General features: G+C 74.9%; 54 protein-coding genes (1 of these 54 running past the window's edge). 25 read left to right on the top strand and 29 right to left on the bottom strand.

Annotated features, from left to right (window positions below):
* Together ACLBXP_RS22025 and ACLBXP_RS22020 are read right to left on the bottom strand one after the other, a co-directional pair.
* Window positions 1-1,644 carry the 5' portion of a pseudouridine synthase gene (locus tag ACLBXP_RS22025; protein WP_447669961.1) on the bottom strand. The gene continues 327 nt to the left of window position 1, outside the view, so 1,644 of the gene's 1,971 nt are visible here — the first part of the coding sequence; it begins with the start codon at window positions 1,642-1,644; its stop codon lies beyond the left edge, outside the window.
* Between the two features lie 149 nt (window positions 1,645-1,793).
* Window positions 1,794-1,970 carry a DUF1328 domain-containing protein gene (locus ACLBXP_RS22020; RefSeq protein WP_447669960.1) on the bottom strand — a complete coding sequence of 59 codons (177 nt, stop codon included), beginning with the start codon at window positions 1,968-1,970 and terminating at the stop codon, window positions 1,794-1,796.
* Between the two features lie 324 nt (window positions 1,971-2,294).
* Between ACLBXP_RS22020 and ACLBXP_RS22015 the strand changes: the two genes are divergently transcribed.
* The gene (locus tag ACLBXP_RS22015; RefSeq protein WP_447670003.1) at window positions 2,295-2,723 is read left to right on the top strand and encodes a nucleoside deaminase; all 429 of its coding nucleotides are present in this window, start codon (window positions 2,295-2,297) and stop codon (window positions 2,721-2,723) included.
* Between the two features lie 11 nt (window positions 2,724-2,734).
* On the opposite strand, the gene ACLBXP_RS22010 is transcribed toward ACLBXP_RS22015, so the two are convergent.
* Window positions 2,735-3,655, bottom strand: coding sequence for an alpha/beta fold hydrolase (locus ACLBXP_RS22010; RefSeq protein ID WP_447669959.1), 921 nt, complete (start codon window positions 3,653-3,655; stop codon window positions 2,735-2,737).
* Window positions 3,656-3,777: 122 nt separating this feature from the next.
* Between ACLBXP_RS22010 and ACLBXP_RS22005 the strand changes: the two genes are divergently transcribed.
* The gene (locus tag ACLBXP_RS22005; RefSeq protein WP_447669958.1) at window positions 3,778-5,886 is read left to right on the top strand and encodes a putative bifunctional diguanylate cyclase/phosphodiesterase; all 2,109 of its coding nucleotides are present in this window, start codon (window positions 3,778-3,780) and stop codon (window positions 5,884-5,886) included.
* A gap of 56 nt (window positions 5,887-5,942) precedes the next feature.
* Here ACLBXP_RS22005 and ACLBXP_RS22000 read toward each other — a convergent pair whose 3' ends face one another.
* Window positions 5,943-6,278 (bottom strand): hypothetical protein, encoded by a 336-nt coding sequence (locus ACLBXP_RS22000; protein WP_447669957.1) that lies wholly within the window; start codon window positions 6,276-6,278, stop codon window positions 5,943-5,945.
* Window positions 6,279-6,923: 645 nt separating this feature from the next.
* On the opposite strand from ACLBXP_RS22000, the gene ACLBXP_RS21995 reads away from it, so the two are divergent.
* Window positions 6,924-7,526, top strand: coding sequence for a PAS domain-containing protein (locus ACLBXP_RS21995; RefSeq protein WP_447669956.1), 603 nt, complete (start codon window positions 6,924-6,926; stop codon window positions 7,524-7,526).
* A gap of 49 nt (window positions 7,527-7,575) precedes the next feature.
* On the opposite strand, the gene ACLBXP_RS21990 is transcribed toward ACLBXP_RS21995, so the two are convergent.
* From ACLBXP_RS21990 to ACLBXP_RS21925, 14 genes are all read right to left on the bottom strand, one after another.
* The gene (locus tag ACLBXP_RS21990) at window positions 7,576-9,243 is read right to left on the bottom strand and encodes a TadG family pilus assembly protein (RefSeq protein WP_447669955.1); all 1,668 of its coding nucleotides are present in this window, start codon (window positions 9,241-9,243) and stop codon (window positions 7,576-7,578) included.
* Window positions 9,244-9,254: 11 nt separating this feature from the next.
* Entirely contained in the window at window positions 9,255-9,752 is a 498-nt protein-coding gene (locus ACLBXP_RS21985; RefSeq protein ID WP_447669954.1) for a TadE/TadG family type IV pilus assembly protein, read from the bottom strand.
* Window positions 9,753-9,854: 102 nt separating this feature from the next.
* Entirely contained in the window at window positions 9,855-10,481 is a 627-nt protein-coding gene (gene ureG, locus ACLBXP_RS21980; protein ID WP_447669953.1) for an urease accessory protein UreG, read from the bottom strand.
* 13 nt (window positions 10,482-10,494) lie between these two features.
* Complete coding sequence (locus ACLBXP_RS21975) at window positions 10,495-11,142, bottom strand: urease accessory protein UreF (protein ID WP_447670002.1); 648 nt, start codon at window positions 11,140-11,142, stop codon at window positions 10,495-10,497.
* Between the two features lie 26 nt (window positions 11,143-11,168).
* Window positions 11,169-11,705: an urease accessory protein UreE gene (locus ACLBXP_RS21970; RefSeq protein ID WP_447669952.1), complete on the bottom strand. Its 537-nt coding sequence runs from the start codon at window positions 11,703-11,705 to the stop codon at window positions 11,169-11,171.
* On the bottom strand, window positions 11,702-12,199 hold the full coding sequence (locus ACLBXP_RS21965) for a DUF29 domain-containing protein (protein WP_447669951.1): 498 nt from the start codon (window positions 12,197-12,199) through the stop codon (window positions 11,702-11,704). Before ACLBXP_RS21965 ends, ACLBXP_RS21970 begins: the two co-directional genes overlap by 4 nt.
* Window positions 12,199-12,657, bottom strand: a complete 459-nt coding sequence (locus tag ACLBXP_RS21960) for a DUF29 domain-containing protein (protein ID WP_447669950.1) — start codon at window positions 12,655-12,657, stop codon at window positions 12,199-12,201. The genes ACLBXP_RS21965 and ACLBXP_RS21960 overlap by 1 nt, the downstream gene beginning before the upstream one ends.
* A 33-nt stretch (window positions 12,658-12,690) precedes the next feature.
* Entirely contained in the window at window positions 12,691-14,415 is a 1,725-nt protein-coding gene (gene ureC / locus ACLBXP_RS21955) for an urease subunit alpha (RefSeq protein ID WP_447669949.1), read from the bottom strand.
* The gene (locus tag ACLBXP_RS21950) at window positions 14,415-15,035 is read right to left on the bottom strand and encodes an urease subunit gamma (RefSeq protein WP_447669948.1); all 621 of its coding nucleotides are present in this window, start codon (window positions 15,033-15,035) and stop codon (window positions 14,415-14,417) included. The genes ureC and ACLBXP_RS21950 overlap by 1 nt, the downstream gene beginning before the upstream one ends.
* Before the next feature lie 96 nt (window positions 15,036-15,131).
* Window positions 15,132-15,524, bottom strand: a complete 393-nt coding sequence (locus ACLBXP_RS21945) for a PIN-like domain-containing protein (RefSeq protein WP_447669947.1) — start codon at window positions 15,522-15,524, stop codon at window positions 15,132-15,134.
* Window positions 15,521-16,234 (bottom strand): hypothetical protein, encoded by a 714-nt coding sequence (locus tag ACLBXP_RS21940; RefSeq protein ID WP_447669946.1) that lies wholly within the window; start codon window positions 16,232-16,234, stop codon window positions 15,521-15,523. The genes ACLBXP_RS21945 and ACLBXP_RS21940 overlap by 4 nt, the downstream gene beginning before the upstream one ends.
* A 133-nt stretch (window positions 16,235-16,367) precedes the next feature.
* A complete protein-coding gene (locus ACLBXP_RS21935) occupies window positions 16,368-17,366 on the bottom strand; it encodes an urease accessory protein UreD (RefSeq protein WP_447669945.1) in 999 nt (332 codons plus the stop codon).
* Window positions 17,363-18,316: an arginase gene (gene rocF / locus ACLBXP_RS21930; protein WP_447669944.1), complete on the bottom strand. Its 954-nt coding sequence runs from the start codon at window positions 18,314-18,316 to the stop codon at window positions 17,363-17,365. The genes ACLBXP_RS21935 and rocF overlap by 4 nt, the downstream gene beginning before the upstream one ends.
* Window positions 18,317-18,417: 101 nt before the next feature.
* Window positions 18,418-19,347 carry an aminoglycoside phosphotransferase family protein gene (locus ACLBXP_RS21925; RefSeq protein WP_447669943.1) on the bottom strand — a complete coding sequence of 310 codons (930 nt, stop codon included), beginning with the start codon at window positions 19,345-19,347 and terminating at the stop codon, window positions 18,418-18,420.
* A gap of 217 nt (window positions 19,348-19,564) precedes the next feature.
* Between ACLBXP_RS21925 and urtA the strand changes: the two genes are divergently transcribed.
* The 6 genes from urtA to ACLBXP_RS21895 all read left to right on the top strand — a co-directional run bounded on the left by urtA (window position 19,565) and on the right by ACLBXP_RS21895 (window position 26,056).
* A complete protein-coding gene (gene urtA / locus ACLBXP_RS21920) occupies window positions 19,565-20,890 on the top strand; it encodes an urea ABC transporter substrate-binding protein (RefSeq protein ID WP_447669942.1) in 1,326 nt (441 codons plus the stop codon).
* A gap of 285 nt (window positions 20,891-21,175) precedes the next feature.
* Window positions 21,176-22,780 (top strand): urea ABC transporter permease subunit UrtB, encoded by a 1,605-nt coding sequence (gene urtB, locus ACLBXP_RS21915; RefSeq protein WP_447669941.1) that lies wholly within the window; start codon window positions 21,176-21,178, stop codon window positions 22,778-22,780.
* Window positions 22,777-23,931, top strand: coding sequence for an urea ABC transporter permease subunit UrtC (gene urtC, locus ACLBXP_RS21910; RefSeq protein ID WP_447669940.1), 1,155 nt, complete (start codon window positions 22,777-22,779; stop codon window positions 23,929-23,931). Before urtB ends, urtC begins: the two co-directional genes overlap by 4 nt.
* Window positions 23,928-24,743, top strand: coding sequence for an urea ABC transporter ATP-binding protein UrtD (urtD, locus tag ACLBXP_RS21905; RefSeq protein WP_447669939.1), 816 nt, complete (start codon window positions 23,928-23,930; stop codon window positions 24,741-24,743). Before urtC ends, urtD begins: the two co-directional genes overlap by 4 nt.
* A gap of 5 nt (window positions 24,744-24,748) precedes the next feature.
* Entirely contained in the window at window positions 24,749-25,444 is a 696-nt protein-coding gene (gene urtE, locus ACLBXP_RS21900; protein WP_447669938.1) for an urea ABC transporter ATP-binding subunit UrtE, read from the top strand.
* Between the two features lie 306 nt (window positions 25,445-25,750).
* On the top strand, window positions 25,751-26,056 hold the full coding sequence (locus ACLBXP_RS21895; RefSeq protein WP_447670001.1) for a GIY-YIG nuclease family protein: 306 nt from the start codon (window positions 25,751-25,753) through the stop codon (window positions 26,054-26,056).
* 259 nt (window positions 26,057-26,315) lie between these two features.
* Here ACLBXP_RS21895 and ACLBXP_RS21890 read toward each other — a convergent pair whose 3' ends face one another.
* Entirely contained in the window at window positions 26,316-26,528 is a 213-nt protein-coding gene (locus tag ACLBXP_RS21890) for a hypothetical protein (RefSeq protein ID WP_447669937.1), read from the bottom strand.
* On the opposite strand from ACLBXP_RS21890, the gene ACLBXP_RS21885 reads away from it, so the two are divergent.
* Entirely contained in the window at window positions 26,518-26,847 is a 330-nt protein-coding gene (locus ACLBXP_RS21885) for a DUF2171 domain-containing protein (RefSeq protein WP_447669936.1), read from the top strand. The two genes, ACLBXP_RS21890 and ACLBXP_RS21885, sit on opposite strands and share 11 nt — an antisense overlap.
* A gap of 44 nt (window positions 26,848-26,891) precedes the next feature.
* Window positions 26,892-27,197 carry a hypothetical protein gene (locus ACLBXP_RS21880; protein WP_447669935.1) on the top strand — a complete coding sequence of 102 codons (306 nt, stop codon included), beginning with the start codon at window positions 26,892-26,894 and terminating at the stop codon, window positions 27,195-27,197.
* A gap of 68 nt (window positions 27,198-27,265) precedes the next feature.
* Here ACLBXP_RS21880 and ACLBXP_RS21875 read toward each other — a convergent pair whose 3' ends face one another.
* The gene (locus ACLBXP_RS21875; protein WP_447669934.1) at window positions 27,266-28,099 is read right to left on the bottom strand and encodes an SGNH/GDSL hydrolase family protein; all 834 of its coding nucleotides are present in this window, start codon (window positions 28,097-28,099) and stop codon (window positions 27,266-27,268) included.
* Between the two features lie 408 nt (window positions 28,100-28,507).
* Here ACLBXP_RS21875 and ACLBXP_RS21870 point away from each other — a divergent pair, with 408 nt between their 5' ends.
* Window positions 28,508-28,756, top strand: coding sequence for a hypothetical protein (locus tag ACLBXP_RS21870; RefSeq protein ID WP_447669933.1), 249 nt, complete (start codon window positions 28,508-28,510; stop codon window positions 28,754-28,756).
* A gap of 14 nt (window positions 28,757-28,770) precedes the next feature.
* Here ACLBXP_RS21870 and ACLBXP_RS21865 read toward each other — a convergent pair whose 3' ends face one another.
* The gene (locus ACLBXP_RS21865) at window positions 28,771-29,646 is read right to left on the bottom strand and encodes an SDR family oxidoreductase (protein WP_447669932.1); all 876 of its coding nucleotides are present in this window, start codon (window positions 29,644-29,646) and stop codon (window positions 28,771-28,773) included.
* A gap of 50 nt (window positions 29,647-29,696) precedes the next feature.
* Entirely contained in the window at window positions 29,697-30,167 is a 471-nt protein-coding gene (locus ACLBXP_RS21860; RefSeq protein WP_447669931.1) for an anaerobic typically selenocysteine-containing protein, read from the bottom strand.
* A 204-nt stretch (window positions 30,168-30,371) separates the two neighbouring features.
* On the opposite strand from ACLBXP_RS21860, the gene ACLBXP_RS21855 reads away from it, so the two are divergent.
* On the top strand, window positions 30,372-32,267 hold the full coding sequence (locus ACLBXP_RS21855) for a cytochrome C oxidase Cbb3 (protein ID WP_447669930.1): 1,896 nt from the start codon (window positions 30,372-30,374) through the stop codon (window positions 32,265-32,267).
* Between the two features lie 18 nt (window positions 32,268-32,285).
* Here the strand turns inward: ACLBXP_RS21855 and selB are convergent, their stop codons facing one another.
* A complete protein-coding gene (gene selB, locus ACLBXP_RS21850) occupies window positions 32,286-34,169 on the bottom strand; it encodes a selenocysteine-specific translation elongation factor (protein ID WP_447669929.1) in 1,884 nt (627 codons plus the stop codon).
* A 322-nt stretch (window positions 34,170-34,491) separates the two neighbouring features.
* On the opposite strand from selB, the gene ACLBXP_RS21845 reads away from it, so the two are divergent.
* The 5 genes from ACLBXP_RS21845 (at window position 34,492) to ACLBXP_RS21825 (ending at window position 39,961) form a co-directional block, all read left to right on the top strand.
* On the top strand, window positions 34,492-36,072 hold the full coding sequence (locus ACLBXP_RS21845) for a CYTH and CHAD domain-containing protein (protein WP_447669928.1): 1,581 nt from the start codon (window positions 34,492-34,494) through the stop codon (window positions 36,070-36,072).
* Window positions 36,073-36,232: 160 nt separating this feature from the next.
* The gene (locus ACLBXP_RS21840; RefSeq protein ID WP_447669927.1) at window positions 36,233-36,697 is read left to right on the top strand and encodes a Tellurite resistance protein TerB; all 465 of its coding nucleotides are present in this window, start codon (window positions 36,233-36,235) and stop codon (window positions 36,695-36,697) included.
* A 124-nt stretch (window positions 36,698-36,821) separates the two neighbouring features.
* Window positions 36,822-37,943 (top strand): carboxylate-amine ligase, encoded by a 1,122-nt coding sequence (locus ACLBXP_RS21835; RefSeq protein WP_447669926.1) that lies wholly within the window; start codon window positions 36,822-36,824, stop codon window positions 37,941-37,943.
* 277 nt (window positions 37,944-38,220) lie between these two features.
* Complete coding sequence (locus tag ACLBXP_RS21830) at window positions 38,221-39,288, top strand: extracellular solute-binding protein (RefSeq protein WP_447669925.1); 1,068 nt, start codon at window positions 38,221-38,223, stop codon at window positions 39,286-39,288.
* A gap of 118 nt (window positions 39,289-39,406) precedes the next feature.
* A complete protein-coding gene (locus ACLBXP_RS21825) occupies window positions 39,407-39,961 on the top strand; it encodes a hypothetical protein (RefSeq protein ID WP_447669924.1) in 555 nt (184 codons plus the stop codon).
* Window positions 39,962-40,006: 45 nt separating this feature from the next.
* Here the strand turns inward: ACLBXP_RS21825 and ACLBXP_RS21820 are convergent, their stop codons facing one another.
* The 4 genes from ACLBXP_RS21820 to ACLBXP_RS21805 are packed head-to-tail and all read right to left on the bottom strand — an operon-like array spanning window position 40,007 to window position 47,009.
* Window positions 40,007-43,588, bottom strand: coding sequence for a tubulin-like doman-containing protein (locus ACLBXP_RS21820; RefSeq protein ID WP_447669923.1), 3,582 nt, complete (start codon window positions 43,586-43,588; stop codon window positions 40,007-40,009).
* 19 nt (window positions 43,589-43,607) lie between these two features.
* On the bottom strand, window positions 43,608-44,060 hold the full coding sequence (locus tag ACLBXP_RS21815; protein WP_447669922.1) for a hypothetical protein: 453 nt from the start codon (window positions 44,058-44,060) through the stop codon (window positions 43,608-43,610).
* Window positions 44,057-45,565: a hypothetical protein gene (locus tag ACLBXP_RS21810; protein ID WP_447669921.1), complete on the bottom strand. Its 1,509-nt coding sequence runs from the start codon at window positions 45,563-45,565 to the stop codon at window positions 44,057-44,059. Before ACLBXP_RS21810 ends, ACLBXP_RS21815 begins: the two co-directional genes overlap by 4 nt.
* 19 nt (window positions 45,566-45,584) lie before the next feature.
* Window positions 45,585-47,009, bottom strand: a complete 1,425-nt coding sequence (locus tag ACLBXP_RS21805; protein ID WP_447669920.1) for a hypothetical protein — start codon at window positions 47,007-47,009, stop codon at window positions 45,585-45,587.
* On the opposite strand from ACLBXP_RS21805, the gene ACLBXP_RS21800 reads away from it, so the two are divergent.
* The 7 genes from ACLBXP_RS21800 (at window position 46,996) to ACLBXP_RS21770 (ending at window position 53,120) form a co-directional block, all read left to right on the top strand.
* A complete protein-coding gene (locus ACLBXP_RS21800) occupies window positions 46,996-47,163 on the top strand; it encodes a hypothetical protein (protein WP_447669919.1) in 168 nt (55 codons plus the stop codon). The genes ACLBXP_RS21805 and ACLBXP_RS21800 overlap by 14 nt on opposite strands.
* Window positions 47,164-47,384: 221 nt before the next feature.
* Window positions 47,385-47,642 (top strand): hypothetical protein, encoded by a 258-nt coding sequence (locus ACLBXP_RS21795; protein WP_447669918.1) that lies wholly within the window; start codon window positions 47,385-47,387, stop codon window positions 47,640-47,642.
* 174 nt (window positions 47,643-47,816) lie between these two features.
* Window positions 47,817-48,920, top strand: coding sequence for a sensor histidine kinase (locus ACLBXP_RS21790; RefSeq protein WP_447669917.1), 1,104 nt, complete (start codon window positions 47,817-47,819; stop codon window positions 48,918-48,920).
* Window positions 48,917-49,573, top strand: coding sequence for a response regulator transcription factor (locus tag ACLBXP_RS21785; RefSeq protein ID WP_447669916.1), 657 nt, complete (start codon window positions 48,917-48,919; stop codon window positions 49,571-49,573). The genes ACLBXP_RS21790 and ACLBXP_RS21785 overlap by 4 nt, the downstream gene beginning before the upstream one ends.
* 176 nt (window positions 49,574-49,749) lie before the next feature.
* The gene (locus ACLBXP_RS21780) at window positions 49,750-50,925 is read left to right on the top strand and encodes a 2OG-Fe(II) oxygenase (protein ID WP_447669915.1); all 1,176 of its coding nucleotides are present in this window, start codon (window positions 49,750-49,752) and stop codon (window positions 50,923-50,925) included.
* A gap of 63 nt (window positions 50,926-50,988) precedes the next feature.
* Window positions 50,989-51,873, top strand: a complete 885-nt coding sequence (locus ACLBXP_RS21775; protein ID WP_447669914.1) for an EamA family transporter — start codon at window positions 50,989-50,991, stop codon at window positions 51,871-51,873.
* Window positions 51,874-51,974: 101 nt separating this feature from the next.
* Window positions 51,975-53,120: a hypothetical protein gene (locus tag ACLBXP_RS21770; RefSeq protein ID WP_447669913.1), complete on the top strand. Its 1,146-nt coding sequence runs from the start codon at window positions 51,975-51,977 to the stop codon at window positions 53,118-53,120.
* Window positions 53,121-53,314: 194 nt separating this feature from the next.
* Here the strand turns inward: ACLBXP_RS21770 and ACLBXP_RS21765 are convergent, their stop codons facing one another.
* Window positions 53,315-53,998, bottom strand: coding sequence for a hypothetical protein (locus ACLBXP_RS21765; RefSeq protein WP_447669912.1), 684 nt, complete (start codon window positions 53,996-53,998; stop codon window positions 53,315-53,317).
* A 182-nt stretch (window positions 53,999-54,180) separates the two neighbouring features.
* Window positions 54,181-54,347, bottom strand: a 167-nt coding sequence (locus tag ACLBXP_RS21760) for a LuxR C-terminal-related transcriptional regulator (protein ID WP_447670000.1), incomplete at its 5' end; no start/stop codon positions are given.

Genomic DNA, 54,347 nt, shown 5'->3' with positions numbered 1-54,347 from the left:
GTCGAAGCCGCGTCCCTCGCCGCGGGGCGCCCGCTCCTCGCCGCGCGGCCGGAACGGCCGATCGCCGCGCGGAGCCTGGCCGCGGGCCGGGCGTTCGGCCCCGCCCTCGGCACGCCGCGCGGGCCGCTCAGTGCCCGCATCGCGGCGGGCGGGCCGCTCGGCATCGAAATCGCGGCGGGCCGGACGCGCGTCGCCCTCCGCGAAGCGCCGCTCCGCGCCCCCGGTGCGCCTTGGCGGGCGAGCCTCATCCCGGCCGGCATCGGGACGCTTGGCGAAGCGCGTGCGGCGGTGCGGCTCCGGCGGCGGCTCGGCCGGGCTCGCCTGCAGGCGCTCGACCAGCACGCGGCGCTCGCCGGTCTGGATCGCGCCGACGCGCTCGCGTCCCCGCGCCGCCGAGGCCTCGCGGGCGGCCTTCGGGTCGGCCCCCCGGCGCGGGACCTTCGAGGGACGGGTGAAGCCTGTCTCCTCCACGGCATCCGACCGCCACACGGAGCGCCGCGGCCCCGCGCCGGAGCCGCCGGTGGGGATCCGGGCGGCCTTGGCGGGCCGGGCCGGGCCGCCCTCGCGGCGCGGGCGATCGGGCCGGCCGGCACCCGCCTCGGCGGCCTTCGGCGAGCCGAACGGGGCGATCGGCTCGCGCACCGGGCTCTCGAAATCGACCTCGGCCTGGGCCGCGAGGGCCTGCCCGAGCTGGTCCTTGAGCACGCGGGTGCGCACCTCCTCGACGAGGCCGGGCTCCAGGTCGCCGAGCTGGAAGGGCCCGAAGGAGAGGCGGATCAGCCGGTTCACGGAGAGGCCGAGATGCTCGAGGATGCGCTTGACCTCGCGGTTCTTGCCCTCGCGCAGGCCGAGCGTCAGCCAGAGGTTGTCGCCCTGAACGCGGTCCAGGGTGGCCTCGACGGGGCCGTACTCCATGTCGTCGATGGTGACGCCCTTGCGCAGCCGGTCGAGCTCGGCCTGGGTGGTGTCGCCGTGGGCGCGCACGCGGTAGCGGCGCAGCCAGCCGGTGTCCGGGTGGGCGATCACCTTGGCGAGCCCGCCGTCGTTCGTGAGGAGCAGCAGCCCCTCTGTGTTGATGTCGAGGCGCCCCACCGCCACGACCCGGGGCATCTCCTCGGGCAGCGCCTCGAACACCGTCTGGCGTCCCTCGGGGTCGCGGGCGGTGGTGACGAGGCCGCGGGGCTTGTGGAAGATCCAGAGCCGCGTGCGCTCGCGGGGCGGCAGCGGCTCGCCGTCGACGACGATGCGGTCGTCCTCCGTGACGTTGACGGCCGGCGAGGTCAGGACGGCGCCGTTCAGGGTCACGCGGCCCTGCTCGATCATCGCCTCGGCGTCCCGGCGCGAGGCGAGGCCGGCGCGGGCGATGGCCTTGGCGATGCGCTCGCCCTCGGGCGTCGCGTCGGAGGCCTCGTGGGCCCTGGAAGACTCGGGGGCCTGCGGTGGCGGGGCGGCCCGCCGGCGCAAGGGGGCGTCGCCGCCCCGGGCGGCGGCCTTGCGCGGGGTGCGGGCCGCGGCGGGCGCGGTCGCCGGATCCGGCCGGTTCGCGTCGGTTTCGGGCGTCCACGGGCCGGAGGATTCGGCGGGACGCGCCTCGGGACCACCGACCGCCGGGTCGGGATGATCGTTGTCGGGAATGTCGCTCATGGGCAGCCCATAACAGAGGGGATCGGGCGGCGCGAGGCCGATCCGCTCGCGGGTGGGCGGGCCCCGCGGAAAACCGGTCCGTTCGGGACCGGAACGAGAAAGGGCGGCCTCCGTGGGAGGCCGCCCTGTCGGGTCCCGTCGATCGTCCGTCAGAGACGGGGCGAGCGACCGCGCATCAGGCCGAACACGGCCGAGATCACGAACAGCGCGATGGCGATGAAGCAGACGATCTTGGCCGCTTCCATGGCCGTTCCGGCGACGCCGCCGAAGCCCAGGGCAGCCGCGATGAGCGCGATGACGAGGAATGTAATGGCCCAACCGATCATGGTGACCTCCGTGATGTCAATCTGAGCTAGGAACGGCCAAGTCTGGCTCCGAGTTCCGCGATACTGCGCTGTTGAACCTGTATTTCTTCCGCGTTCCCCGGATCCGTCCGGCCCGGCACCGCGGGAGAACGGCGCCGGGCGCGGGAGCGTTCCGGCCGCAGCGACGCCGGGCGGTCCCGCGCTCCCGCAGGTCCTCGCGCGAAACCGCTCCGCGCCGGCTCCCGGGCCGCCGGGCGGCGCGCTACAAGGGGCCCCGTGTCCGACGCTCCGCACCCCGCTTCCGACCCCGACGCCCTCGGTACCGACGCCCTCGGCACGGACCCGCTGAGCCTCGCCTTCGCGGCGGCCCGGCGGGCCGCGGCGGAGGGCGAGGTGCCGGTGGGCGCGGCCGTGGTGCGGAACGGGACCGTCCTGGCGGTCGCCCACAACCGGCCCCGCGCCCTGCGCGACCCGACGGCCCATGCCGAGATCCTGGCGATCCGCGCGGCCTGCGCGGCGCTCCAGGACGACCGGCTCACGGGCTGCGACCTCTACGTGACCCTCGAACCCTGCCCGATGTGCGCGGGCGCGATCGCCTTCGCGCGCATCCGCCGGCTCTACTTCGCGGCCTACGACCCGAAGGGCGGCGGCGTCGAGCACGGGCCGCGGGTGTTCAACCAACCGACCTGCCACCACGCGCCGGAGGTCTACGGCGGCTTCCGGGAAGCGGAGGGCGCCGGGCTCCTGCGCGCCTTCTTCGCCGAGCGCCGCTGAGACGATGACCCTCAGGCCCGCAGGAAGGCGCGGAGCGCCTCCAGCGTCGCCGCCGGGTTCTCCTCGGCCAGGAAGTGCCCCGCCTCGATCGCGACGCCCTCGGCGCGGGGCGCGAGGGTGCGGCGCCAGGCGGCGAGCGCCGTCTCGGGCTTGCCCTTGTCGAGGTAGGCGCGGCTCGCGAGCACCAGCGTCGGCATCGCGAGGGTCCGCCCCGCGGCGAGGTCCGCCCGGTCGGCGGCCCGGTCCGGGCCGTCGGGCCCGCCGGCGCGGTAATCCTCGCACATGGCGTGGATGCGCTCGGGCGGAGCCCAGCCCCGGCGGTAGAGTTCGAGCGCCCGGGGGTCGAAGGCCCCGAGGTCGTGCCCGGCCGTCCAGTCGCGCAGCAGGCCCTCGAAGTAGGCGTCCGGGTCTCGGCCGATCGCGGTCTCGGGCTCCGGCGACGGGCCTGCCAGGAAGGTCCAGTGCGGGTTCAGCCCCGGCTTCTCCGCGATCCGCGCCCACTGCACCTCGGTCGGCACGATGTCGAGGAGGGCGAGGCGCGCGACCCGGCCGGGCTCGTCGAGGGCCAGGCGGTAGGCCACGCGGCCGCCCCGGTCGTGGCCCGCGAGCGCGAAGCGGACGTGGCCGACCCGCTCCATCAGGGCGACGATCTCGCGCCCGAGCGTGCGCTTGGCGTAGGCCTCGTGGGCGGCATCCCCCGCCGGAGCCGCGGACCAGCCGTAGCCCTTCAGGTCGAGGCAGATCACCCGGTGGTCGCGGGCGAGGTCGGGCGCGATGCGGTGCCACATGGCGTGGGTCTGCGGGAAGCCGTGGAGCAGCAGCAGGGGCGGGGCCTCCCGGGGGCCCCCCGCCCGCGCGAAGGCCCGCCCGCCCGGCCCGTCGAGCCAGAGCGCCTCGAAGCCCGGAAAGAGATCCACGGCCACGTCGTCCATCGTCCGTCTCCCGCCCGCTGCCTTCCCGGACATAGGGCGGTGCGAATCCGGGACGCGGGTGCGGGCAGTGAGACTTCCTAAACGACTCGGCGCGACGCTGATCCGTGCGAAGCGGGGGCACGATGACCGGACAGCGCCTTGAGGACTTTGCGGATATCGCGACGGACTGGTTCTGGGAGACCGATCCGGAGCACCGCTTCAGCTACCTGAGCGCCAGCGTCGAGCGCTTCCTCGGGCTCGGCGTGGCGGCCCTGATCGGGCGCCCCCGGCACACCATCTCCCGCAACGCGGAGGATTCGGACTTCTGGCGGCCCTACGTCGAGGCCGTCGAGGGCGGGCGCGCGTTCCGCGACTTCCAGTACCCCTACGCCCATCCGGACGGCAGCACCCGCTGGTTCCGGGTGAGCGGCGAGCCGCGCTTCTCCGAGACGGGCGACTTCCTCGGTTACCGGGGCGTCGGCACCGACGTCAGCGGCGAGCGCGAGGCCCGGTCCGCCCTGGCCACGGCCCTCGGCGACCTGCGCGACGCGAACGCCGAGCTCCAGCAGCAGATCACGCGCTTCGACGCCGCCCTGAGCAACATGACCCAGGGCCTCAGCATGTTCGACGCCGAGGCGCGCCTCCTCGTCGTCAACCAGCGCTACCGCGAGATCTTCGACCTGCCGGGCGGGGCGATCCGGATCGGCATGTCCCAGCGCGAGCTCTGCGCGGCGCTCGTGGCCCGGGGCTGCTACCGCCGGGAGGTGACCGCCGACGCCCTCTGCCAGGGCACGCGGGCGGCGCTCGCCGGCAACGATCCGGGGCCCTTCCACCGGGAGCTCGCGGACGGGCGCATCCTCGCCGTCTGCTACCGGCCGCTGCCCGGCGGCGGCTGGGTCTCGACCTTCGAGGACATCACCGAGCGCCGCCGCAACGAGGCGCGCATCGCCCACATGGCCCGCCACGACGCGCTGACCGACCTGCCGAACCGCACGGCGCTGCGCGAGCACGGGATGGACCTGATCGGAGCGGCGCGGACGGAGGGGGGCGGGCGCCTCGCGATGCTCTGCCTCGACCTCGATCGCTTCAAGGCGGTCAACGACGGCCACGGCCACGGGGTCGGCGACGCGCTCCTGCGGGCGGTGGCCGCGCGGCTGAGCGACAACGTCCGCGCGGGCGATCTCGTGGCGCGGCTCGGCGGCGACGAGTTCGCGGTGCTGCACCGCGTCGCCGACACCGCGGGGGCGCTGGCGCTGGCCGAGCGCCTGATCGCCACAGTGAGCGCGCCCTACACGCTCGGGGACTTCACGGTCGAGATCGGCATGAGCGCCGGCATCTCCCTGGGCGACGGGGCGGTCGACGACATCGACCGGCTGCTCAAGGACGCCGACACCGCCCTCTACCATGCCAAGAACAGCGGCCGCGGCGTCGCCTGCCTGTTCGAGGCGGCGATGGACGAGACGGCGCGAAGCCGCCGCGAGATGGAGCGCGAGCTCGGCGAGGCCCTGGCGGCGGGCCGGTTCGAGCTGCACTACCAGCCCCTGGTCGACCTGCGCAGCGACCGCATCACGGGGGTCGAGGCCCTGCTGCGCTGGCGCCACCCGGAACGGGGCCTGATCAGCCCGGCCGAGTTCATCCCCGTCGCGGAGGAGACCGGCCTGATCGTTCCCCTCGGCGAGTGGGTGCTCGGGCAGGCCTGCCGCGACGCGGCCGGATGGCCCGTCCCCGTCAACGTCGCCGTCAACGTCTCTGCCGTCCAGCTCCGCCACCGCAACTTCGCGCAGGTGGTCCTGATGGCGCTCGCGGCGAGCGGCCTGCGCGCCGACCGGCTGGAGCTCGAGATCACCGAGAGCGTGCTCCTCGACGACACCGAGGCCAACCTGGAGACGCTCCACCTCCTGCGCCGCACCGGCATCCGCATCTCGATGGACGATTTCGGCACCGGCTACTCCTCGTTGAGCTACCTGCGCCGCTTCCCCTTCGACAAGATCAAGATCGACCGCTCCTTCGTGCGCGACGCCGGGCACGCCGCCTCGGAATCGGGGGCGATCATCCGGGCCCTCGTCGGGCTCGGGTCGAGCCTCGGCATCACCACGCTCGTGGAGGGCATCGAGACCGAGGCGCAGCTCGCCGCCGTGCGCGCCGAGGGCTGCCAGGAGATGCAGGGCTTCCTGTTCAGCCCCCCGCGCCCCGCCCGCGAGATCGGCGGCCTGCTCGCGAGCATGCCGCGCCTCGGGGCCGTGGCGGCCTGAAGGCTTGCCGCGGGCTCGGCGGTGCCCGCCCCACCCTGATCAGAGCCGAACGGCCCTCACTCCGCGCTGGCGGAGCGGGCCCGGCGCTGGACGCTCGTCGAGCGGTAGGTCGCAAGGCCGGACGGCGCCGCGCCCATCAGGGCATCGAGGCGGCCCATGCGCTCCGTGAAGCGCGCGGACGCTGCGGCGCGGGCGGCGACGGCCGCGGTGTTCACGGCGGCCCGGCCCCCGGCACTCGCGCTCCTGTCGCCCCGCTCAGGACCAGCCTGGGCAGCGGCCGCCGCGGCACCGGCGCGGTGCTCGCGGGCTTCTGCGGGCGCGGCGACGATCCCGATGGCGGCGGCGAGGCTCGCGGCGAGCGCGGCGCGCGCGAGGTGATGACGTGTCTGCATGACCGGATCCCAGCACAAGCCGGCAGGCCGCGCCGACGCGGCCGTCCGTTCTCCCCCGTCCGCAAGCTAAGCGGGGCCGCGCGGCGAGGACGTGCGTTTCGGCACGCGGCCGCCGGCGGAGGCCGACCGCGACGGCAGGCTCGGCCGTGCGCCCGGATGCGACGTTCGGCTTCGCCCGGCGCGCGGGTTCCTCGCCTCGACAGGCCTCGGGAACGATGCGAGTATCGACCGGGCTCCAGACGACATCGTGCGTGGCCCTTGCCCCTCGTGGCTCCCGTCCCTCGCGACCCGCGAGTCCTTCGCGACTCCTGTGTCCTTTGTGACGGCCGCCCCTTGATGCAACCGGAGCGCGAAGTATGTCACCGGAACTACGAGAATCGCGCGCGGCCCTGATCCTGCTCGCCGTCACGGTGCTCTCGGTCCTGATCTTCGGGGCCGTAACCCTGCTGAGCCAGATCGGCTGAGCAGGGCGCCGTCCGGAGACGAGGATCGACCTGCCGGGCCGAATTGCCCCGGAGCGGACCCGGTGCGGGTCCCGATCCACCACCGATTGCTGTTGGGTGAGTTAGCAGTCCGTTAATTCTATTTAGGGTTGTATAGGCCCTGATTTAGCCCGATGTCGCAATCGCTTCCTGGAGATCGGCCATGCTCGCCAACGCGATCGAGAGGGGATCGCCGTCAACCGTGGACCTGGGCGCCGCCCTGAGCGCGTCCGGCGTGGTCGGAACCTGGTCGTGGTCGGCGCGTCCGGACCGGTGCATCCTCGACGCGGGCGCGGCGGACATCCTGGCCGGCGACCACGCGCTCGCCGGACGGCCCCTCACCCTCGAGGTGGCGAAGGCCCGGGTCTGCCCCGAGGACCAGCCCGACCTGTTCCGGCACTTCCGGCAGCTGCGCCGGACCGGCGGCCTGTTCGTGGCCGAGTACCGGACCGTCTCCGCGACCGGCGAGCGGCGCAGGATCCTCGACCGCGGCCGCCTCTACCCCGCGCAGCCCGGGCAGCCCGCGCACGGCCACGGCATCATCATCGACCTGACGGAGAGCACGCAGGACACCGCGGCCTTCGTCGCCACGGAGGTGCCGGCCGCCGAATCCCCGCTCGATGCGGCCGCCGCGCACGCCATCGCCTGCCGCGAGGTGATCGCGCAGCTCGGCAATTCCGAGCTGCGCCTCCTCGCCGACATGCTGCTCCTGCGCCTCGGGCAGGAACTCGCGCGCACCCAGTCCGCCCGGGAGGGCCTGCACTGAGGCGGACCGGCCCCGCGCGTGCGGGGCCGAGGCCTGCACCCGCGGGGGCTCACTGCACCAGCACGGCCTGATCGCAGCGGGTGCCGTCGACGGTGACGTCGGCGTAGCCGAGGCGCAGGCCGAGCGCCCGCAGGGTCCCGTCGAGGACGAGGTCGAGGGCCGGCGCCGCGAGCGACAGCGTCGTGGCGAGCGCCGGGCGCAGGGCCGGCAGCAGGTTGAGCCCGTTGATGTCGAGGTTCAGCCCCTGGATCAGGCTTCCGGTCAGCGACTGGGTGAGGCCGGTGCTCGACACCGTGCGGACGACCCGCCGGCTGATGTCGTCGTCCGAGAAGGTCAGCGTCTGCGGGACCGCGCCGGTGAGGCTCGCGCGGGCCTGCCCCCGCACGGTGAGGAGCGGCAGGCTGAGGAGCGCCGCGCCGCGGCCGAGGTCCGGCGTCGCGGCGCCGACCGCGATGGCGGAGCGGGGCACGTCGGCGATGGCGAGGTTGAGCAGGCCCGGCTGCGCATCGAGGCTGACGCGCCGCTGCGCCGGGTTCGACCAGGGGCAGGTGACGGCGCGCAGGCTCGCCTGGGCGGGGGCGATTTCCGCGTAGAGGGGCAGGCTGAGCCCGCCGAGGCCGAGGGGCGCCGCGAGCGTCGCCTCGATGAGCAGGCGGGTCTGCGCGGTGTGGAGCGTCGCGTTGGCGCTGCCGGGCTGGACCCAGCCCGAGCTCTGCCGGCGCTCGCCGACCGCCAGGGTCAGCCGCGTCGCGAGGAGGCCGGGGATGCTGGCGCCGAGGTCCACCGAGACCTGGCGCTGCCCGTTGGCGACCGCGGCCGCGCCGGAGATCAGGTCCATCGCGCCGACCCGGGGCCCGGCGCTGCCGCGGCCCGGCGCCAGCGCCGCGGCATCGCCGAGATCGACCACGCGCGAGACCGGGACGCTCGCGCTCGCCGAGGGCAGGGCGGCGCCGAGGCTGGCGAGGGCGGAGACCGCGAAGGCGACGTTGGCCTCGCCCTGCAGCGCGGTCCTGAGCGACGAGACGATCTGCCCGACGCTGGCGTCCATCCGCACCACGTCGCTGTAGCTCGCGGCCTGGACGCCGAGGCTCGTGCCGAGGGCATCGAGGAACCGGAAGGCATCGACCTGGGCCGACAGGAGGGCGTTGTAGTCGAGGACGCTCAGCGACAGCCGGGTGCCGAGCATCGCGCCCAGCACGGCGTTGGCGACGCCGCCGTCGAGGGCGGCCGTGCCCGAGCCGAGGGTGAAGGCGGCGAACTGGGCCGTGGCGGCGGTGCCCGCCACCCGCACCTCGACGCTCGGGGCGAGGCCGACGACCCGCGCGAAGTGCGTCGGCACGCTGGTCCGGAGGTTGACCCGGACGGCGTTGGCCGGGGCGGCGCCGGGGCGGAAGCGGCTGCCCGGCGCCACCGCCGCATCCCCCGCATAGGCGCCCGGCGCGATGGTGATCGGGGTGGCGCCCGCGTAGCCGTTGTCGGCGAGCGAGCGCCGGGCCAGGGCCTCGGCCTGGGCGGGGTTCGCGGCGGCCACCAGGGCGGCGACGTCGACCGCGCCTTGCGCCCGGCGCCGGGCCTGCACGACTTGGCCGAGGTCGATCCCGACCGCGGCCGCCCCCATCAGCACCGTCGCGCCGAGCCCGACGAGCACCGCCACCGTGCCGCCCTGCTCGCGGCGCAGGCGGAGGACGGGGCGACCCGTTGCGGGCCAGCCCGTCACAGGCCGCCCCGTCACAGGCCCCCCCTGCGCACGCTGATCGAGGACCGCATCAGGTCGGGCGGCATCGGCACCAGCCGGGCGAATCCGCCGAGCCCCAGCGCCGAGGCGTCGAAGCTCAGGGTCACCGTGTAGAGCGTGGCGTCGACCGGGTCCGACCCGACCTGGACGCCGATGCTGCCGGGGCGGAACATCGAGCCGGCGGCGAGGCTGACGCGGATCTGGCCCTGGGCTAGGGCGGCCCGCTCCTGGTCGGTCACGCCCGCCACGGAGGCCCGCGCCGCCTCCGCGGCGAGCTGGCGGAGGTTGTGGGCCGCGCCGAGGTAGATGCCGAACACCAGGATGCCCGCGAACAGCAGGAGCAGCACCGGCGCGAGCAGCGCGAACTCCACGGCCGAGGCCCCGCGCGGGCAGGCCGCGAGGGCCCGGACGACCTGCGGCGATCGCCCGGCGCGGACTCGGGCCCGGACGGGAACGCGCCGGCCGGACAGGGACGCGGACAGCCACCACATCGCACGGACCTCCCTTCCCAAGTTGTACACTTGAGGTCAATGCAACTTATGATGATGGTGGCGCCTTAAACCTTCCTTACTACCTTCGCCTACAGGTTGTATTCATTCGACGCCTCGGCCGAGGCCTCCGGCCGTCTCGATGAAGCGGGCCACGGTGTCCGCCCCGTCGCCCGCCCGCAGGGAGGCGAACACGTAGGGGCGTGCGCCCCGCATCCGCCGCGTATCCGCCTCCATCACCGACAGGTCGGCGCCGACGAGGGGCGCGAGGTCTGTCTTGTTCACGATGAGGAGGTCCGAGCGGGTGATGCCGGGGCCGCCCTTGCGGGGGATCTTCTCGCCGCCCGCCACGTCGATGACGTAGAGCGTGATGTCGGCGAGCTCCGGCGAGAAGGTCGCCGCGAGGTTGTCGCCGCCGGACTCGATCAGGATCACGTCGAGCCCGGGGAAGCGCCGGCGCATCTCGGCCACCGCCGCGAGGTTGATCGAGGCGTCCTCGCGGATCGCGGTGTGGGGGCAGCCTCCGGTCTCGACGCCGAGGATGCGCTCCTCCGGCAGCGCGCCGGCCACCGTCAGGATGCGGGCGTCCTCCTTCGTGTAGATGTCGTTGGTGATGGCGCAGATCTCGTAGCGGTCGCGCAGGCGCCGGCAGAGCTGCTCCATCAGGGCGGTCTTGCCGGATCCGACGGGTCCGCCGATGCCGACGCGCAGGGGGCCGTTCTGGGAGGTCATCGGGCGGGGATCCTCAGGAGCGGAAGATGCGGGAATACTGGGTCTCGTGCCGGAACGAGCCGAGGTCGAGGCGCAGGGTCGCCGAGCCGAGGTCGTCGAGGGTCGCGCCGTCGAAGCGGCCCGCGAGGGCGTCGAGCCGGGGCGCGAGGTCCGCCACAATCCGGGTGCCGGCGCTCTGGCCGACGGGCGCCACCCGGAGCGCCGCCGAGACGAGGTTCTGGACGAAGGCGAGGGCGTAGGCCGCGAGCGTCGGGGCGCGCGCGAGGCCGTGGGCGCCGGCCGCGGCCCCGACCGCGACCGGGTAGGCCACCGCCCCGTCGAGGCCCTGCGCGGCCGCCGAGAGGGCGGGGTGCGGCCAGGCGTGGAGCGTGGCGTCGAGGAAGCTGCGGCCCTGCTGGCTCGTCTCGAGGTGCAGCTCCCGCGACGGCGCGAGCGCCAGCGCGAGGTCGTTGAGGGCCACGAGCCCCGCCCGGTCGCCGGCGCAGCGGTGGGCGTGGGCGGCGAGGATGAGGTCGTTGCGCAGGGAGCCGCGCTCGGCGACGTCCGCGAGCCACGCCGCGAGACTCTCCGCGCCGGTGACGTCGCCCGCCTCCACGGCCCATTCGAGCCCGTGCGAGTAGGCGTAGGCGCCCACCGGATAGCCCGGCGAGAGCCACGCCATCAGGCGCAAGGCATCGGACACCGGCCTCAGCCGTGCCGGTGGGGGCGGCGGTCGTGCCCGTGGTCGTGCGCGTGACCATGGGCGTGGTCATGGGAGTGGGCATGGGAGTGGCCAGGGGAGTGGGCGTGACCGTCCGCGTAGGCGCCTCCCTCGGGCGCGAACGGGCGGAGCACCGGCTCGGCGCTGCCGCCCAGGCCCCGCACCATCGCGGCGAGCACGTGATCGTCGGCGATGTAGACGGCATCCGGCGCGATCTCGGCCGGGATGTGCCGGTTGCCGATGTGCCAGATCAGGCGCTTCAGGGCGTGCTCGTCCGCGGCCCGGATGGCGAGGAGGCGCTCGGGGGCCGCCTCGACCCAGACGAGGCGCCCGTCCTCCAGCACCAGGGCGTCGCCGTCCTGCAGCACCGCGGCCTCGGGCAGGTCGAGCAGGAAGGCGAGGCCGCCCGCGGCCCGCATCGCCATGCGGCGGCGGTGGCGGTCGCCGTGGTCGAGGACGATGCGGTCGACGATCTCGGCGGAGCCGATCCGGTCGCGGCGGAGGATGCGGGTGGCGCGGATCATGGGGAGCCGTCCTTCCACCAGCCCACACCGCGGATAGCATCGTCGCCGTAGGGATCGGGCATGTAGCCCACGCGCAGGATCTCCGCGTCGGTAAAGGGGCAGGCGGCCGGGAAGCTGTCGTCGGGCAGGTCGCTTTCCAGAACGGCCCGTGCCCTGGCCTCGGGATAGGCTGCGGCGATCACGACCGGAAGCCTCGGGACAAGGCCTGGATTCTCGGCGAGGATGGCCGCGATCCGGTACCGCTGGATGTTGATGCTCGCCGCCCACGATCCGTTGCGCAGATCGACCTGCTCGGCCCAGCGCAGCAGGGCGGTGAGGACGATGCCGAGATGGGCCCGCAGCGCCTGCCGGCGCTCCGCCGCGAGCTCGCCGATGAGGCCCGACAGCCGTTCATGATCGAGGTCGCCGAAGCGTCCGTCTCGCAGGGCGAGCGCCTGCGCCTCGTACCAGGCCGTCAGGTCGGTCGCGAACAGGTCGTTGCGGATGTGTTCCATCAGGGGACGAAATCCGGATCGAGGATCTGCGCCAGGGTGAAGGGCGGATCGGCCGGCAACCGATCCTCGGCGAGGCCGGTCTCCTGCGCGGCGCGTCGAACCGCGTCCCGGTAGGTCTCGACGAGGATCGCCTCCGGGTAGCCGCGCAGGCTTGGACTCCGGTCGAGGAGCCGCCCGATCTCGCGGCGCTGATTGCGCAAGGTGATCCGCCAACTCCGCGTCGCCCGCTCGGGCTGGCAGAGGAACTTGAGCAGATGGATGATCAGCACGCGCAGGTGCGTTTCGACCGCCGCGCGCTGGCTCCGTCCCAAGGTCTCGATCTCCGCGATCAGGTTGGCGATGTCGAAGGCTGCCGTATCGCGGGCGGCCAGGGCCCGCGCCTGCCGCTGCGCCCAGGCATGGAAATCCCGCTCGTACAGGTCGTGCGCATCCGGCGGCTTCAGCGCGGCCTTCGTCATCGCGGGCCTCTCATCCTCGACCCCGATCCTACCTCAGAACAGGAAGTAGCGCTGCGCCATCGGCAGCACCTCGGCGGGCTCGCAGACGAGGAGCTCGCCGTCGGCGCGCACGTCGTAGGTCTCCGGGTCGACCTCGATCACCGGGGTGGCGTCGTTGAGGATCATGCTCTTCTTCGAGATGCCGCCGCGCACGTTCTCGACCGCGACCAGCGTCTTCCCGAGGCCGAGCCGCTCCGCGATCCCGTCCTCGAGCGCGGCCTTCGACACGAAGGTGAGCGCCGTGGCCTGGGGCGCGCGGCCGTGGGCGCCGAACATCGGGCGGTAGTGCACGGGCTGGGGCGTCGGGATCGAGGCGTTGGGGTCGCCCATCGGGGCCACCGCGATCATGCCGCCCTTCAGCACGAGGTCGGGCTTCACGCCGAAGAAGGCCGGCGACCACAGCACGAGGTCGGCGAGCTTGCCCGCCTCCACGGAGCCGATGTGGCGGGAGACGCCGTGCGCGATCGCCGGGTTGATCGTGTACTTGGCCACGTAGCGGCGGGCCCGCAGGTTGTCGGTGCCGGAGGCGTCGCCGGGCAGGGCGCCGCGCTGGCGCTTCATCTTGTCGGCGGTCTGCCAAGTGCGGATCACCACCTCGCCGACCCGGCCCATCGCCTGGCTGTCGGAGGACATCATCGAGAGGGCGCCGAGGTCGTGCAGGATGTCCTCGGCCGCGATGGTCTCCTTGCGGATGCGGCTCTCCGCGAAGGCGAGGTCCTCGGGGATCGCGGGGTCGAGGTGGTGGCACACCATGAGCATGTCGAGGTGCTCGTCGATGGTGTTGCGCGTGAACGGCCGCGTCGGGTTGGTGGAGGAGGGCAGCACGTTCGGCAGGCCCGCCACCTTGATGATGTCGGGCGCGTGGCCGCCGCCCGCGCCCTCGGTGTGGAAGGCGTGGATGGTGCGGCCCCGGAAGGCCGCGATGGTGTCCTCCACGAAGCCCGACTCGTTGAGCGTGTCGGTGTGGATCATGACCTGGATGTCGTGGGCGTCCGCCACGGTGAGGCAGGTGTCGATGGCGGCCGGCGTCGTGCCCCAGTCCTCGTGGAGCTTGAGCGCGCAGGCGCCGGCGCGGATCATCTCGACGAGGGCCTCGGGCCGCGAGGCGTTGCCCTTGCCCGCGAAGGCGAGGTTCATCGGCAAGCCATCGACCGCACGGAGCATCTGGCCGATGTGCCACGGGCCCGGCGTGCAGGTGGTCGCGAAGGTGCCGTGCGCAGGCCCCGTGCCGCCGCCCAGCATGGTGGTGATCCCCGAGGCCAGGGCCTCCTCGACCTGTTGCGGGCAGATGAAGTGGATGTGGCTGTCGAAGCCCCCCGCGGTGAGGATCTTGCCCTCGCCCGCGATCACCTCGGTGCCGGGCCCGACCACGATGTCGACGCCCGGCTGGATGTCCGGGTTGCCGGCCTTGCCGATGCGGTGGATGCGGCCCGCCACGAGGCCGACATCGCCCTTCACGACGCCCCAATGGTCGAGGATGACGGCGTTGGTGATGACCGTGTCGACGGCGCCCGCCGCGTTCGTGACCTGGGACTGGCCCATGCCGTCGCGGATCACCTTGCCGCCGCCGAACTTCACCTCCTCGCCGTAGGTCGTGAGATCGCGTTCGACGGTGATCCAGAGGTCGGTGTCGGCGAGCCGGACGCGGTCGCCCGTGGTCGGCCCGAACATGTCCGCGTAGGCGGCGCGCGGCAGGGAGGCGGGGGGCGGGAGCGCCATCAGAGCTTGCCCATCACGTCGCCGCGGAAGCCGTAGACCGCGCGCCCGCCCGACAGCGGCACCAGGACGACCTCCCGGGTCGAGCCGGGCTCGAAGCGCACCGCGGTGCCGGGCGCGATGTCGAGGCGCTGGCCGCGGGCCTGGGCGCGGTCGAAGCTGAGGCCCGGATTGACCTCGAAGAAGTGGTAGTGCGAGCCGACCTGGATCGGCCGGTCGCCGGTGTTGGCCACGCTGATCACGGTGCGGGGGCGGTCCGCATTGAACACGATCTCGCCGGGCAGCGCCTCGACGGCGCCCGGCACGGCCGGGGAGGGGGCGCCGCGGATCGGGTGGTGGACGGTGACGAGCTTCGTGCCGTCCGGGAAGGTCGCCTCGACCTGGATGTCGTGGATCATCTCGGCGACCCCCTCCATCACCTGGGAGGCGTCGAGCACCTGCGCGCCCGCCCGCATGAGCTCGGCGACGCTGCGCCCGTCCCGCGCGCCCTCCACCACGCAGTCGGTGATCAGCGCCACGGCCTCCGGATGGTTGAGCTTCACGCCCCGGGCGAGCCGGTTGCGGGCGACCATCGCGGCCATGGCGACGAGGAGCTTGTCCTTCTCGCGGGGGGTGAGGAGCATGGCAGGGGCCTTTCGGGGTTCGCGCCGCCGGGAGCAAGGATCATGCTGGGGGCCGGGGTCAAGGCCGGCCTCGCCGGGCGCACGGCGCGATGTCCGTCAGAGAGTGCCGATCCGGGTGCTCGTCATCGGCAGCTCGAACATCGCCCCGGGGGCGGCGCGCGACGCGAAGGTCTCGATCGCGGGCCAGAGGGCCAGGATACGCTCCGCCTTCTTCACCAGGGGCGCCTTGTTGAGCCCGGCAGAGAGGAAGAATCCGATCAGCCGCGATGCTTTGAAGGCCTGGAATTCCGCCCGCTTCCGGCGAATGCCCCGATCGCCGGAGAGCACGATCCAATTGCCCTCCTGGCCCAGCTCCGGAATCCAGGTCAGGTCCGTCACGCCCGGCCCGTAGCGGTCGCGCAGGTGGACGATCGTGTGCTCGCCCGCGAACAGGGCGTCGAGGGCACGGGCGAGGGCAGGCGGCAGGTTCTCGTCGACGACGATTTTCACGCCGCCCTCAGCCCCTCCTCGAAGCGCACGGCGTCTCGCACCGCCGGAACGGCCACCGCGTAGAGGCGCGCGACGCGCTCGACGGAGCCCTCGGCCCGGACGGCGTCGGCCAGCGCGACGGTCGGGACGCCGCTATCGGCGGCGATCGGCTGACCGAAGGCGCGCAACGGATCCAGAACGATCGTGCTCCTGCCCTGGTAGGGGCGCCATCGGCTGACCACCTCCGCGTCGAGGTCGAGGTCGCGAAAGGTCCGCTCGATCACCGTGCGGATGACGAACTGCCCGCGCTTCAGGTCGAGCAGCTCGGTCTCGCCGGCCTCGGTCAGGCTCTGCAGGAACAGGGTGCGCCCGTCCGTCCTGAAGCGGCGCGTCGAGAAGGGGCGAGGATCGTGGATCTCCGCGCGGGCGCGCTCCAGGCAGGCACGGACGATCCGCAGGTCGACGCCCTCCGCGACGAAGCCGTGCACGAAGCGCAGCTCGATCAGATCCCGGAAGCCGAGTTCGAGGCGATCCCCGTTCGCGGGCAGCTCGGGGGTCCAGAGCGGCGGCATCGTCGCGATCCGCTCGCCGGACGTGAGGCTGTAGCCGCCGAGCCAGCGCCGGATGGTGAGCGGGCGCATCCGCAGGAGGCGTGCCGCTTCCGGGACGGTGTAGTAGCCGATCCCGAGGGGCGGCGCCTCCTGGGCGCGCGATCTGACATGCTGAAGCATCGGCCAGAGCCTACGCCGGGGGGCCGGCGCACCGCCATCGAAATCGCAAGTCCCGGCAGGTTCGGACTGCTCATCGCCCTCGGTCGATTCCGCGAGGAGAGCGTGGATGGGACGCACAGGCCGAGAGGGCCCCTCACCCCTGCCAGACCCGCGGCAGCGGCACGCCCCGGTAGCCGACCAGGAACCGCGCCGCCGCGACTCGCAGCATCCCGATGGTCGGGGCCAGGAGGCGCACGGCGAGGTGGCCGTTCCAGGCGCTGGCGGCGGCCTCCACCGGGGTTCCGGCGATGATCGCGTCGAGCCGGGCGCGGGCCTCCTCCAGGCGGCCCTCGGCCTCCGGCGAGACGTCGAGGAGGAGCGCCGTGGCGCCCGCGCCGCCGCCCACCGCCGCGCCGGCCATGAGCGCCGTGACGGGCCCCTCGACGCGCAGGTCGTCCGCGTAGACGAGGCGGCCGGCGCGGCGGATGCGCCAGGTGTCGTGGAGGTGGGCGTCCGTCAGGCGCTCGCCGTGGGCGGCGCGGCCGAGGGCGATGGCCTCGAAGGCGAGGAGGCGCGCCCCCGGGGCGAGGTCGGCCTCGAAGCGCCGGGCGAGCCGGGCGCGGTCGTACAGGATCGTCTCCTGCGGCAGCCAGGCGAGGCGGGCGTCGCCCCGCAGGTCGACCCGCGTCGCAAGGGTGCTCACCGGCCCGTCGGAGCGGTAGATCTTCTCCGCCGCCGTGGTGGTGAGGACGAGGCGGCTGCCGGCCTCGGCGGTCAGGGAGACCGAGAAGGCATCCCCGCACGCCACGCCGCCCGCGGTGTTGACGAGCACCGCCTCCAGGGCGGTCGCACCCGGTCCGGGTCGCGGGAAGCGCAGGCGGCTCGGGCCGGACTCGGCGAGGTCGCGGATGCGCGTCGGCGCGGCAGCACCGGCTTCGGTCGGCGCAGGAGCGCTGCCCACAGATGAGGCATTGGCGCCGGATTGGGCAGCAACGCCGGCCGGACCGACCGTGAGGGCCACGTGCCCGATGGAACGCTGGCGGGCGGGCGATGCCGCGTTCCCAGGCGTCGCGAGCGCCGGGCCCGGCTCGGTCGCGATGGCGGCCCCGCTCTGCGCAGGGGCGGACGAACGGGCGGGTCCCGCGTCGGTCATCCGCGGCCCCGCGGCTCGTGGCTCGGCACCGCCTCGATGACGGGGGTCGGACGGTCGAGGATGCGGCGCCCGAACAGGCTCGCCACCAGCTCCACGAGGACGCGGGCGCTGCGGCCGCGCTCGTCCAGGAAGGGGTTCAGCTCCACCACGTCGAGGGAGGTGACGAGGCCGGAATCGTGCAGCATCTCCATGATGAGGTGCGCCTCCCGGAAGGTGGCGCCGCCCGGCACGGTGGTGCCGACGCCCGGCGCCAGGGCGGGGTCGAGGAAATCCACGTCGAGGCTGACGTGGAGGTGGGCGCCCGCCGCGCCGACGCCCTCGAGGATGCGCCGCAGCGGCGCGACGACGCCGAACTCGTCGATGGCGCGCATGTCGGTGACGTCGACGCGCCGCGCCGCCACCAGGGCGCGCTCGCCGGCATCGATGGAGCGCAGGCCGAACAGGTGCAGGCGCGACGGGTCGAGGCGGGGGCGGCCGGGGTCGGCGAACAGGTCCTCGAAGCCGGGCTCGCCGCAGAGCGCGGCCAGCGGCATGCCGTGGAGGTTGCCGGAGGGCGAGGTCTCCAGGGTGTTGAAATCCGCGTGCGCGTCGAGCCAGAGCACCGAGAGGGGGCGCCCGGCCGCCCGGGCATGGCGGAGCGCCCCGTCCACCGATCCGAGGGAGAGGCTGTGGTCGCCCCCCGCGACCAGGGGCAGGGCGCCGCGCGAGAAGGCCGCCGCCACGGCCGCCGAGAGGCTGCGGCTCCAGGCGGCGACGGCGGGAAGGCCCCGCGCCGTGGCCGGGCCGTCCGGCACCGCGTCGCCGCAATCCTCCACGGCGTGCCCGAGGTCGCGCAGGGTGCGCACGAGCCCGGCGGTGCGCAGGGCGGCCGGTCCCATCAGGGCGCCGGGCTCGCTGGTGCCGACCTCGATGGGCGCGCCGATGATCGCGATGCGGCTCGTCTCGTCCATCCGCCGGCCTCCGGTTCGCGGACCCGGGCGCGCCGCGGGTCACCGCGCCGGGATAGAGCATTTCGGACGGGCGCGGGAAGGTCGGCGGCGCGGGCGCGCCCTCAGGGCAGGAAGCCGTCGAAGGCCGCGAGGTCGGAAAGGGCGGCGGCGAAGCCGGGCCACAGGCCGAGGCTGGCGGCGAGGCCGGCGGCGGGCGTCGCGGAGCCGCGGGGTGCGGCGAGGCGGTCGGCCTCGGCGCGCACCGCCGCCTCGCTCTCGGCGGGCTGCCCGGCGAGGCGGGCGGCCAGGAAGGGCAGGCGCCAGGCCGACACCTCCGCCGCGAAGGCCCGCAGCGGCAGGCCGGCGGCGGCCGCGTAGCGCCAGGCGTACCAGCCGGCCGCGAGGTCGCGGGCGGCTCCGCTCGCCGAGAAGCGGCCGACCTCGTCCCCCGTCCGGCCGCGCCGGATCATCAGCACCGTGCGGGCGACGTCGGCGGCCGGGGGACCGGCCATCGCCTTCTGCCAGTCGATCACGCGCGGGCCGTCCGCGGTCCAGATCACGTTGTCCGGGTGGAGGTCGCCGTGGCAGAGGGCCTGTCCGCGCGGCCGGCGCGCCAGCGCGTCGAGGGCCGCGGCGCGGGTCGCCTCCGACAGCCGGGCGCGGGCGATCTCGCGGGCGAGGGCGTCGTGCAGGTCCGGCAGGCCGTCGGCCGGGCAGGCGTGGATGCGGGCCTGCAGCCGGGCGAGGTCCGCGAGCGCCCCGACGAGCGCAAGGGGCCGCCCCGCATGGGCGCGCAGCAGGGTCGGCCCGGGCACGTGCTCGAACAGGATGCCGCTGCGCCCGTCCCGCTCGACCCGCGCCAGGGCGCGCGCCACCGGCAGCCCGAAGGCCGCGGCGCGCTCGACCGCCTGGAACTCGGCCGCGATGGCGGCCGGGTCCGAGCCCGCGCGGTAGAGCTTCAGCACCCGGTCCGGCCCCTCGAGGAAGACCTCGGAGCTGCGGCCGTGGCCGAGGCGCTGCGGCCCCGCGGCCGCCCCTGAATCCATGGCCATGGAAACGTGCTTCCCACCGGCCCCCGTCCACGATCCATAGCCGGCACCGCTCGGCCTGTCAGGACGGATCCGCCGGACCGGCGCGCGATCTCCCGCCCCGGTGGCGGATTTGCATCGCCTGCAACGTGGAGGTGAGCGACAGATCCGGGGGTACGTGCCCGCTTTCCTGGCACATCCGTTGCGAGGGCCTGCTCGATAAGAAGGCAGGGACACTGCGATGACGATCTGGACACGGTGGGCCAAGGACTGGACCAGGGAGACGGTGCGGGGCGCGGCCCGCGCCGGCGCCCTCGCGGGGGGCCTGGCGCTCGCGAGCCTCGGGGCCGGCGCCGCGCAGGCGCAGGAGACCATCAAGGTCGGCATCCTGCACTCGCTCTCGGGCACGATGGCGATCTCCGAGACGACCCTGAAGGACGTGATGCTGATGCTGATCGCCGAGCAGAACGCCAAGGGCGGCGTGCTCGGCAAGAAGCTCGAGCCCGTGGTGGTGGACCCCGCCTCGAACTGGCCGCTCTTCGCCGAGAAGGCCCGCGAGCTCATCGCCAAGGACAAGGTCGCGGCGGTGTTCGGCTGCTGGACCAGCGTCTCGCGCAAGTCCGTGCTGCCGGTGTTCAAGGAGCTCGACTCGATCCTGTTCTACCCCGTCCAGTACGAGGGCGAGGAGAGCGAGCGGAACGTGTTCTACACGGGCGCCGCCCCGAACCAGCAGGCGATCCCGGCCGTCGACTACCTGATGAAGGAGGAGAAGGTCGAGCGCTGGGTGCTGGAGGGGACGGACTACGTCTACCCGCGCACCACCAACAAGATCCTCGAGGCCTACCTGAAGGCCAAGGGCGTGAAGCCCGAGGACATCTCGATCAACTACACGCCCTTCGGCCAGGCCGACTGGCAGACCCGCGTCGCCGCCATCAAGAGCTTCGGCACGGCGGGCAAGAAGACCGCCGTCGTCTCGACCGTCAACGGCGACGCCAACGTGCCGTTCTACAAGGAGCTCGCCAACCAGGGCGTGAAGGCCACCGACATCCCCGTGGTCGCCTTCTCGGTGGGCGAGGAGGAGCTCGCCGGCATCGACACCAAGCCGCTCCTCGGCCACCTCGCGGCGTGGAACTACTTCATGTCGATCGACACGCCGGAGAACAAGGCCTTCATCGAGAAGTGGCAGGCCTTCAAGAAGAACCCCAAGGCCGTCACCAACGACCCCATGGAGGCCCACTACATCGGCTTCAACATGTGGGTGAAGGCCGTCGAGAAGGCTGGCAGCACCGCTCCCGACAAGGTCATCGCCGCGCTGCCGGGCACCGAGCAAAAGAACCTCACCGGCGGCACCGCCGTGATGCTCGCCAACCACCACATCACGAAGCCGGTCTTCATCGGCGAGATCAAGGAGGGCGGCCAATTCGACGTGGTCTTCAAGACCGACGAGCTGATCCCCGGCGAGGCGTGGTCGAAGCAGCTCGACGGCTCGAAGGATCTCGAGGCCGACTGGGTGAAGCTCAACTGCGGCAACTACAACACCAAGACCAAGAAGTGCGGCGGCGCCTGAGCCTCCATCCGGCCGGGGCGGCCTCCTTCGACGGGCCGTCCCGCCGCTCGACCTCATCCTGAGACGACCGATCGGCGGTCCTCGGAGGAGGCTTCCGGACCCCGCGCGATCCCGGGAGGCCTCCTTCGAGGCTGCGCTTCGCTCCGCACCTCAGGAGAGGTTGCGGGTGGGGGCAATCCGGCGCCCCGCCGATCTTACCCGCGCACCTCATCCTGAGGTGCCCCCGCAGGGGGCCTCGAAGGAGGCCTCCAGAGCCCGCCGCGCTCCCTGGAGCCCGCCTTCGCGATGACCCGCCTCCTCGTCATCCTCCTATGCCTCCTCGCCGGCCCGGCCCGCGCGCAGCAGGAGCCCGCCGCGGACGCCGCCTACGCGCGGCTCGCGAGCGACAGCTACGCCGACATCGAGGCCGGCATCGCCGCCCTCGCGGCGAGCGGAGAGCCCCGCGCCGGGGCGGTGATCCGCGCGCTCGGCGAGGGCCGCCTGCTCTTTCGCCCGTCCGACCGGGCGCTGTTCGTCAAGGAGGGCGCCGGCCTCACGGAGGCCCGCACCGGCGCCCCCGCGGCGGCGAACGGCGCATCCGCGGCGGCAGAGGGGCTGAAGCCCGTGCGCCTCAACAACAAGGTCCGCCGGGGGATCGATGCCGCCCTCGGAACCCTCAACCTCGCGAGCCCGGATGCGGGGCGGCGCCGCGAGGCCGCCGACGCGGTGTTCAAGGCGCGCGACGCGGCGGCCCTCCCGGCCCTCGACGCGGCGCTGGGGCGCGAGCGCGACGGCCGCATCCGCCAGGCGCTGGCCGAGGCCCGCGCGGCGGTGATCCTGGGCCAGGCCGGCGCGCCGGAGGCGGAGCGCATCGCCGCCGCCCAGGCGATCGCGGCCCGCGGCGACGGCGACGCGCTGGGGCTGCTGCGGGGCCTCGCGGCCGACCCGAGCGAGGGCGTGCGGGCGGCCGCCGCCCGGGGCGTCTCGGCGATCGAGACCCGCCTCGCGCTGATCGGCGCCGCCCAGAACGTCTGGTACGGCATCTCGCTGGGCTCGGTGCTGCTGCTCGCCGCCATCGGGCTCGCCATCACCTTCGGGGTGATGGGGGTGATCAACATGGCGCACGGCGAGATGGTGATGCTCGGCGCCTACACGACCTACCTCGTGCAGGGGCTGTTTCGCACCCACGCGCCGGGGGCCCTCGACGCCTCCCTGGCGGTGGCGCTGCCCGCGGCGTTCCTGGTGGCCGGCGCGGTCGGCGTCGCGATCGAGCGCGGGGTCATCCGCTTCCTCTACGGGCGCCCGCTCGAGACCCTGCTCGCCACCTTCGGGGTCTCCCTGGTGCTGCAGCAGGGGGTCCGCTCGCTGTTCGGCCCCACCAACCGCGAGGTCTCGGCGCCGGGCTTCATGACCGGCGCCTTCGACCTCGCCGGCCTCTCGATCACCTGGGGCCGCCTCTGGATCGTGGCGTTCTCGGCCGTCGTCTTCCTCGGCCTGCTGTTCGTACTGCGCAAGACCTCGTTCGGGCTGAAGACCCGGGCGGTGACGCAGAACCGGCGCATGGCCGCCGCCATGGGCATCCGGACGCCCTGGGTCGACGCGCTCACCTTCGGCCTCGGCTCCGGCATCGCGGGGGTCGCGGGCGTCGCGCTCTCGCAGATCGACAACGTCTCGCCGAACCTCGGCCAGGGCTACATCATCGACTCGTTCCTCGTCGTGGTGTTCGGCGGCGTCGGCAACCTGTGGGGCACGCTGGTGGCGGCGCTGACGCTCGGCGTCGCCAACAAGCTGTTCGAGCCGTATTTCGGCGCCGTGCTCGCCAAGATCGGGCTCCTCGTCTTCATCATCCTGTTCATCCAGAAGCGCCCGCGCGGCCTGTTCGCGCTCAAGGGCCGGGCGGTGGAATCGTGACGGACCCCCGCAGCCTCATCGACCTCAAGGGCTGGATCTTCCTCGGGGCGCTCGCCCTGTTCGCGGCCCTGGTCCCGGCCCTGAACCTGCTCGTGCCGGACGGCTCCGCCCTGCACCTGCCGACCTACCTCGTCTCGCTGTTCGGCAAGTACCTCGCCTACGCGCTGCTGGCGCTCAGCCTCGACCTCGTCTGGGGCTATTGCGGCATCCTCAGCCTCGGGCACGGCGCCTTCTTCGGCCTCGGCGGCTACGCCATGGGCATGTACCTGATGCGCCAGATCGGGCCCCGCGGCGTCTACGGCAACCCGGTGCTGCCCGACTTCATGGTGTTCCTGAACTACAAGGAGCTGCCCTGGTACTGGCAGGGCTTCGACCACTTCCCCGTCGCGGCCCTGATGGTGCTGCTCGTGCCCGGGCTCCTCGCCTTCCTGTTCGGCTGGCTCGCCTTCCGCTCGCGGGTGACCGGCGTCTACCTGTCGATCATCACGCAGGCGCTGACCTTCGCGCTGATGCTCGCCTTCTTCCGCAACGACATGGGGCTCGGGGGCAACAACGGCCTCACCGACTTCAAGGACATCCTCGGCTTCCCCGTGCAGGCGCAGGGCACCCGCGTGGCGCTGTTCGCGCTGACCGCCCTCGCGCTGGCGCTCGGCTACCTCGTGGCCCGGGCCATGACGGTCTCGGCCTACGGCAAGATCCTGATCGCGGTGCGGGACGCGGAATCGCGCACGCGCTTCCTCGGCTACCGGCCGGAGCACTTCAAGACGCTGGCCTTCACGGTCTCGGGGATGATGGCGGGGGTGGCCGGCGCCCTCTACGTGCCGCAGGTCGGCATCATCAACCCGTCCGAGTTCGCCCCCACCAACTCCATCGAGGCGGTGGTCTGGGTGGCGGTGGGCGGGCGCGGCACCCTGGTGGGCGCGGCGCTGGGGGCCGTCCTCGTCAACTACGCCAAGACGGTGCTCACCGGCGCGCTGCCGGATGCCTGGCTGTTCGCGCTCGGCGCCCTGTTCATCGTCGTCACCCTGTTCCTGCCCAAGGGCATCGTCGGCACCCTGGTGGAGCGGTTCGGCAGCCGGCGCGCCGCCGCCAGGCTGCCGCCGGAGCCCGAGATCGCGGGCAAGCTCGCCGAGGAGGGCCGCGGCTCATGAGCGACGCCGACCTCCTCGCGCCGCCCCCCGTCGCCGGGGCCAAGCCCGCGCAGCTCCAGTCCGAGCGCCGCCTGACCCAGGCGCTGCTCTACCTCGATGACCTGCGCGTCACCTTCGACGGCTACAAGGCCCTGCGCGGCCTCTCGCTGACCCTCGGGCGGGGCGAGATGCGGGCGATCATCGGCCCGAACGGCGCCGGCAAGACCACGATGATGGACTGCATCACCGGCAAGACGCGGCCCGACACCGGCGCCGCGGTGTTCGACGGGGTGCACGACCTGACCCGCCTCGACGAGCCGGCCATCGCCGACCTCGGCATCGGCCGGAAGTTCCAGAAGCCCACGGTGTTCGAGAGCCACACGCTGGCCGACAACATCCTGCTCGCCCTGAAGGGCCCCCGCGCGGCCGTCGCCTCCCTGTTCGGCTGGCGCAACCGGGTGGCGGCCGAGCGGGTCGACGCGCTCCTCGCCCGGGTCGGCCTGCTGCCCCATCGGGCCCGCCCCGCGGCCGACCTCAGCCACGGCCAGAAGCAGTGGCTGGAGATCGGCATGCTCCTCGCCCAGGACCCGAAGCTGCTCCTCGTGGACGAGCCCGTCGCCGGCATGACCGACGCCGAGACGGAGGCCACCGCGACGCTGCTGCGCGAGATCGCCCGCGACCACGCCGTCGTGGTGGTGGAGCACGACATGCACTTCGTCCGCGCCCTGCAATGCCGCGTCACCTGCCTGCACGAGGGCGCGGTGCTGGCCGAGGGCTCGATCGACGCCGTCTCCTCCGACCCGCGGGTCGTCGAGGTCTACCTGGGCCGCTGAAAACCATGCTGAGCGTCGACGGCATCGATCTCCACTACGGCGCGGCCAAGGCCCTGCGCGGCGTCTCCCTGCGGGCCGAGGTCGGCGCGGTGACCTGCGTCCTCGGCCGCAACGGCGTCGGCAAGACCTCGCTGATGCGGGCGATCGTCGGCCAGCAGCCGATCTCGAAGGGCACGATCCGCCTCGGCACCCGCGACATCTCGGGGCTCGCCCCCTACGACCGGGCCCGGGCCGGCGTCGCCTTCGTGCCGCAGGGCCGGGAGATCTTCCCGCTGCTCACCGTGAAGGAGAACCTCGAGACCGGCTTCGCCCCGTGCCCGCGGCGCGACCGCTACGTGCCGGCCGAGGTCTTCGACCTGTTCCCCGTGCTCCGGGACATGCTGCACCGGCGCGGCGGCGACCTCTCGGGCGGCCAGCAGCAGCAGCTCGCCATCGGCCGCGCCCTCGTGACGCGCCCGAAGCTCCTCGTCCTCGACGAGCCGACCGAGGGCATCCAGCCCTCGATCATCAAGGACATCGGCCGGGCGATCACCTACCTGCGGGCTAAGGGCGAGATGGCGATCGTGCTCGTCGAGCAGTACTTCGAGTGGGCCCGCGACCTCTGCGACACCTACGCGGTGATGGACCGGGGCCAGGTGGTGGAATCCGGCCCCCGCGCGACCATGGACGAGACCGTGGTGCGCAAGTGGCTGTCGGTGTGAGGGGCGTCGGCGGGCCGGGCCGCCTCATGGGATGAGTGTATGAGATCGCGCATCAAGCCAACGCGGCGAGCGCCGTCCCGCCGCATCCGGGGCTTCCTCCCACCCACGACCTCATCCTGAGGCGCCGCGAAGCGGCCTCGAAGGAGCCCTCCAGGGGCCGCGACGACCTCTGGAACCCGCCCGCGAGGCTGCGCCTGGTGGCCCATCCGCGGTCGCGGCATGAGATCCCCGATCGGACGCCCCCAACCCTTGGCACTCCGACGCGGCGAGACCATCCTGAACCGGCTCGACCGCGATTCGCCCGCCATGAACGCCTTCGTCTACATGCTGCGCTGCGCGGACGGCAGCTACTACGTGGGCTCGACGCGCGGGCAATCCCCCGAGAAGCGGCTGGGCGAGCATCAGGCGGGCACGTTCCCGGGCTACACCCAGCGGCGCCGACCGGTCACCCTCGTCTACGCGGCCGAGTTCCAGTGGATCACCGACGCGATCGCGGCGGAGCGGCAGATCAAGGGCTGGGGGCGCGCCAAGAAGGAGGCGCTGATCCGCGGTGACTGGGACGCCGTCTCGGCCCTGGCCCGGCGCGCGTCCGTGCGCCCCACCGCGCCCTGAATGTCGAGCGCGAACCGGGCGCCCGAAGGAGGGTTCCGGGGCTTTCGGAGACTTCTGGAGGGCTCCTTCGAGGCCCCCTGCGGGGGCACCTCAGGATGAGGTGGAGGGTGGGAGAAGCCCTGTGCTGACCTGCTTCCCACCCTCCACCTCATCCTGAGGCGCGCAGCGAAGCGAAGCCTCGAAGGAGGCCTCCAGCTCGCGCGGATCTCCCTGGCAGAACCGGGGCCTGCCGCAGGTGTTCCGGGACCCAGGCCCAAGATCATCCCGGCTTGATCCAGGTTAAGCGCAGCTGGCGGCCGGAAAAGAGCGCGGCTTTACGCTGCAGGATCATCGCGCGGTCAAGCTGAAACGTCGCGCGCCGCCCGACGTTGAAGCTTTGTCTTGGACGCACCGGATCGACGCTGCGCGCAGGACGCCCCGCCCGGCCGTCCGCGGCCCCGTCCCCCCTGCCAGGAGCCGCGATGCCGCGCATCAGCCTCGCCCTTGCGACCCTCGTCGGCCTCGCCGTGCCGGCCCTGGCGCAGACCACGCCCGAGGCCGGGGCGGCCCGCATCCGGGAGCGCATGGCGGTGGTGGGGCTCGACGGCGGCCCTGTCGGCACCGTCGACGAGGTCGTGAACGGCACCATCACCCTGACGCGGGACGGCCCGGCCGCTGGCGGCAAGCGCCACACGATCCCGGCGGCCTGGGTCGGGGCGGTGGACCGGCAGGTGCAGCTCACCAGGACCACGGCCGAAGCGAAGGCCGGCTGGAGCGAGGCCGCTCCCCCGGGCGAAGCCGCCCGGCGCTGAGGCCCGCCCCGACCGTTTTATTCACCCCGAAGAGGAGACGAACCATGGCCAAGGCCGATCGCAGCAGCATGGGCGCCGGCGCTCAGGGAAAGGGCACCGGAACCGGCGCCATGACGGAGCTTCCCGAGGGTGTGCTGGAGGAGAACATGGTGCTGAGCAACCGGGACAAGTCCCGCCACACCGACGAGCGCGGGCTCGACGGGCGCAACGTCCAGACCGAGCAGTACCACGACCATGCCGGCAACCGGCAGATGGACGCGGAGGCGGACGAGGGCAACACCAGCGGCCTCGGCACGCCGATGATGCAGTCCGGCGAGGACAGCAGCCTGAAGTCCAAGGATCGGGGCTGAGGGCCGGGTCTGACAAGCGGGCGCGGTTCGGGATTCCCTCGCGGGTCCCGGGCCGCGCCGTGCGCGGCCTACTCGGAGAGCGGCTCGGCCGCCGCGAGCGTCACGTAGCCCGCGTCGTGCAGGATCTCGCTGAGGGCGGCCTCGGCGAGGAGGTCGTAGCCGCGGTCGGCCATGTGGAGGCCGTCGGCCGCGAACATCTGGGCGCGCGTCACCCGCCCCTCGCGGATCCAGGTGTGCATCAGCTCCGAGCGGCGGATCACCGGCACGTCGAGCTCGGCGCCGATCTCGCGCACGGCGTCCCGGAAGCGGGAGGAGCCTGGCGTCGCCTCGAGCTTCGGGCACCATTGCGGCTCCATCAGCATCACGTCGATGCCGGCCGCGCGGATGCGCTCCACCGCCTCGCGGGTGGCATCGCGAAAGTGGTCGAGGGAGACGCCGCGCAGCGGGTCGTTGCTGCCGGTCTGCCAGATCACGAGGTGGGGCCGCGCCGCGATCACGTCCCGGTCGAGGCGGGCGAGCATGTCGTCCACGTGCTCGCCGCCGATGCCGCGGTTGACCACGGTGACGGCGCCGTCGAGCTGGGGCAGGGCCTGGCGCAGGCTGGTCTGGAGGCGGGCCGGGTAGGTGTGGGCCGGGCCGCTGGCGCCGATGCCCTCGGTCGAGGAGGAGCCGAAGGCCACGATCCGCAGGGGACCGCCGTGGGCGAGCTGCTCGGCGACGTGGGGCAGGTCGGCCTCGGGCTGGTGCGTCAGGCCCAGGATGCCCAGGTCGAGATTCTCCGGGAGGAGATCCGCGTAGGCCAGCACGGCGGTCGGCAGCAGGGTCAGTCCGGCCAGCAGGGCACCGCCCCGAAGGAGACGGCCGAGGCGGACCGGAAGAGCGTGCAGCGTGGGGCGGATCATCGGAGAACCGGTCTGGGGTGACTGTCCGAGTAGCAGCTCTAGCGGCGAGGCCGGAAGATCCCGTCCCCGCTATCGGTTGATTACGGCAAAAATTCGTAACACAAAATTAACTTCGCGGCCACGGTTGCGCCTCGTGGCCGACACAGGATGTGCGCACGCGCGGCGCCTTCCGCAAGGCGAGGTTGTGAGCCCGGGCTCGACGCTCCATTGCGCGACAGCGGGCACACCCCTGGCCCGAAGCTTGCTCACGGTCGAGCTGACCCGGCGCGGGCGGACGGCTGCACCGCTCCGAAAGTCTTGGCCGGGAACGCGTTTTCGGGATGCGAGCCGGGCCGTCCTTGACCTGTGTGAATGCGGCTGCGCGGCCGGCGTGCTTCGTGCGAGCCGGGGTGAGACGAGGTGATTCCGATGACGCACGACGAGGCCCTGTCCGTGTCCTACAGCCTGTTCGTGCAGGACGGGGAGGGCGGCCTCTGCTGCGCCGTCCGCCAGGACCAGCCGGTGCCGGGTTTCGTGGCGCACTGGCAGTTTCGCGGCACGGTGAACGATTCACTCGATGCGCCGCCCGATTTCAAGCCGCGCGCCGCCCAGGCCGCGACGCAGCTCACCGGCTACTACCTGTTCGTCGACCTGCGCGGGGCGCGCCGCGCGGCCTAGGGGCGGGAGCCCCCTCAGATGATCGGCTTGCCGCCCGTCACCGCCACGGTGGCGCCGGAGACGTAGCTCGATTCGGGGGAGGCCAACATCACGTAGACGGGGGCGAGCTCGCAGGGCTGGCCGGGGCGCTTCATCGGCACCTGGGAGCCGAACGCCCGCACCTTCTCCATCGGCATGGTGGCGGGGATCAGGGGTGTCCAGACCGGGCCCGGGGCGACGCAGTTCACCCGGATCTCCCGCTCGGCGAGCATCTGCGCGAGGCCGCCGGTGAAGTTCTGGATGGCGCCCTTGGTGGTGGCGTAGGCGAGCAGCTGCGGGCTCGGCGCGTCGGCGTTGACCGAGGTGGTGTTGATGATCGAGGCCCCCGCCTTCAGGTGGGGGAGCGCCGCCTTCACGAGGTAGAACATGGCGTGGATGTTCGTCGCGAAGGTGATCTCCCACTCCTCGTCGCTGATCTCGTCGGGGGACGCGAAGGTCTTCTGGTGGGCGGCGTTGTTCACCAGCACGTCGAGGCGCCCGAACGCGTCCACGGCCCGCTCGACGATCGCCCGGCAATGGCCCGCCTCGCTGATGTCGCCGCCCATCGGGATCGCCCGGCGACCCGCCTCCTCCACGAGGCGGCAGGTCTCGCGGGCGTCGTCGTGCTCGTCGTAATAGGAGACGAGCACGTCCGCGCCCTCGCGGGCGAAGGCCAGCGCCACCGCCCGGCCGATGCCGCTGTCGGCCCCGGTGATGATCGCCGCCCGCCCGCCGAGGCGCCCGGAGCCGCGGTAGCTCGCCTCGCCGTAATCGGGCCGCGGGTCCATCTGGTCGTCGCGGCCCGGCGGGTCGATGGCCTTCTGGTTCTCGAACGGCGGCTTCGGGAACGGCGGCTTGGCGGCATCGGTCATGACAGGTCTCTCGGCAGCTCTCTCGGCGTGTCCCCCTCGCGGTTCGGGCGTCAGCCGGCGGCGGGCGCGAGGGTCAGGGTGCCGGTGAACGGCGCCTTCTGGTTCTGCGTGGAGGTGCAGGCGTAGGAGTACTGCCCGGCCTTCATGGTCTTCAGGCGCAGGGTGCCCTTGCCGTTCTGCTTCACGAGGTAGCCCTTCTCGCTCATCACGTGGATGAGGTCGCCGTCGGCGTGGAGCACGTGGCCCTGCTCGAACTGGCCCGGGATCGTCAGCGTCACGGGCTGGTTGGCGTGGCTCACCACGTAGAGCTCCACGTTGGTGTCGGCCGGCAGGCGCAGCTCGGCGGGCGCGCAGGTCGGCTTGCCGTCCGCGAGCGTCACGGTCAGTTCCACGGTCGGCATGGCGGCTCCCCCGGGCCGCGAGGCCGCGGCGGGTTCCTGCGCGCCCGCCGGCACGGTCCAGGCGGGGATGGTCAGGGCAGCGAGCGCGGCGATGCCGAGCGCCGGGAATGTGAGCCGCACGGGGCCTCCTTCGTTCGATGGCGGGTTTGCGGGTGCAGGTTTGCGATTGCGGGGACTACCGGCCGCCGCCGGAGAGGTTCCGGGCACGCGGCGCGGTGACGCTCCGGGGCCCGGGTGGCACCGTGAACCATCCGGCCGGGCGCCCGGTTGTGCCGGACGGAAGCCGCGGGGTCCCGCCCGGAGGAGCCTTCCGAGGGAGTCCCGATGGGTTGGCCGCGCCGCATCCTTGCCGTCACCGCCATCCTCGCCGTGGCGGCGGGCGGAGCGGCGGCGTTCGGCCGGTTCGGATACGCGCCGATGCCGGACGCCGCGGGCGTCCTGAATCCCGAGCGCAACCCGGGGGAGGGCGCCTACGACCTGTTCGGCGCCGCCGGCGGGGCGGGGCAGCCCGGCGCGGTGCGCCTCGACGACGCCCTGATGGCCCGCGGCCGGGAGGCCTTCTACCGCGAGACCTTCGGCAACGAGGTCTTTCTCACCGACGTGATGGGGATGCTCGACGGCGGGATGAGCCTCTACGAGGTGAGCCGCGCGCTGACGCTGCTGGCGGGGCGGGGCACCACGAACCTGCAGGTGCGCATCGCCCGCCCCGTCACCGTCGGCGGGCGCCGCTACGAGCCCGGGGAGGTCGTCTCGACCGGCCTCGATGTCGCGCGCGGCAGCCTCTTCCCCCTCGGCATCCGGACGGTGTGGGACCGGGGCCGGGTGCGGATGGGCATCACCTGCGCGCTCTGCCACGCGGCGGTGGACCCGCAGAGCGGCCGGGTGGTGGAGGGCGCGCCGAACGCCGACCTCAACGTCGGCCTGATGATAGCGCTCGCGAGCAACACCACCGCCTACTACATGCACGGCTCGACGCCCTCCCTCGACCCGTTCCGCACCGACCCAAACCGCACGGTGCGGACCCGGGACGGGGGCACAGAGCGGCTGCCGGACCCGGCGGCGCTGGAGGCCGAGGCCAAGGTGCAGGCGGCGAGCTGGCCCCCCGGCTCCTTCGATTCCTCGCCGGACCTCGTGACGAACCCGACCTCGATCCCCTCGAGCTTCACGGCCGCGGGCTTCCCCTACGGCTGGAGCGGGCACGCCGCGATCGGGCCGTTCCGGGGCCTGTCGGCGCTCAACAACAACGTCCACGCCCTCAACTCCGACACCACCGCCCAGGCCGACGCGGCGCCGGTCCTGTTCGGGCTCGACCCGGAGGTCTACCTCGGCACCATCCTGCAGGGCGCGGCGAACCCGGCGTTCCGGTTCGACCCGGCCTCGGGCCGGGCGCCGTCCGCCGTGCTCGCCGCCGCCGACCCGACGCCGGGCGTGCCGGGCCTCAACCACTACGCGGTGCTGCCGGCCTTCCCCCACGCCAACACGGTGACGACGAACGGCCTCGTGGCCTCGGTGCCGGGAGAGCCGGTGGGCTACGCCAACGACGGCATGTCGCTCTTCCAGAACGCCCTGCGGGCGCCGGCAGCGCGCACCGACCCTGCGTCGGCGCAGGCGGGCCGGGACGTGTTCGCGCGGGCGGGCTGCGGCGGCTGCCACGGGGGCGCCGCCTACACCAATAACCGGGTGGTGCCGGCGCCGGAGATCGGCACCGAGCCGACCCGGGCGCGGTCCTTCGCCCGGACGGAGGCGACCCTGCGGCCGCCGGCCGAGTTCCCGCCGGACACGCCGATGCCGGTGCCGGACGGCGCGGCGACGCTGCCCGTCCCGGTGCCGGCGGAGATCGCGGACGACATCCGCCTCGCCTGGGCGCGGGGCGGCGGCCCCGGCGGCTACAAGGTGCCGAACCTGATCGGGCTCCGCCTGTCCGCCCCCTACCTGCACGACGGCGGCGTCGCGGTGGGGCCCGGCCCCGACCACGCGCCCGGCGCCTCCGCGCTCCTCGACCCGGCCGTCGCCGCCGACCCGGCCGAGAGCCTGCGGGCCCTCGTGGACCGGCCCCTGCGGGCGCGGGTCGTCGCCGCGAACCGCGCGGATCCGCGCCTGCGCACCGCCCGCGTCACCGGCGAGGGCCACGCCTACTGGGTGGACGCCGAGGCGGGCTTCAGCCCGGCGGAGCAGGCGGCGCTCGTGCAGTACCTGCTCTCGCTCGACCGGCCGCGATGAGGGCCGGGGCGAGGGCGGTCACCCTGGGATCACCCGGCGGTCCCCGTGGCGGCGGGTGAAGCCCGTGGCGTCGAGGTGCTCGAGGAGGGGGATCGAGTACTTGCGCGAGATGCCGAGCGCCGCCCCGGCCTCGCGGGCGAGGAAGCCGGCCTCGGGCGTCGTGGCCGCCGGGAAGGCCGCCGCGAGGCGGCCGCGGGCCTCCGCGATCGCCTCGCGGTGGAAGAGGATCGCGCGGCGCTGCACCCGGTCGACGGCCCGGACCAGGGCGCCGGAGCCCAGCAGATAGGCGAGGGCCTCCCGGCGGCGGGTGTCGCGGCCCACCACCTCGGCCTCGTCGGGCGGCGACAGGCCGGCGCGGCGGAAGACGCCCTCCAGGCGGCGCACCGCCTCGGTCTCGTTGCGGGTGGGGTCGAACGCGGCCCGGCGGACGAGCGGTCCCGCCTGCACGGCGGCGCCCGCGGCGACGAGGTCGCGCAGGGCCGCCTGCACGATGGGCTCGGGCAGGGCGAGGCGGCGCAGCAGCCGCTCCGGGGCCATGCCGTGCTCCAGGGGGTGCTCGGCGTGGTAGCGCGCGAGGGTCTCGAGCAGGGTCTCCTTCAGCCCCGCGAAGGCCGGGGCGCCGAGGACGTCCTCGCCCACCGCGCGGGCCCCGATCCCGGCGAGTTGCCCCCGCACCCGCTCGGGCGCCGCGCCGGCGAGGCGGACGAGGTCCGCGAAGGCGACGCCCGCGGGCCCGGCCTCGTCGAGGCGGGCGGCGAGCGCCTCCGCCGGGCGGCCGGCGAGGCCCGCGAGGGCGGCCAGGGCCCGCGGATCGCGCCGGCGCCGGCGCCGGGCGGAGGGGTCGAGCACGCGCCCGCCCGCCACGGTCGCGGCGGGGGCATCGAGGCGCAGGATGAAGGGCTCGCGGGCCGGCACCGTCACGGGGCTCGCGAGGCGCAGCTGCGCGAGCGCGCGGGCGCCCGGCTCCAGGGCGTCGCGGTCGAGGAGGCGCAGGCGCACAGACACCTCGGCGGTGCCGTGGAGGAGCCGGCAGGCGGTGCCGTCGGCGAGCGGTCCCGGGGCGCCCGCGGCGGCGTCCAGCATCACGTCGAGCCAGCGGGCCGGCGCCAGGAGGCCCGCCGGGCACAGGGCCTGGCCGGGCTGCAGCGCCGCACGCTCGACGCCCCGCAGCGCCACCGCCGTGCGCCGGCCGGGCTCCGCCGCCTCCACCGGGCGGCCGTGGATCTGCAGGCCCCGCACGGTGGCCAGCGCCCCGCCCGGCACCACCGCGACGGCATCGCCGACCGCGAGGCGGCCCCGCCGCAGGGTCCCGGTCACCACCGTGCCGAAGCCGGGCCGGGAGAACACGCGGTCCACCGGCAGGTAGGGGAAGCCGTCGTCGGGCGCCGGCTCCGCCCCGTCGAGGAGGCCCGCGAGCGCCGCCGCCAGCGCGTCGAGGCCGGTTCCGGCCAGGACCGAGGTCGCGACGACCGGCGCCTGCGCGAGGCCCGCGGCGGCCGCGGCGGCGGCAGCCTCGGCGGCGCGGGCCGCGAGCGCCTCGGCGGGCACGAGGTCGCACTTCGTCAGCGCGACGACGCCGCGGCGCACGCCGATCAGCCGGGCGATCTCCAGGTGCTCCACGGTCTGGGGCTTCTGCCCCTCGCGGACGTCGACGCAGAGCAGCACCGCCGCCATGCCGGTGGCGCCCGAGACCATGGCCCGCACGAAGCGCTCGTGGCCCGGCAGGTCCACGAGGTCGATCTCGCCCCCCGGCACCGGCAGCAGCGCGAAGCCCGGCACGATCGAGACCCCGCGGGCCTGCTCCTCCGGCAGCCGGTCGGTCTCCACGCCGGTGAGCGCCCGCACGAGCGCCGTCTTGCCGTGGTCGACGTGGCCGATCACGCCCACGAGGAGGGTCTTCATGGCGGCGCGTTCATCCGGGGCGCGCCGTCCCGGGGGCGCCGTCCCGCGCGGGCGGCAGGGCCGGGCGGTCGGGCGGTGGGCCGTCCGGCCCCGGGATGCCGCCGCGCTTTAGGTTGCGGGCAATCCTGTTTGGAGCAACACGCACGGCAACGCAATCGGCCGCGAGCGCGCCGCATCCGGAACGCGCGGCGCGGCCCCCTGCGCGGGCGGGCGAAGCGTGGCACAATGCCTCGCGGGCACCGCGGAGCGGACCGGGCGTTGGGCCCGGAGCGCCCGCACCCGCCGACGTTTCGGGCCGGGGCTCGGACATCCAGGAGACCGCATGAGCGCCGAGCGCGAGACGACCACGACCCCAGAGCCGCGGGAGATCGAGCTGAAGCTCGAATGCGACGGCCCGGACCTCGCGGCGCTCGCCGCCCACCCGCTCCTGCGGGGCACGGGCGAGGATGCGCCCGAGCACCTCGCCTCCACCTACTTCGACACCCCCGGGCGCGACCTGCGCGCGGCGGGGCTCACCCTGCGGGTCCGGCGGGCGGGCGAGACCCGCCTGCAGACCGTGAAGGCGGGAACGGGCGGCGTCGGCCTGTTCGACCGCGCCGAGTGGGAGCGCCCGATCGCGGGCGACGTGCCGGACCCGGCGGCCTACGCGGACACGCCCGTGGCCGCGGTGCTCGCCGACGCGAAGGCGCCGGAGCTCGACCCCGCCTACACGACCGTGGTGATGCGGCGGGTGCGCAGCATCGCCTACGGGGCCTCGCGCATCGCCGCGACCCTCGACGAGGGCCGGGTCGAGACGCCCGCGGGCGACGCGCCCCTCTGCGAGCTGGAGCTGGAGCTCGAATCCGGCGAGCCGGCGGACCTGTTCGCCCTCGCCCAGGCGCTGGCCGAGACGGTGCCCCTGCGCCTCGGCGCGCTGAGCAAGAGCGAGCGGGGCGAGCGCCTCGCCGCCGGGACCCTCAAGCGCCCCAGCAAGGCGGAGGCCGTGGCCCTGCCGGCGGATGCGAGCGCGGGCGAGGCCTTCCGGCGCATCGCCCAGGCCTGCCTGCGGCACCTGCGCCTCAACGAGGCGGTGTTCCTGGACAACCAGGATCCGGAGGCGCTGCACCAGATCCGGGTGGCGCTCCGCCGCCTGCGCTCCGCCTTCAGCCTGTTCAAGCCGGTGCTCGCCGGCGACCCGCGGGCGGTCGGCCTCTCGGACGAGATCAAGCGCGTCACGGAGCCGTTCGGGCGGGCGCGCAACCTCGACGTCTTCCTGGAGACCACGCTGCCGGACGAGGTGGCGCGGCGCCCCGACGAGCCGGGCCTCGACGAACTCCGGACGCGGCTCGAGGCGGAGCGGGGCGAGGCCTACGCGGCCGTCCTCGCGATCCTGGCGGCGCCGGCCTGGCGCGGCCTCCTCCTCGACCTCGTCACCTGGGTCGAGGCCGGCCCCTGGCGGACGGAGCCGGACCGGCCCCAGCGGGACGCCCCGGCGCGCGACTTCGCCGACGCGGTGCTCGACCGCTTCCGCCGGCGGATCCGGAAGCGGGGGCGCCACCTCGCCCGCCTCGACCCGGAGGAGCGCCACAGCGTCCGCATCGCGGGCAAGAAGCTGCGCTACGGGGCGGAGTTCTTCGCCTCGCTCTATCCGGGCCGCAAGGCGCGCAAGCGCCACAAGGCCTTCGCGGGCGCGCTCTCGGACCTGCAGGACCATCTCGGCGCCCTGAACGACCTCGCCACGGCCCACGCCGTCATGGCGGGCCTCGCGCAAGGGACGGAGGGCGGCCAGGCCCCGGCCGCGGGGCCGGCCCTGTTCGCGGCGGGCCTCACCGCGGCCGACAACGAGGCGCACGCCGACAAGCTCCTCGACGCGGCCGAGGAGGCCTACGACGACCTGATGGACGCCCGGCCCTTCTGGGGCTGAGGCGGCGGCCGCGACGGCGCTGCAATTCAGAGGGGCACCGGCTATGAAGCCGGTGCCCTGACCTTTCTCATGGGCACCGGCCGTGAAGCCTGTGCCCGAACCATTTCCCATGGGCACCGGCCAGGAAGCCGTTGCCCCGACCTGCCCCCGCAAGCGCCCGATGCCCCTCCTCCGCGACCTCTTCGGCCGGCTCGGCCGCACCGTGACCGCCTACGCGGGCGACCGCACCCTGATGCTGGCCGCCGTCTCGGGCAGCGCCAACGTGATCGTGGCGGACGGGGAGGTAGCCGGCCCGGAATTCGAGGCGGCGCTCGCCGGCATGCGGGCGAACCCGATCCTGGTGAAGGGCTACGACACCCTGATGCTGGAGGACGAGCTCTACGCCGCCATCGCCCGGGCCCGCACCCGGGCCGGCCGCGCCGAGAACCTGCACCACGTCGCGGGTGCGGCCGGGCGGCCGCGCCCGGAGCGCGAGAACCTGTTCCTGATCGCCGCCGACGTCGCCGACCACGAGGGCATCAGCGGCATCGAGGCGACGGCCCTCGCCGAGATCGCCGCCGCCCTCGGGGTGGACGGGGCGGGCCTGCTGCGGGCCTCCCCGGTGCGCAAACCCATCGCAGGTTGAGCGGTCGTCGGAACCACAACTCGTTTGGGGGCGCTGTTTGCGCGAAACCTGCATCCGCGGGCTCGACGACTCCGTCCTGGCACCGTGGGCGACGAGCCCCGGCCCCGCCCCTCGAGGAAACCGCATGGCGCACGCCTATCCGTTCGGCATCGAGGAGGAGTTCTTCCTCGCCGATGCGCGCAGCCGCGGCACCCCGCGGGGCACGACCCAGGCGTTCCACGCGGCGGCCCAGGACCGCTTCGACTCGGTCGACCGGGAGATGCTTCAGGCGCAGGTGGAGATCTGCTCGCCGCCCGCCGAGAGCTTCGCGCAGGCGCGCGCCCACCTCGCCGAGCGGCGGCGCGGGCTCGCCGGGCTCGGCCGGGAGCACGGGCTCCTAGTCTTCGCGGCCGGCACCCACCCCACCGCCACCTGGCGCCACCAGATGCGCACCGAGGCGCCGCGCTACCGCGAGATCCTGGAGGACCTGCGCATGGTCGGGCGCCGGGCGGTGGTCTGCGGCCTGCACGTCCACGTGGAGGTGCCCGAGCCGGAGGCCCGCATCGGGCTGATGAACCGGCTCCTGCCGTTCCTGCCCCTGCTCCTCGCGCTCTCGGCCGGCTCGCCGTTCTGGCAGCAGCGCGAGACGGGGCTCGCCGGCTACCGGCTGCGGGCCTACGCGGAACTGCCCCGCACCGGCCTGCCCGAGCTGTTCGCCGACGAGGCCGACTTCGCGCGCTACGTGCGGACGATGACGGAATCGGGCGCCATCGACGATGCGAGCTTCCTGTGGTGGCACATCCGCCCCTCGGTGAAGTACCCGACCCTCGAACTGCGCATCGCCGACAGCTGCACCCGCCTCGACGACGCCGTGACCATCGCCGCGCTGTTCCGCTGCCTCTGCCGCCACCTCCGCCGGCACCCGACGCTCGGGGCGGGCCTCAGCGGCGCCGACCGCGGCCTCGTGATGGAGAACCTGTGGCGGGCCCAGCGCGACGGCGTCGCGGCGTCGCTGATCGACGGGAAGAGCCCCCGCGCCGTGCCGGTGCCGGAGCTCGTCGGGAGCCTCCTGGACCGCCTCGCGCCCGACGCCGAGGCCCTCGGCTGCACGGCCGAATGCGCCCGGGCCGCGGTGATCGCCGCGCAGGGCACCAGCGCCACCCGGCAGACCGCGATCTACGCCGAGGCCCGCGCGGCCGGGGCGGGGGCGCGGGCCGCCCTCGGGCAGGTGGTGGACTGGCTGGCGGCCGAGACGGAGGCGGCGTGAGCTGCGCCGGCAAGGGCTGCGCCGGCAAGGGCTTTGCCGGCAGGAGCGGCATGCGGCCCGGGTCCGGCGGCAAGCGCGCCGGTCCCGGGCCGCAGCCGCGCCAGTGCTGAGGGGGAATCGGCGCGGCGACGGCGACCTTGGCAGGCGCAGGTTGCTGCAACATTGCCGGATCCGCCCGGGACCGGCGCGGAGGACGGCATTTGGCTGGCGGAGCGATCCTGCCTTAGGGTTGCATCGGCGCGACGGCGGGAGTTCCGGCAAGGTGGGGTCCGGCAGGGTGACGACGGGAGGCTGGGGCCGCGCGCTGCTCGGGGCCCTCGCGGGGCTGATCCTCGCGATGCCGATCCTCGCGATGCCGGGGCTCGCGGGCCCGCTCCGGGCGGCGGAGCGGCCGACCCTCACGGTCTACACCGCCATCGAGAACGAGCAGATCGGCTGGATCGACGCGGCCCTCGCGCGCGCCGTGCCGGAGGTGGAGCTCGTCTGGGTGCGGGGCTCCACGGGGGTGATCACGGAGCGCCTGCTGGCCGAGCGGGGACGGCCGGTGGCCGACCTCGCCCTCGGCCTCGGCGCATCGAGCCTGATGGTGCTGAAGGCGGAGGGGCTGCTCGCCCCCTACGAGCCGGCCGGCGTGGCCGAGCTGCGCGGCTTCTTCCGCGATCCCACGCCGCCCTACGCCTGGACGGGGATGGACGCGTATCTGGGCGTGATCTGCCTCAACCGGGACGGCGCCGCGGCGCGGGGGCTGCTGACGCCCCAGCTCTGGCGCGAGCTCCTGGCGCCGGCCCTCAGCGGACAGGTCGTGATGCCGGACCCGACCGCTTCGGGCACCGGCTTCCTGCTCGTCTCCGGCTGGCTCCAGAGCATGGGCGAGGCGGCGGGCTGGGCCTTCATGGACCGCCTGCACGAGAACGTCGCCGCCTACCTGCCCTCGGGCTCCGCCCCCTGCCAGTCGGCGTCCCGCGGCGAGGCCGTGGCCGGGCTGTCCTTCGACATGCGCGCCGCCGCGGAGCTGGTCGCGGGGGCGCCCATCGAGATCGTGGTGCCGGTGGACGGCGTCGGCTGGGAGCAGGAGGCCTCGGCGCTGCTGACGAGCGCCCGGCACCCGGACCTCGCCCGCCGGGTCCTCGACTGGATGGCCTCGCGGGAGGCGAACGCGATCTACGCCCGCAGCTTCGCGGTGGTGGCGCACCCGGAGGCCGCGACCCCGCGCTCCGGCTACCCGGCCCATGCCGAGGCCCGGATGATCCACAACGACCTCGCCTGGGCGGCGCGCAACCGGGCGCGCATCCTGGCCGAATGGAGCCGGCGCTACGGCGCCAAGGCCCGCCCGCTCGACCCCTGAGAGGCGCCCGGCGCTGGACGTCGGATGTCGTTGTGTTCACAACCATTCTGGACATAACCGGAACCGGCGCGATTCGCAGGAGGCGCGGCCGGCCGCCACGCCACGTGACCCACGCGCGTTGCCACATCTCGATATCACCCCGCCGAAGAGGCGTTGCCCCGCCTGCGGGGCCGGCCACTACGCGCTGACGGCCCACTGCCCCTATTGCGGTGGCCGCCAGGCGCCGCAGCCCGCCGCCGCGGCGCTCCCCGGCCCGGCCCCGAGTCCTGCCCCCCGGCTGCGGGGTTCCCTGGATCCGCAGGCTCCGGAAGGCCCGCCGCGGCCCGTTCAGGGACGCAGGGGCCCGGCCCGGCTCGTCGCCCTGGGGCTCCTGACCGCGGCCGCCCTGGGGGCGGGGGCCTTCGGCCTGTCGCGGGGGCCCCCCGCCCCGAAGCCGCCCCTGCGGGTCGCCGCGGGGCCGGCCTGGAGCCGCGTCGCCCCCGAGGCGCTCGCCGGCGGGCGCTCCGTCACCCTGCGCGCCAGCGCGCCCTTCCACCTGCGGGTGAACGGCGAGCGGATCCAGCGGATCGCCGCCGACACGGACCTGGTCCTGACGGTGGGCGCCGTGCGGAGCCTGGAGCTGCGCGCCGCCGGCAGCCGCGCCGAGGTGGTGATCGCGCCCCAAGCGCGCTGAGCCGGATGCGCTGAGCCTGCCGAGGCGCCGGGCCCGGCCCGGGCTTCACTGCACCGGAGGCGCGGGGGGGCCCTGCGGGTCGGCCGGGGCGGCGCCCGCGAGGAGAGCCCGGGCGAGGTCGGGGTGCCGGGCCGCGGGCATCCAGGCGCCGCCCTCGGGATGGACCGGCGTGTCGGGGCGCAGCACCCCGGCGCGGGCGAGCGCCAGGAGCTCGCCGAGGGCGAGGGGGCCCTCCACCGCCGCGCCGCGGAAGACGTAGAGGCGAGCGGCGGGCGGCGGCGCTGGCCGGGCCGGGCCGGCCTCGCCTACCAGCCGGGCCAGCGCCTCGGGCGCGAAGCCCTCGGGATCGATCCGGCGCTTGTCGGTGGCCCGCAGCTCGGGCGGGTCCTCGGGGTCCCGGCTCGCCTCGGCGGGGTCGATGTCGGCGAGGGAGCCGTCGATCGGCCGGGTCCAGGCTTCCAGGCCGTCGAGGAGGCGGGCCTCCAGCGCCTCCGCCTCCGGCAGGGCGGCCGCGCGGCGGTAGTGCCCGGCGAGGTCGAGCGCCACCGCGTGGGCGAGGCCGCCGACCCGGTCCTCGGCATCGTGGCGGATCGGCCGCCGCCGGGGCGCGTAGGCCCGCCGCCCGGTCCAGCCGAGCAGCGCGCCGAGGGCGAGGCGCTGCAGGGACGCGAGCCCCGCCTCCACGGCCGCGACCCGGGCGGCGACGGCGGCGGCCTGCCCGGGATCGAACGCGCGCCGCCGGAGCGTGCGCTCCGCGCCGATGCTGCGCCGGTCGCCGGGCTCGAACTCGAAGCGGTACAGCCCGGCGCCGTCGCGGCGGATCACCCCCAGGCAGGCGGCGCGCAGGAACAGGCCGAGATCGGCGCGGGCCCGGGCGATCTCGGCGGAGGTCGGCAGGGCGGGGTCGGGGAAGCGCACGAAGTCGCGGTGGTTGTGGAGCGGGATCGCGTCGAGCCGGTCGAGCTCCTGCGCGTAGGCCGCCCGCCACTCGGGCCGAAGGGGGGCCAGCACGTCGAGGGGGATCCCCGACAATTCGCAGGTGCAGACGATGCGCCCCGTGACGCCGGATTCGCAGTAGCCGACGGCGACCCCGCCGAGGCGCGCCGGCAGCGCCGCCGTCAGGGTCGGCCCGAACTCCGCCGCGAAGGCGCGGGCCCCCGCGACCGCGACGATCAGCTTGAACTGGTCGGGCGCCGGCCGGAAGGCCTCGAAGCGGGCCTGGATCCAGGGCATCGCCCGGGCCAGCATGGTCTCCAGGGCCTCCCGGCGGGCGGCGGGCGGCATCGCGCGCAGGGCCTGCGCGGCGGTGGGCAGGGCGGCCCGGCGTGGGGCGAGCCGGCCCCGCGCGTGTCCGCGCAGGACGGCGAGGACGCGCGTCCGGCCCGCCTCGCCGGACAGGAGGCCGAACCCCGCCCGGACACCGCCGAGGACACGCACCGCCTCCCGCCCGGCCTCCCGGGCGCCCGCATCCTCGGGGGCCGGGGGCAGGTCCCCGGCCGGCAGGACCAGGAAGGTCCCGCCCGAGGGCCTGGCGAGGGTGGCGCGGATCTCGGCGGCTTCCTGCGCGAGCCCGGCGACGAGCCGCTCCGCCTCGGCCCGGCCGCGCAGGAGGAGGCCGAGCCAGCCGTCGTAGCGGGCGGGCGCCCCCTCGGGGCCCGCCACGCGGCCGCCGAGGGCGGCGGCGACCCGGCGCAGCAGGACCGCCGCCTCGCCCGCCGCGAGCGCGCGCAGGCGGAACTGGGCGGCGTCGCGCAGGTCCGCGCGCGCCTGATCGAGGTAGGCCTCCGCGTCGGCCCGGTGCGAGAACAGGCGCCCCGCCCGGACGGCCGAGAGGCGCGCGAGGGAGGCCGAGAAGTGCTCGGAGAGCATCGCGTCGGCGTGGCGCCCGTGGGCGTCGGCCGCCGCCGCCAGCCGCCGGGCCGCGCCGTCCTCGGCCTCGATCGCCTCCCGGACCTGCACCAGGAGGGCGAGGGCGTAGGCGAGGCCGCCCCGCTCGGGATCGTCGAGGATGCGGTCGAGGGCGGCGGCGATCTCGCCCTCGGGCCCGAGCCAGGCGGTCTCGAGGCGCGCGCGGGCGGCCGCCACCTCGGCGCCGCGGGGCCCGTGGAGGCCCGCCTGCCCGACCCGCCCGAGGATGTCCTCGCGCAGGCCGTCCGAGACCGCCCGCAGGGCTGCCGGCCAGTCGCGGGTGGGCCCGACCGCGGTGCGGATCGCCTCCACCGCGGCCTCGACGGCGAGGGCGAGGTCGTCGGCGATCGAGCTGCCGTCGGGGCGCTGCAGCAGGCGGCCGATTAGGTCGTACTCGGCGATGGCGGGGGGCTCGGGCCGCAGCACGGCGGGGAAGCGGTCGAAGGCCGAGAAGCGCAGGCCGAGGCGCTCGGCCAGGAAGCGGTCGCGCGCCTCCGGGCCCGGCAGGGGGCGGGCGGGCCCGAGGCCGAAGGCATCCTCCACCACCGCCCGCATCGCCTCGGCGGCCTCGGCCTCCCAGGCCAAGCTGCCGCGGGTGGCGAGCACCGCCTGCCCCAGGCTCGAATAGCCGAGCGCGTAGGCGGCGGCCGCACCGCCGGCCTCGGCCGGCAGGGGCGGCACCCAGGGGCGCATCTTGTGCTGGGTCTGGTTGACGCCCACCGAGCGCTTGGCGGCGGCGAAGTCCGAGTTGCCGAAATCCTCGAACAGCACGTCGGCAATCATCTCGTGGAGGTCGGCGACGCTCGCCGTGCGCTGGTCGGCGAGGTTGTGGGTGTCGAAGAGGTAGACCTCCGAGAAGGGTCGCGCCGCGGGAGCGTCCGGGCCGGCCGCGTAGGGGGGCTCGGGCGCGCCGCGCATGGTGTATTCGAGCTCGGAGAGCGCCGCGAAGCCGTTGGCGAAGACCCGGGCCCGGTTCGCGCCCGCGTAGCCCGAGGGCAGCACCAGGAACAGCTCCACGGAGGCCGGCCGGGCCGGGCTCGCCAGCCCGGACAGGGCGTAGCCGGCATCCAGGAAGGCGCCCGAGCCGGTGCCGCCGGCGGCCGAGGCCACCACCACGATGCGCAGGTCCGTGCCGACCGACAGGCCGAGGGCCGAGAGCCGCGCCTCGTTCGTGAGGTTGGCGAGCACCGCGCCGGCCTGCGCCGCCACCCGCTCGACGAAGCTCGCGCGAGCATCGAAGAACAGGAGCCGCGCGATGCAGCGGACCTGGCCCGCCCCCTTGGCGGCGTCGATGCGCGAGAGGTCGTGGGTCGGCAGCCAGGCGTCGATCTCCGGGTAGCGCCGGCGCTCCGCCTGGTAGCGGGCGAGGTCGACCGCCCGCTGCAGGGTCTCGCCCTCCGTGAAGGCGACCTTGGCGGCCAGGGGGTCGGTGCGGGCGGCCCGGTCCGATTCCCGCGCCTCCGCGGTGTCGGTGTCGAGGTAGAGGAAGGCGGCGGCCGGGAAGTCAGCGAGCGATTCGAGCCGGGTGCCGTTCCACTCCGCCCCGAGGATGCGGCGGCGCAGGCGGAGCAGCACCTCCTTGCCGGTGCCTCCGAGGGCGACGAACACCGTCGGCCGCACCGGCAGCCGCCGCTCGCCGAGCTCGACCGCCGCGGGATCCGGGCTCGGCACGGGACTTGGGATGGAACTCGGCATGGAACTCGGCATGGAACTCGACATGCGCCACCTCCGCGAACGGTCAGCGCGTGCGGCTCGGGGCGCGCACGAACAGGACGAGGAACATCCCGAACACGACGGCGCACAGCACGAAGGCGGGGCCGGTGAGGAGCCAGCGGTCCCAGGCCGCGCCCACCGTGGCGCTGACCGCCACGAGGGCCGTGAGGGCAAGGGCCGCGAACAGGGTCCAGGCGGCGGCGTTGGCGGCGTCGAGGGTGGCGCGGCGGTCGCGCAGGTGGTTCTTCACCGCGAGCCGCACGATCAGGAAGGCGCCGAGCAGGACGCAGAGGATCCCGGCGCCGGCCGCGACCTCGAGGCCCGTGGGCGCGGGCCTCAGCGCACCGAAGGGCGAGGGCGCCTCGGTCGCGCGTGTCTCTCCCGCGCGTGTCTCTCCCGCGCGCGCCTCGCCCGGGCGGGAGGCCGGCCCCGGGGCGAGGGGGATCGTGAAGTCGCGGGGCGGCTCGGGGGCTCTCATCCGGCGGTCTCGCGCGGGGGCAGGCGGGTCGCCTCGGCCGTCCGCCCGAGGCCGCGGCGGACGCGCCACGCCCCTCCGTCCGGCGCCCGCAGGGTGACGGCGCCGAGGGGCCGCAGGGCAATCCGGCGGGGATAGGGCCCGAGCATCACGGTGAGGGGGCGGGGCAGGGCCGCGTACGCCGCCCCGGCGCCGCCGGCCACGAGCAGGGCGAGGCCGCCGAGGCCGAGGCCGACGAGCGGCCAGGGCGAGGCGGAGATTTCGATGCGCACCGGCAGGGCCGCCCGGGCCTCCCCGAGGCGGCTCTGGTCGAGCAGGAGCTCGGGCAGGGCGCCCCGCCCCTCGGCCGGCCGGCCCTCGGCAAGGAGGCCGCCCCCGAAGACCGGCCGGACGCGCTCCAGGAAGGCGGGGTCGAGCTCGAGGTCGAGGCCGGTGAGGCGCAGGGAGAGCAGGCCGTCCAGCCGGCGGCTTCCGGTCAGGGCCGGCTCGGCCGGGAGTGGCGGAAGGGTCAGGGCGATCTCGAAGGGATCGCTCTCGGCCTCGGGCGCGATGCCGGCGAGCCGGTCCGGGGCGACGGCGGCGGCGACCGCGGCCTCTCCGTCCGCCCCGCGCCAGTCCGCCGCGAGGCCCGCCGCGCGGATGCGCTGCGGGTAGAGGGCATTGCGCAGGCGCGCCCGCAGCCGCAGGGTCAGGGTGTCTGGCCCGCGCGGGACGCGGATCACGAGGACGCCGCCCTCGCTGCCGGCCTCCAGGCCCGGCGGCCCCGCGACGGACTCGACGCGCAGGGGCAGGGCGCCGCCGGGGGGCTTCAGGAGGACGGGGGGCTGCGCGAACAGGGCCCGCAGAGGGCTGCCCTCCGCGGACAGGGCCTCCAGCGCCGCGCCCCCCGCCCGGCCGTGGCCGATGCCGTAGACCAGGAAGCCGCCCTCCGCGAAGTTCGGGCCCCGCACCGCCATCCGGACGGGCCAGGCGAGGACGCGGGTGAGGCCCGGGGAGCCGCGCAGGCTCGCCGCGAAGGCGCGGGTGTTGCGGGCGACCTCGGGCCCGTTCGAGGGGGCGTTGCGGTTGTTCGTGACCATCCAGACCACGCCGTCCCGGCCGCCCAACACCTCGCCGACGGCGGCGAGGAGCGCGCCATTGAGATCTGCGTCCGCGAAGGCGCCCCCCGGCTTGCGGGGCAGGTCCAGGCCTGCGAGCGCCGCGGCGATGCGGCCGCTCTCGTAGGGGCCGTCGTGCAGGACCTGCGGCGAGGAGCGGCCGGGGACCTGCCCGCGCTGGTTGAAGGCTGCGAGCACCACCCGGCCGCTGCCGGCCCCGGTCGCCGCCACGAGCGCCGCCACCAGGGGGCGGAACCGCGAGGCGGGGTCCGTCAGGAAGGGCTCCATCCAGCCCGAGTTCTGGACGAGGTAGACCTGCGGGACCTCGACGGCCGCCGCCGGGCGCGCCGCCGCGAGCCCGAGGAGGACGAGCAGCCCGAGCCGGCGGCGGCGTGCGGTCCGGGGCGCCATCGGCCTCACCGGACGCGCCTCACCGGAGGCTCATGGGCATGCCGAAGCAGCGGCCCTCCGCCCGGCTGCACAGGTAGAGCGCCCGCCCCATCGGGAAGGCCGAGGCGTCGTGCAGCGAGCTTACCGCCAGGGCGAGGTCGAGGTCGTGCAGGCCGCCGCCGTGGGCGTGGTGGAGGATGTGGGCCAGCACGGGCGCCCGCAGGGGCTCCCCGCGCAGGAAGGCGGCGGCCCCCTCCGCGGGGCGCACCGCCATCAGGATGGTGTCGCGGGCCAGGCCGAGGAGCGGCACGAGGAGGTGGCCCGCGTAGCGCCCGAGGGTCAGGCTCTCGGCGGGCGCCTCCCAGGGCACGGCGTGCCGGTCGGCCCCCGCGTAGGTGACGCCGCCGGCCGAGAGGTGCGGCCCGTCGAGGGCGCGCAGGGGCATGCCGGGGACCAGGGCGGCGTAGTGGTAGCGCCCCGCCGCAAGGCCGAGCTGATGGTGGACGTCCCGCCCGTCCCGGAAGGGGCGCTGGGCCAGGATCGGCGCGAAGCCCTCCGGCCAGGGCACCCGCACCGCCTCGTCGGTGTCGGCGCGGGCGATGACGACGGCCGAGGCGCCGACGAAGAGCAGGTCCTCGACGCCGTTGGCGAAGGGCGCCGCGAAGGGCGCGGGCGCGTCGAGCGGCCCGAGGTCCGTGACAGTGAGGGGTCCCTCCGCCTCGGCGCCGCGCAGCCTCAGCCGCGCGAGGAGGAGCCGGCCGGCCCGGGCGGCGGGCAGCACCAGGCATCCGGCCCGCCAGGCCGGCGCCGAGAGGAAGCGCAGGCCCGGCAGGGCGTGGCGCGCCGCCGCGAGGTTCGTCCCGATCTGGGGCAGTGGGACGGTGACGAGGGCGTCGCGGCCCGCGAAGGCGAGGCCGTCCGGCCCCGCCACCAGGGCGTGGGCGTGGGGCGGCAGGTCGGCCGGGGGCAGGCGCCCGAGGGAGGCCCAGCGCCCGGCCAGCGCGTCGAACCATTCGAGGGAGCCCAGCGTCTCGCCGTGGAGGTAGAGCGCGCTCGGGCGGCCCGCGGCGAACAGGGCCGGCAGACCCCGGCTCAGGGGGACCTCCCGCAGGCCGTCCTTGTCGAGGTGCAGGGTGCGCCCGTCCGGCCGGGCGCCGGGGCCGGCGTAGGGCCAGCCGAAGGTGTCGGTCCCGAGGAGCGGCTCGGAGAGCGGACGGCCCGTGCGCGGGCAATGCGAGAAGCCGGCCGGGTAGGCGCGGTTCTCGGGGTCGCGCCGGACGCCCAGGAAGGCGATCCGCCCATCCGAGGCGGCGAGGCGGTGATCGCCGATTCGCACCTCGCGGGCGATCCCGCCCTCGAAGCGCCAGAATTGGCGCCCGGACAGGTTCGTGACCGACGGCTCCGGATCGATCGGCCAGATCTCGGCGGACGCCGCGGGATCGTCGAAGGCCATGGCGCTGGACATCACCTTCGCAGCAAGCGCAGCCATCGACCGGGGTGCCGCGCAATCCTCGATCGTCCTCGGACAACTGATCCGCTACAGGAGTCTCAAATTCGAACCGATCCGGCAACAGTCTTTCGATGTTTTTCTGTCACTGATCGATCGAAACCATAAGTAATTCTCGGTTGAAATACGGATCGTTAAATTCCACCTTAGGTAATAGGCTCGGCGGCCCGCCGCCGATGTCCGCGGGACCCGCATCGGCGGGCTTGGCCCGTGTGCCGAAACGCACGAGGGGTCCGCCACGAACGGGCCCGATTGTTGCCACATTTCGGAAAGCGTGGCAGATCCTGTCTCGAAGTGGGACGGCGGATGCCCCGCCGCCCAGGAGCCGCGGCCATGGCCGTCCCCACCCGCAACGCACCCGTCTCCCACCCCCTCCCGGCCGCCGGCACGGAGCCGGTGGCCGTCCTGCGCGCCCGCGCCCGCGCGGATGCCGACCGCTTCCGGCGCCTGGCCGCGGTCGCCCTGCGCGACGGGGCCCCGCGGGGGGCTCTGCGCGCCGCGAACGCCCGGGCCGCCGCGCGCAGCGTGCTCGCCTACGCGCGCCGCATGTCCGTCCTGGCGGCCCCCGCCCCGGAAACGACGGACGCCTGATACGCGCTCCGCTGGATCGAAGCGGAACTCGTGTCAGCCAGGCCCGCGCGGCGCATGAGCGAAGCCGATCTCCGCCATCGCGAAGCGATCGCACGGAAATCGGATGAGGCCGCTTCCGTCCGGGCCACGCCTGGCCCATAGGATCCGCCGCGAACCGGAGGGTCCGAGCCCGCCATGGAACCGACGAACCCGGCCGGGCGCGCCGAGACGGCGCGGGCGGAGGCTCCCGCCGGGGGCCCGCGCTGGCCTCTGCCGCTCGCCGGGGCCCTCATCCTCGGCATCCTCGCGGCCGACATCGCGACGCCGGCCGACAACGTCTCGATCTGCTTCGCCTACACGCTGCCGATCCTGCTCGGGGTCTATGCGCGCCCGCGCAGCGCCTTCGCGCTGGCGCTCGCCAGCACGCTGGCCTCGCTCATCGGCTCGTTCATCCGGCCGCCGGGGGGCGGCATCGCGGTGCCCTTCGTGGCGAACCGCGGCATCGCCGTCACGGCGCAGTGGCTCGTCGCCTACCTGATCGAGCAGCGCCGCCGCGCCCGCGCCCTCGTCGAGGGCCACCTGGAGGCGGAGCGCCGCAAGGCCGAGACCGGGCGGCGCTTCGTGCAGATCCTCACCCACGAGATCGCCACCGCCCTCACCGCCATCGGGGGCCACAGCGCCCGCCTCGCCAAGCTCGCCCCCGGCATCGCGCCCGCGGAGATCGTGGCCCGCTCCGAGAAGATCGGTCAGGCCGCGGCCCGGCTCGACGCGCTGGTCAACCGCATCCGGGAGGCGGCCGAGGTGGGGGAGGGCGACCTCGCGCCGACCCCGGTGCCGATCGAGGCCGGCCCCTTCCTGGCGGCGCTGCAGGCCGAGCACGGGGGCGAGGGCGGCCCGAACCTGATCCTCGGGGCCGACGAGACCGTGATCCACGCGGATCGCGATCTCCTGTATCAGGCTGTCTCGAACCTGATCGGGAACGCCGTGAAATACTCGAGCGCGCCCGCGGAGGTCACCGTGACGGTCGCACGCTCGGCGCTCACAGGAGGCGCGGCGATCACGGTCGGCGACCGCGGCATCGGCATCGCGCCGGACGAGGTCGGGCGGGTGCTCGAACCCTATTACCGCGCCCGCAACAGCGGCGGAATCCGGGGGCTCGGCCTCGGGCTGCATCTCGTGCGCCACACCGTCGAGGCGCACGGCGGCAGCGTGCACATCGCCAGCACGCCGGGGGCGGGCACCCGCGTCAGCCTGCATCTTCCGCCGGGGCCCAAACTGCCGCCGGGACCCAGGCCGTGAGCCGCCCCCGCATCCTCTGCGTCGAGGACGACCGGCCGATCGCCGAGCTGATCGAGGAGGTGCTGGCCGAGGCCGGATTCTGCGTGACCGTGGCGGGGAGCGGCCCGGAGGGCCTGGCGCGGCTCGCCGGGGACTGGGCGCTCGTGATCTGCGACATCGACCTGCCGGGCTTCGGCGGCCTCGACCTCCTGCGCCGGGCCCGGGCCGGGGCGGTGCCGGGCCCGCTCCCGCCCTTCGTGTTCCTGACGGCGTTCGGGCAGCGCGCCAACCAGATCGAGGCGCGCCGGCTCGGCTGCGACGACTTCGTGACGAAGCCCGTCGACTTCGAGCTGCTCGTCGCGGTGCTGCGCAACGTGATCCAGCGCGCCCCCGGGCCGGCAGGGCGGAACGGAGCAGTCCAGGCGATCGAGCCGGCGGCCGGAGACCCGGCGCCGGCCGGACCGGCGACCGGCAACGTGCGCCTCACCGCGCGGGAGCGCGAGATCGTGACCTGGGTCTCGCGGGGCAAGTCCTCGGCGGACGTCGCGCAGATCGTCGGCATCAGCGAGCGCACCGTGAACTTCCACATCGAGAACGTGATGCGCAAGCTCGGCGTCGCCACGCGCATGCAGGCGGCGATCACATGCCTGACGCAGGGTCTCATCGAGGCTTGAGCGCGCTCCGCCGCCTCCGGATTTGGCCGCGGGAGGGGACGATCGCGGCGCGCGGACGGTCGGGCCCCGCGTCGGCGCGCGACCGGGAGCGGCCCGGGCGGGACCTGTCAGGGTTGCCAGTATCCGGCCGGGCGGGCGCCCCCTAGCGAGGGGCGTCCCGTTCCGGATGCCCCGCGATGAACGCCCAGACCCCGACGCTCCCCGCCGCCGCGCCCCTCTCCCCCGGCGACCCCTTTCCCCAGGTCGCGCCACGCACGCAGGGGCGGCCGCGCTTCGCCATCGACACCCTGGCGGGACGCTACATCGTGCTCTGCTTCCACGGCTCGGCGGCCGACCCGGCGGGGCGGGCGGCGCTGCACGCGGTGCTCGCCCACCGGGACCGCTTCGACGACGTCCGCGCGAGCGTCTTCGCGGTGAGCGTCGACCCTGCGGACGAGAGCGAGGGCCGGGTGCGCGACCTGATGCCGGGCGTGCGCTTCGTGTTCGACTTCGACGGCGGCCTGAGCCGGCGCTGCGGCGCGCTCACCGGCGGCCCCGAGGGCGAGCCGCGGCCCTACCGGCAATCCTGGATGGTCGTGGACCCGACGCTGCACGTCGCGGCGACCTTCCCGCTCACCGAGGACGGCACCGCGGCGGTCTTCGCCTACCTCGACGGCCTGCCGGCACCGGCCGCCTACGCGGGCTTCGAGATTCCGGCGCCCGTCCTGCTGCTGCCGAACGTGTTCGAGCCGGGCCTCTGCCGCCACCTGATCGGCCTCTACGACGCCGAGGACCGCGCGGAGAGCGGCGTGATGCGCGGCGGCGTCGGGGTGATTGATGCCGGCTTCAAGAAGCGGCGCGACTACATGGTTGAGGATCCGGCCCTGATGCGCGAGATCCAGGCCCGGATCATGCGCCGGGTGGTGCCGGAGATCGAGCGGCTGTTCTTCATGCGGATCACCCGCATGGAGCGCTACCTCGTCGGCTGCTACGCCGCGGAGGACGGGGGTCACTTCAGCCCCCACCGGGACAACACGCAGGGGATCACCGCGCACCGTCGCTTCGCGGTCTCGATCAACCTCTCGGGCGACTTCGACGGGGGCGCGGTGAGCTTCCCCGAGTACAACCTGCGCGGATACAAGGCGCCGCCCGGCTGGGCCGTGATCTTCCCCTGCAACATCCTGCACGCGGTGGGGCGGGTCACGCGGGGACGCCGCTACGCCTTCCTGCCCTTCGTCTACGACGATGCCGGCGCCCGCATCCGCGCCGCCGGCCTCGCCCAGGGGGCCGGGCAGGAGCCCGCCGAGGTGCCCGCCGAGGTGCCCGCAGCGGTGCCCGCGCAGCCGCAGGGTATCGCGGGCACCGCCGCCTAGGACCGGCGCCCCGACCCCGAGGGACCGGTCGCCTCGCGCGCGGGTTCCGGCTATGGCCGGGCCATGCCCCACCCTCACGCCGGCACCGCGCCGCTCGCGGCCACCCTCGTGCCCGTCGGGGCCCTGGCCGGCGGCATCGTCTCGCTCACGGTCGGCACGGCGCTGGCCAAGGGGCTGTTCCCCGAGGTCGGCGCGGCCGGCACCACGGCCTTCCGGGTCGGGTTCTCGGCCCTCATGCTGCTCGCGGCCTGGCGCCCCTGGCGCCGGCCGGTCTCGGCGCGGGAGGCTGCCACCATCGCCCTGTTCGGCACCGTGCTGGGGGCCATGAACCTGCTGTTCTACCAGGCGATCCGCACCCTCCCGATGGGCATTGCCGTGGCGATCGAGTTCAGCGGGCCCCTGGCGGTGGCGCTCGCGGGCTCCCGCCGGGCGTCGGACTTCGTGTGGATCGGCTTCGCGGTGCTGGGCCTCGGGCTCCTCCTGCCGCTCGGCGGCGCGGGCCGGCTCGACCCGGCGGGCATCGGCTTCGCCCTCGCGGCGGCGCTCGCCTGGGCGCTCTACATCGTGCTCGGGCAGCGGGCGGGCCGAATCCACGGGGGGCAGGCGGTCTCCCTCGGCATGACGGCCGCGGCGCTGTTCGTGCTGCCCTTCGGGATCGCGGAGGCCGGCTCCCGGCTCCTCGAGCCGCGGCTGATGCTGCTCGGCCTCGTGGCCGCGGCCCTGTCGAGCGCGCTGCCCTACTCCCTGGAGATGGTGGCCCTGAAGCGCCTGCCGGCGCCGGCCTTCGGGGTCCTGCTCAGCATGGAGCCCGCCATCGCGGCGCTCTCGGCCTTCGCGATCCTCGGCGAGCGGCTGAGCGGCGTGCAGTGGCTCGCCGTCCTCAGCATCATCGTGGCCTCGGCCGGCACCGCGGCGAGCGCGCACCGGCGCGCCCGCCCGCAGGCCTGAGCGCCCACGGCCAGGCTACCTCCTTTGGGCGTCTGGCGAGGGACCGCCCCGGGATCGAGACTCGTCCGGATAGAGGATCCGGATCGAGGCGGGCCGAGGCTATGCTCAAGTGGATCGCGCTGCTCGTCGGGACCTCGGGGCTCATCGGGTTCCTGCTGCTCGGGAGCCGCAGCCCCGCAAGCCCGGACGAGGCCGCGGGCCTGCCGGCCAGGCCCGGCCCCGAGGCGGCCGCCCCGGATCCGACGCCGACCCTGGAGCAGGAGATCGCCGCCCTGCGCCTCCAGCTCGAGACCGAGCAGCGGCACGGCCGGGCGGTCTCCGACCAGCTCGCGGCGGCGCGCGGCGAGGCCGCGACGCTGCGGCAGGCCGCCATGCAGGCTCCGCCCCCCCGGGAGCCGCAGGTGCCGGAGCCCGCGGTGCAAGCGCCGCAGGAACGGCGCGCTGCGGAGGCGGATCCGCAGGCTGCGGAGCCTCAGGCGCAGGGCGAGGCACGCGGGCCGGATCCGGCGGAGCGGGCCGCGCTGGTCGCCGAGATCGACGCCCTGAAAACGCAGGCCGCGGCGCGGGCGCGGGAGGCGGCGGCCGCGGCGGACGCCCTCGGCCGCCGCCTCGCCGCGGCCGAGGAGCTCGCCGCGGACCGGGCTCAGGCCCTCGCAGCGAGCCGGCGGAAGGTCGACGCCGCCGTCGAGGCCGGCGCCCGGGAGACCGCGCGGGCGGAGAGCCTCGCCGACACCCTGGCGCGCCTGCGCGACGAGCAGGAGGCGGCCCAGGATACCACCCGGGCCGTGGCCGCGGCCGCCGCCCAGGACGCCGCCCGCGCGGAGGCCCACGCGGCGGCGGAGCGCCGCGCCGAGCGGACGGCCCTCGCCGACGAGATCGCGCGCCTCGACCGGGCGCTGGGGGCGCTGCCGCGCTTCGCGGCCCTCGGGCCCCTGCCGGCGGCGCTTTCCAGGGGGGATGCTTCCAGGGCTGACGTTCCCAGGGCTGACGCCCCCAGAGTGGACGTTCCCCGGGCGGGCACGCGCGTCCGGGGAGCGCCGGCCGAAACCGCCGAGCGCGGCTCCGCCCGGGACCGGTCCCGGGCCCGCGCGGTCCGCGAGGCCGAGGAAGATCCGGATCGCACCGCGGCGACCGGCCGGCGCCCGCGGCCGGCGCGCCTCGTCCAGGCGGGATCGCGCCAGGGCCCGCGGAGCCCGAACGCGGCGGGCTTCCTCCTGCCCCCCGGCCTGCGGCCGATCGGGTTCTGATCCTGCGGGGGACCGGGGTCGCGGGCCGGCCCGAGAGCCCGACGCCGCCCGGACCCGAAGGATCGGCAGGCTCGCGGCTGGAGAATTCCCGGGGACGCGCACCGGCCGCCGCAGCGGACAAGCCGCGGCCCTGGCGCTGCGCGCAGGCCAGGGCCGCTCGACGGATGAGGGTCCCCTCGGCGGGGGACGCCGCCTCAGGAGGCGCGGGTTCCGGGGCTGGCGGCGAGCCGGCTGCGGCGGATCGGGGGCCGGGTCACGAAGGCGTTCACGATCCCGCCGCGGCGGTCGACGATGCAGGTGAGGGTGCTGAGCCGGACCTCGTAGCGGTCCGCCCGCGCGTAGGTGATGCGGAAGCGGACGGGGGCGACGTAGTGGCCCCGCCCGTCGCGGCGCTCGCGCCCCGCCGAGACCGCCTCCACCTCCCGGGCGCCGAGCTTCTGTGCCGCGCCCTGGACCGTGGCGCGGCAGATCCCCACCGTGCGGTTCGGCCCGGCCGCGGCCCGCAGCGGGCGGCCGACCGTGGCGAGGGCGGCCCGGGTGCCGCGCACCGGACCGGTGGCGGGAACATCGGCCTCGAGGATGCGCTCGCGCCGGCCGCCGGTGATCGGGGAGATCTGCCAGGGCATCTGCCAGGTCGCCGCCGAGCTGCCGGGCACCCCGGATCCGGGCGCTGCGGCGGGCGGAACCAGGGGCGGGCGGCCCGCGGCGTCGGGCGCGCCCGCGTGAGGTGCATTCGCGGGCGGCAGCGCAGCGAGGGAGACGGGCGCCCGCCGGGCCGCCGTCTCGACGCAGCCGGACAGGAGGAGCGCGGCCAGGAGGCCGGCGCCGGCGGCGAGGGCCGGCGCGGGAAGGCGGATGGCGGCAGGTGAGGGCATCATGGGACGTGCGCCTCCGCGGGGCTCCGGGACCGGCGCATCCGGACGCCCCGGAACGCGGGCCGGAGGCCGGGCGGCGTCGGGGCCTTGCCCGGCGCCGGACCTGGAAGCCGCGTGCCTCTTCTGCGGGCTGCGGCGTCCGGGCTCGGCGGGTGGGGCAGGGGCCTCGCGCACCGTTGGTTCGGCTAGTCCTCGGAACCGAAGTACCGGTTGGTGAGGTAGGCGACCTCGGTGCGGTTCTTGGCCTTGAGCTTCTTCATGATGTTGCGCACGTGCACCTTCACGGTGCTCTCGCACATGTTCAGCTCGTAGGCGATGATCTTGTTGGGCGTGCCCTTGCGCAGCGCCCGCG

This window comes from Methylobacterium sp. A54F, from assembly GCF_053346035.1.
This window is presented reverse-complemented; position numbering and strand designations above follow the sequence as displayed.

What these genes read in the sequence shown, in the direction of transcription:
- ACLBXP_RS21935 (WP_447669945.1), bottom strand. Translation starts at nt 17,366, where the DNA reads ATGACCGACGCGGGACCCGCCCGTTCGTCCGCCCCTGCGCAGAGCGGG.
- ACLBXP_RS22020 (WP_447669960.1), bottom strand. Translation starts at nt 1,970, where the DNA reads ATGATCGGTTGGGCCATTACATTCCTCGTCATCGCGCTCATCGCGGCT.
- ACLBXP_RS21970 (WP_447669952.1), bottom strand. Translation starts at nt 11,705, where the DNA reads ATGATCCGCGCCACCCGCATCCTCCGCCGCGACCGGATCGGCTCCGCC.
- urtD (WP_447669939.1), top strand. Translation starts at nt 23,928, where the DNA reads ATGAGCGACGCCGACCTCCTCGCGCCGCCCCCCGTCGCCGGGGCCAAG.
- ACLBXP_RS21995 (WP_447669956.1), top strand. Translation starts at nt 6,924, where the DNA reads ATGCTCGCCAACGCGATCGAGAGGGGATCGCCGTCAACCGTGGACCTG.
- ACLBXP_RS21950 (WP_447669948.1), bottom strand. Translation starts at nt 15,035, where the DNA reads ATGCTCCTCACCCCCCGCGAGAAGGACAAGCTCCTCGTCGCCATGGCC.
- urtA (WP_447669942.1), top strand. Translation starts at nt 19,565, where the DNA reads ATGACGATCTGGACACGGTGGGCCAAGGACTGGACCAGGGAGACGGTG.
- ACLBXP_RS21765 (WP_447669912.1), bottom strand. Translation starts at nt 53,998, where the DNA reads ATGATGCCCTCACCTGCCGCCATCCGCCTTCCCGCGCCGGCCCTCGCC.
- ACLBXP_RS21805 (WP_447669920.1), bottom strand. Translation starts at nt 47,009, where the DNA reads ATGTCCAGCGCCATGGCCTTCGACGATCCCGCGGCGTCCGCCGAGATC.
- ACLBXP_RS21890 (WP_447669937.1), bottom strand. Translation starts at nt 26,528, where the DNA reads ATGCGCGGCATCGCGGCTCCTGGCAGGGGGGACGGGGCCGCGGACGGC.
- ACLBXP_RS22000 (WP_447669957.1), bottom strand. Translation starts at nt 6,278, where the DNA reads ATGCAGACACGTCATCACCTCGCGCGCGCCGCGCTCGCCGCGAGCCTC.
- ACLBXP_RS21960 (WP_447669950.1), bottom strand. Translation starts at nt 12,657, where the DNA reads ATGACGAAGGCCGCGCTGAAGCCGCCGGATGCGCACGACCTGTACGAG.
- ACLBXP_RS21795 (WP_447669918.1), top strand. Translation starts at nt 47,385, where the DNA reads ATGGCCGTCCCCACCCGCAACGCACCCGTCTCCCACCCCCTCCCGGCC.
- ACLBXP_RS21875 (WP_447669934.1), bottom strand. Translation starts at nt 28,099, where the DNA reads ATGATCCGCCCCACGCTGCACGCTCTTCCGGTCCGCCTCGGCCGTCTC.
- ACLBXP_RS21820 (WP_447669923.1), bottom strand. Translation starts at nt 43,588, where the DNA reads ATGTCGAGTTCCATGCCGAGTTCCATGCCGAGTTCCATCCCAAGTCCC.
- ACLBXP_RS21835 (WP_447669926.1), top strand. Translation starts at nt 36,822, where the DNA reads ATGGCGCACGCCTATCCGTTCGGCATCGAGGAGGAGTTCTTCCTCGCC.
- ACLBXP_RS21985 (WP_447669954.1), bottom strand. Translation starts at nt 9,752, where the DNA reads ATGTGGTGGCTGTCCGCGTCCCTGTCCGGCCGGCGCGTTCCCGTCCGG.
- ACLBXP_RS21815 (WP_447669922.1), bottom strand. Translation starts at nt 44,060, where the DNA reads ATGAGAGCCCCCGAGCCGCCCCGCGACTTCACGATCCCCCTCGCCCCG.
- ACLBXP_RS21840 (WP_447669927.1), top strand. Translation starts at nt 36,233, where the DNA reads ATGCCCCTCCTCCGCGACCTCTTCGGCCGGCTCGGCCGCACCGTGACC.
- ACLBXP_RS21770 (WP_447669913.1), top strand. Translation starts at nt 51,975, where the DNA reads ATGCTCAAGTGGATCGCGCTGCTCGTCGGGACCTCGGGGCTCATCGGG.
- ACLBXP_RS21925 (WP_447669943.1), bottom strand. Translation starts at nt 19,347, where the DNA reads ATGGCCATGGATTCAGGGGCGGCCGCGGGGCCGCAGCGCCTCGGCCAC.
- ACLBXP_RS22010 (WP_447669959.1), bottom strand. Translation starts at nt 3,655, where the DNA reads ATGGACGACGTGGCCGTGGATCTCTTTCCGGGCTTCGAGGCGCTCTGG.
- ACLBXP_RS21940 (WP_447669946.1), bottom strand. Translation starts at nt 16,234, where the DNA reads ATGCTTCAGCATGTCAGATCGCGCGCCCAGGAGGCGCCGCCCCTCGGG.
- ACLBXP_RS21865 (WP_447669932.1), bottom strand. Translation starts at nt 29,646, where the DNA reads ATGACCGATGCCGCCAAGCCGCCGTTCCCGAAGCCGCCGTTCGAGAAC.
- rocF (WP_447669944.1), bottom strand. Translation starts at nt 18,316, where the DNA reads ATGGACGAGACGAGCCGCATCGCGATCATCGGCGCGCCCATCGAGGTC.
- ACLBXP_RS21870 (WP_447669933.1), top strand. Translation starts at nt 28,508, where the DNA reads ATGACGCACGACGAGGCCCTGTCCGTGTCCTACAGCCTGTTCGTGCAG.
- ACLBXP_RS21800 (WP_447669919.1), top strand. Translation starts at nt 46,996, where the DNA reads ATGGCGCTGGACATCACCTTCGCAGCAAGCGCAGCCATCGACCGGGGT.
- ACLBXP_RS21810 (WP_447669921.1), bottom strand. Translation starts at nt 45,565, where the DNA reads ATGGCGCCCCGGACCGCACGCCGCCGCCGGCTCGGGCTGCTCGTCCTC.
- ACLBXP_RS21790 (WP_447669917.1), top strand. Translation starts at nt 47,817, where the DNA reads ATGGAACCGACGAACCCGGCCGGGCGCGCCGAGACGGCGCGGGCGGAG.
- urtE (WP_447669938.1), top strand. Translation starts at nt 24,749, where the DNA reads ATGCTGAGCGTCGACGGCATCGATCTCCACTACGGCGCGGCCAAGGCC.
- urtB (WP_447669941.1), top strand. Translation starts at nt 21,176, where the DNA reads ATGACCCGCCTCCTCGTCATCCTCCTATGCCTCCTCGCCGGCCCGGCC.
- ACLBXP_RS21895 (WP_447670001.1), top strand. Translation starts at nt 25,751, where the DNA reads ATGAACGCCTTCGTCTACATGCTGCGCTGCGCGGACGGCAGCTACTAC.
- ACLBXP_RS21975 (WP_447670002.1), bottom strand. Translation starts at nt 11,142, where the DNA reads ATGGCGTGGCTCTCGCCGGGCTATCCGGTGGGCGCCTACGCCTACTCG.
- ureG (WP_447669953.1), bottom strand. Translation starts at nt 10,481, where the DNA reads ATGACCTCCCAGAACGGCCCCCTGCGCGTCGGCATCGGCGGACCCGTC.
- ureC (WP_447669949.1), bottom strand. Translation starts at nt 14,415, where the DNA reads ATGGCGCTCCCGCCCCCCGCCTCCCTGCCGCGCGCCGCCTACGCGGAC.
- ACLBXP_RS21880 (WP_447669935.1), top strand. Translation starts at nt 26,892, where the DNA reads ATGGCCAAGGCCGATCGCAGCAGCATGGGCGCCGGCGCTCAGGGAAAG.
- ACLBXP_RS22005 (WP_447669958.1), top strand. Translation starts at nt 3,778, where the DNA reads ATGACCGGACAGCGCCTTGAGGACTTTGCGGATATCGCGACGGACTGG.
- ACLBXP_RS21780 (WP_447669915.1), top strand. Translation starts at nt 49,750, where the DNA reads ATGAACGCCCAGACCCCGACGCTCCCCGCCGCCGCGCCCCTCTCCCCC.
- ACLBXP_RS21845 (WP_447669928.1), top strand. Translation starts at nt 34,492, where the DNA reads ATGAGCGCCGAGCGCGAGACGACCACGACCCCAGAGCCGCGGGAGATC.
- ACLBXP_RS21775 (WP_447669914.1), top strand. Translation starts at nt 50,989, where the DNA reads ATGCCCCACCCTCACGCCGGCACCGCGCCGCTCGCGGCCACCCTCGTG.
- ACLBXP_RS21965 (WP_447669951.1), bottom strand. Translation starts at nt 12,199, where the DNA reads ATGGAACACATCCGCAACGACCTGTTCGCGACCGACCTGACGGCCTGG.
- ACLBXP_RS21855 (WP_447669930.1), top strand. Translation starts at nt 30,372, where the DNA reads ATGGGTTGGCCGCGCCGCATCCTTGCCGTCACCGCCATCCTCGCCGTG.
- ACLBXP_RS21885 (WP_447669936.1), top strand. Translation starts at nt 26,518, where the DNA reads ATGCCGCGCATCAGCCTCGCCCTTGCGACCCTCGTCGGCCTCGCCGTG.
- selB (WP_447669929.1), bottom strand. Translation starts at nt 34,169, where the DNA reads ATGAAGACCCTCCTCGTGGGCGTGATCGGCCACGTCGACCACGGCAAG.